Genomic DNA, 57671 nt, shown 5'->3' with positions numbered 1-57671 from the left:
TCGGTACTTCTTGATGCCATTTAAAATATTGCTCCATTCATTATTACTTTCTTCCGCCTGACTAACATATTTACCAGCGGTATCTAAGAATAGAGCATCATTCGAAAACCAACATTCACAATTGGTTGTTGCCATCGTCTTTCGGGCAATTTTTTTTAATTGTTCTGGATCGGGGAAACTCTGCCCTGACGACAGTACTGATGATGTTTTACCGGCATTTTCAGTCCCAATTACCATGTACCAAGGGAGATCGCTAAGGAACTTTTCTGGCAGGAAAAACTGCTTAAATTTTGAAGCATTCTTGCTGATATTTTTAATGTAATTGTTAGCATTTCGAATTATTGAGAAAATTTCAGCTTGATTGTAATCTTCTTTTACCTCTTCATCTTTAATGAATTTATCTAAGAATTTTGGGTTTCTCTTTAAAGCAACAATGAGATTCCAGACACCATAAATAAAAGCAAGTGCGAGTATGCAACCAATTACGATCACTCTACGATTTATGCTATTAAGTGGATAGGACTTACCCATTAAAAGGTATGGGCCCATGATCCAGACTGCACAGCTAAGTGCCAGTAATACCATAATAAATAGAGGGAATCTGAACCATATTCCTATCGTACAGAACAGCGAAAGAACGATCAAAATGATGCGTGGCTCAACACTTTCTAATGGCCGTGTTTCTCCAAATCCGAAAAATGGCCCTAAATACCAAATAAAGAGCACCAACAAAATGAAACATGCCACTGTCAGCATGAATTTTGTTACACGGGTTGAAAATAATCTATTAATTAAAGACATTTCTGATCTCATCAATACGTAACGAAGAATTCTACGCGCCTGTTTTGCGCACGACCTTCGGGTTTACTATTACTACTCACTGGCTGAGTATCACCTACGCCTTGAGTATGTATTTTTTTCTCAGATAAGCCGGTGTTAACAAAAAGCCTGGCTACCGCCTTAGCGCGTAACTCTGAAAGAATAGTATTGTTTTCAATTCCAGGTTTGTGAATTGGCGTTGCATCGGTATGACCAATAATAAGGACACTACCATTGACTCGTTGTACTTCTTTAGCGACACGATTCATAACATAATCCATCTCAGGCTTTACAGATGTTGCACCGCTTTCGAATATTGAATCACCTTTGAATATGACTTTACTTTGCTCTTTCGTCTCGTCAACACTGACCAGACCTTTCGCTATTTCATTTCTTAGTAAATATGCGAGCCTAAGTTTCTTTGCCTCAGGTTTTGCCACGTTCAGTTTTTGCATCGCAAGAATTTTATGCTCAATAACACTCTGGTTAACGGACAACCAGTACTTATACCAAAAAAAAGTTGAGGCAATTAAAATCCCGCATAACAATAATGTCACACGTACGGGAACGATTAACTTCTCGCGCTTTGGCTTTCCGCGGCTAACCAGACCGTGTGGCGATAAAATCGTCGATGCTGTATCTTTTGTACTTTGAATAATGGTAAGTAATCGTTGTCTTATTTTCGTCAGTTGACGGTCACCATCTTCAATAATACTGTAACGACCTTCAAATCCAAGGCCAAGAATACGCAAGAGTACCTCAAGAACATCTGCATATTCATGGGGATTCATAGAGAGGCGGCCAACTAACAGGAAAAATTTGTTACCCCCGTCGTTATCGCCTTCGAAGTGGTTGAGCAGGTTGCTCTGTGACCAGCCAGCATTTTGCGCCCACGTTTTTTCATGTGCTGCTTCATCCAGTGCCGTACACAGACAGTAGCGAACAATGGCCATTTTCTTCCACGAGACATCTATCTCATCACAAACAATAACGAAGAGATTAATTTCATTTTTTATACTTCTTTTGAGCACTTCGACATGTTCTGCCGAATCGACATGTTCAGGCATTTCACTTAACGCGCGAAGCAAATATTGGCTCGCTTCCAGTAGTGGGTTTTCAGCCTGCCTGATGTTGACCAGCCGCTGCTGGACACTCTCACTTCTTAACGATGTTTCGTTTAGATAGTTCTTCTCGCTATGAAGAAATCGTTCAATTTCATCCTCCTCATTGCTTTGTTTAACACGATGATCAATGGAAATACTGTGCTCATCCGGCAGAAATCTGCCGAGCGCCTGAGGTGTAAGTTCTTCTGGCGGGACGTCTTCAGCCTCAAGACCACGGTCCTGTATTTCGCTCATTAGTTCCTGACTCCCCAAAGTTCCATTTTTATCCCAGGGAATTCACCGGCTACGTGTAGGGCTATTGCACCTGTAGCAGAGATTTTTTCCCAGAATGGTCCACTTTTGAGCAGATCGAAATAGACATAACCTGAACTGTAAGGAATCTGCCGTGGAGGAACCGGTAAGGCTTGCAGGACTAGCCCTGGTAGATGCGATCTAACCAGCTCATGCAATTGCTGTGGGGCGCTAATTTTTGTCTGTGAGGTAAATTGCTGCTGCAACACATCCATTGAGAGTTGTGCATGGACAGCAAGCACAAGGTTTGAGAATGAGTGTAATTCTGCAGGCAACATAGATGCAGACCAGACACCATTTCCTTTTGGTAGTAACGGGATCATTTGTCCTGCCCGTACCAATATCTGATTCAAAAGATAGTTCACTTCATCAACCAATGGCCGAATCGATTCATAAAGTCGAGCATGATCGTAACCTGGCGCAGCTATCGGGCGGCGTGTTGTTGTTAGTACAAAAGTGGATAATTCACCCGAAAACTTTGCTAGTTCTTGATATATGAGGATCGGCGGCAGCTCAGGAATATGCCTGATATGATCAAGAAGTGGTTCATATTTATTGAAAATTTGTAGCAGCAAATAGTCAACAACCTCTGCACCGGCACTCGCTTTTCCATCACTGGCGGATAGACGAGTTGCTAGCATTTCTGCTCGCATTTTAACCAGGCCATTAAGGTGAGTTAACCATTCTGTCAGAAGTATATTGGCTGCGTAAGCGGTGACTGGTGGAATATGGTCCTCTGAGTGAAGTAATACACTACCATCCGGCTGCATTGCCTTAACTTTAGTTAATGGCAGACCGAGCCAGGATTCCGTCATTTCTGTTTCGGGTACCAGGCGCATACGTAGCCGACTTAATTGAACAGGTTTAGCGCCTTGTCTAATCGCGTTAGTATCGTTAAGACTCGTTTCATAGGCCAAAAATCGTGCGAGAGAACTCTGATTGTTGCTATCAAAGATCGTCTCATCACTGTTTTCCAGACGAAGTGGAACGGCAAGATAGATCATCTTTCCTAAATGGTCTGGACTGATGGTCAGTGGCTCAGGAATTTCTGCATGCTCAGGGATATCGAATGGTGTTCCATCAGGTAGAACGCCGCCTCCTGATCTGAGAACCAGTTTCCCATATGCCAGCGCTTCTTTATCGATATCATATTGGGAAAAACCCCAAAAAAAAGGATTGAGGGTCGCTGTGCGCTTATGTACAAAATATTCTAAATAGCGTTCTTGTTGTTGGAATAGTTGGGGACGTAGAAACAGTCCTTCGCTCCAGACGACTTTATTCGTTCTCACATCTTAATCCATTTTATTGTTGAGATTGAAGTTTTACTAAAGTCAATACTCAGGGCTTTTGGTTCTTCTGAATGTATTAACTTCCACCAAGGAACAGGTTTAACATCTGGAAACATGATAGCTTTGTTCCATTCCGCAATGTTTATATCCCGATATGCGGCGACGACGCCCAGAGCTACACTGGATTTTCCAGGTTTAATCTCAATATTTCTTTTTTCACCTGGCATCAAAATAGCCTGATATAATTTGCTCGATTGTTGTGAAAATTCGATATTGGTGTTGTTTATTATTGAGTAATAATCACTGTTATCAAATGTATCGGGTGTTTTTAACTCATAAATGTAAATGCCAAGAGGTGATGGCCTGTTATGAATGTTAAGATTTACATCACTCGATGCTAACAATGTAACTTTTATAACTTCCTGGCTTTTTTCTCCAGGAAACAAACTGCATGATGTCAAAGCTGAGATGAAAAAAATTGCAAAAAATAGCAGTGTATAGCGTTCTGCGGACGTTTTTAACCATTTTGTCATCATAAAAATCTATTTTATAAAATGTAATAAAAGAAGACTACGCGGCATAAAACTTAAGCTGTACGATTGTTCTTAATGCTATAAATACCAACTGTGTTAATCAGTATGAAAATCGAATTTAGAATGCCCAGGAAGCCAAGTGATTTCCTGGGCAATGTTTCTATTGGCAATGCTCACTATCACTAAGATCGTGAGTTATTTCCCAGATACATATTAACCGTGCTGGTTAGCTTTAACATCATAAGTCGCAGAAATAACACCAGACTTCTGACCTTCGGCGTTCTGCATAATGTAATCTTGTGTCATTTTCGAGAATGAGAATTTCACGGTTTCACGAGGGCGAGATTCATCTTCTACAGAACCTGTCATTTCAACTAAAGTGATAATGACATCTGTAAATTTAATCATCAAATACTCAAGAGGGTTACCACCCGCTTTACGTACGACAAATTGAATGTTTTTGATGTGCTTACCTGTCAGACAGTAATTCAACAGGTTAGGACTGGCTTTGTCAGTATAGTGCTCAAAGCAAAAATCATTAACGGATGCTTTTCCTGAACCACCACCTGAACCACTGTGCATGTTCGAATGCTGACTCACGTCCCATTTCCACTTCAGGACCTGAATTTCGTTTTTATGAACAGCATCTGGAGATTCACCGTCGATACCATCAATTTTGATAAACATATCTTGTGACATGATAATTCCTTTTTTCTATGTGATAAAAGCCACAACAAGTGCGACAGCTGCATTTCCTACTTTAGGAAAATTTAATTTTTTTTCATATTGTGGTTTATTTGATAAATCCGAATGCAATTTTATTATTTCAGGCTTTATCAGTTAGAGCCTTTAAGTGAAGGTAGTTTAGCAACCATGCGCAAAGACACAGTCAGACCTTCAAGTTGGAAATGAGGGCGCAGGAAGAATTTGGCCTGATAAAACCCTGGGTTTCCTTCAACATCCTCTACAACAACCTCAGCTGCTGCTAATGGACGACGCGCTTTGGTATCCATTGACGAGTTATTTGGATCGCCATCGACGTAATTCATTATCCAGTCGTTCAACCAACTCTGCATATCATCACGTTCTTTAAATGTACCAATTTTGTCACGGACAATACATTTGAGGTAATGAGCGAAGCGTGAACAGGCAAACATATAAGGAAGTCGTGCTGAAAGATTAGCGTTCGCGGTTGCATCTGGATCGTAATATTCAGCAGGTTTCTGTAGTGATTGGGCTCCAATGAAAGCCGCATAATCTGTATTTTTACGATGAATTAATGGAATGAAACCATTTTTAGCGAGTTCAGATTCCCTGCGATCGGAAATTGCAATCTCCGTAGGGCATTTCATGTCGATGCCGCCATCATCTGTAGGGAAAGTATGACACGGAAGATCTTCCACTACACCGCCACTCTCAACGCCACGAATCAAGGTGCACCACCCGTAGTGTTTAAATGAACGGTTAATATTGACTGCCATGGCGTAAGCTGCGTTCGACCACGTATATTTGCTATGATCAGCTCCGTCCGTTGTTTCCTCAAAGTCAAAAGCATCTACCGGATTTGTGCGAATTCCGTAAGGGAGACGTGACAGGAATCGAGGCATTGCGAGGCCGATGTAGCGTGAGTCTTCAGAATTACGCAGTGAATTCCATGCTGCGTATTCCAGGTTTTGCGTGAAAATTTTCGTCAAATCACGCGGGTTGGCGAGTTCTTGCCATGACTCCATTTGCAGCACCGATGGGGCAGCACCCGTGATGAATGGGGAGTGAGCTGAAGCAGAAATCTTAGCAATTGATGCCAGCAGATCAACATCGGGTGCCGTATGATCAAAATAGTAGTCCGCAACCAGACAACCATAAGGCTCACCACCCAGCTGACCGTATTCCTCTTCATAAACCTGTTTAAACAAAGGACTCTGATCCCAGGCAATTCCCTTATATCTTTTCAGGTTACGCCTCAGTTCGTTTTTAGATATATCCATAAAACGAAGTTTCAGCTTTTCATCTGTTTCAGTATTATTGACAAGATAATGCAGTCCACGCCACGCGCTTTCCAGCGACTGGAACTTTTCATGATGAAGAATCAGGTTGATCTGCTCTGAGAGCTTTCTGTCAATTTCAGCGATGTAGACAGCAATATTCTTATATGCGTCATCAGCAATTGTCAGAGAGTTCGCCAGCGCTTGTTCAGCCAATGTTTTGACTGCTGATGCAACAGCAGATTTCGCCTGTTCAGATTTAGGCTTAAATTCTTTTGTCAAAAGAGCATTGAAGTCGCTATAGGAGGTTGTCGCTACAGCCGGCTTTTCATTTTTTACAGTTTGAGTTGACATAGTTCCCTCTACAATAATCAGTCGTTCTCAGAAGCATTGGTATCTGGCGGGGTCGGTCTTGCTTCACTGGCCAGTGTATTGAGTAATGCTTTATCCTTCAGCACTTGAGTGACCAGGCTCTCAGCCCCTGCTTTACCATCCATGTAAGTTTGTAAGTTAGCCAGTTGTGTTCTTGCTTCAAGTAACTGAGATAAAGAATCAACTTTTGTTGCAATAGCATCGGGTGAAAAGTCGTGAATGCTTTCGAAGGTCATATCAATCATTAACATGCCTTCTCCGGTTAACGTATTAGGTACAGCAAATGCAACCCGAGGCTTCATTGCTTTCATTCGTTCATCGAAGTTATCAATGTCAATACTAAGAAACTTTCGGTCAACAACCGCCGGAAGTGGTTCTAAAGGTGTTCCAGATAAATCAGCCAGCACGCCCATAACAAAAGGCAGCTCGATTTTTTTTTCACTTCCGTAAATTTCAACATCATATTCGATCTGGACTCTAGGTGCCCGGTTTCTGGCAATGAATTTCTGTGCACTGCTCTTATTGATCGCCATTACTACTCCTTTTTAATAAGTTCCATGAGCATATAGATTAATATCGAGAGTGATATTTATCTATAATTTATCTGGTTGTAAAGTTGTTTTTTTTGGACGCTGTTTGGTGTCATTAACGTTTTTATTTATAAAAAAGCTCTATTCCCGCCGTGGTTTTTACTAAACCAGGAGTCACACCTTTTTTACCACTTGAATAATAGTTTGCAATATAGTCATGCGTTACCATATCGCCTGATTCAGAAATAAAGTAGTTCTGTGCGCTGACCTGGTCATCGATGCTAATTTGTGTTCCGTCTTCTTTTCGGAGTCTTATTTGTGTGTTTTTGCTATATCCATCACCTAATGTATTTAATAAGTTTCCAGTTAATGGGTCTGCTTGTGATGTATTACTGACGAACTTTAAAATTATATTTCTATTCGTCGGGCAGTTTTTTAGACCAATATCAAATGCGCCACTGCCGGCTTCACTTCCTGGTACTTTAAGGCTTTGAGTCGATATTACTGGTAATTCAACAATGTCCGTGTTTTCTTTGCCATTGATCACAATTTCGCATGTTTCATCATTGTATATTCCAGTAAATGAAACATCGACTGTGCAGTTCTTACAGTCTTGAGCAGCTACAATATTTGGGCTAACTGTTACTATAACCACTAACAGCATTCCTGAATATAGGATTTTACTCAAAAATGGGTGGGAGTTATTTAAATTATGCATTTTACCTCCATGGTAACTATCTGATTATTACCTTTGTCGGATGGCGCAATCCATTTCTTGTTAGGAAGAATACGGCACACACTTCGGCCTTCATCCCATTTAGCATTAAGTGTATTTATCGTTGAATCCCAGCCGCGAATAAATGCCATTCCACTTTGCCCAATAATTCCCTGGCTTACGCCATTCTCATTGAACAATTCGGTTCCTATCGGAAGGTAACTGTTATCAGAACGCTTTACTATAAGTATGTAAGGCGTGCCAACAATTGTCTTCATATTAACCAAAATGGCTGAGCCCGCTCTTGGTACAACCGTGCTTTCACTTTCTAGCACATCAACCGTGGCTGGAAGTCCTCTGGTATCGATAGAGACTGTGTTTTCCCGATATGCGGTTAATGAAGGCATGATGGCATATCCATTTGAGTCAACTTTAGAACCATAGCCGTTTAGTATTTTAGCCCCCCTTCCTCCTGGGGCGTTGATGATAGCAAAAGGAGAATCACCTATAGGCGGGCCCGCCGTAATGCCGCCCTGATGACCGATCACACTCCCGTTAGCAGAGAAAGAAACCTGATTGGTTGATTTATTATCAGCCGATGCTGTCAGGCCGAGGTTTCCTACAGGAGAACGATAGAAAGCATTACCAGAGACTGTTTCCTTAGTCCCTTCGTTATGATTTTTCGTCGTTGTTGTTCCAATCCCATAGTTCAGCTCATTCATTTCACCCTGGCTACCATTGGCATTGACCTGCAGAGAGGATCCTCCACCCTCATCATGCGTCAGAGTGGTATATATTGAGTTAAATACTGGCTGGCTGCTGATACTCTGGCCAAGTGGTATGTTGAAAGACAACATATACGTGTTCTCATTTCTACGGTTACTATTCATCGTTCGCATACCCGTAAGTGAGTAAGAAAAGTATCTTTCAGACTTATTATAGGTAAGGGAGTATTGTCTGGTTCCGGGCCTATTGTCCCAGTATTGATACATGCTGCCAGTGAAGTTTAGATAAGCATCATTCCATAAACGCTGGCCAATAGTCAGTGTCAGGCGTTGTTTAGCCCGATAATCTGATTCTTGGTTAGTGCTATGAGCGTACCGCTCAAGACTTGCTTCTCTAAACGTATAATATCCTGCCGTTGAGTACTTATACGCAGCAAGGGTGAGATCTGTATTTGTTGTTTCTAAATATCGACTAAAACCCACTCTAAAACTATTACCAGTTTTATTTTTATTTTCAGATAATTGGCTTTTTGCGTGTGTGACATCCAGCGATAATCCACCAATCGGCGTGTTAAATGCGTTACCCAGAGCCATTGAATAGAAACGCTGCGCAAACTGTCCACCACCATAAAGTGTGTACATATTGCCCACACCGTACTGGTAGACACCCTGCATCACTTTCGGTTTCGTTCTTAATTTATCTTCTCTGAGCTCCCCTGCATTGACACTAAACAAAGATACACCCTGATGTAGTAACATAGGTGGTGCTGAGAAGGGAATGCTTTGACTTCTGACCCGACCATCGGCTTCTGTTACCGTCATCTCGAGGTCGCCACCATATCCCATTGCCCCAACATCAGTAAGCTCAAACGGTCCAGGTGGAACGACCGTTTGATATACTGTCTGCCCGCGCTGTGTAATGGTGACTTTAGCATTTGTTTCTGCCACGCCTCTCAATACAGGAACATAGTTTCTTAATCCTTCCGGCAACATACGCTCATCTGATTGTAAGATAATGCCTCGAATATTATAACTATCGAAGATATCTCCTCTGGTATTACTATCACCAATCGTGAGGCTGCTTTGTAACCTAATGATGTCCGTTTGAGCAAAACCAAATAAATTCTGTGTGTGCGAACTCCCACGACTGGACATACCCAAGTTCAAACGCTTTCTGAAGCGCCATCCTTTAGCATTAAATCCTGTCTGCATGCCAATATTACCCGTGTATACAATGTTATTACTCCTGGTTCCGTACTTTGAGCCAGTATAACTGCGATACATATTTGCATTGTAATCAAGGAAAATAGCAGGAACGCCAGCATCCCATGTACTGGGATCAATATAACCTCGTGGGCGATAAATAATATTTATCTGAGGTACGGTGATATTTAACTCATAATCTCCGGCATTATAATGCACCGAACTATCTTCAATGATACTTTTTAATGTGAAACTGGCATCTTGTTGTTTTTCATCAGTTTGTAGATGCAGCTTGTTTTCTGAGTTCAGTTTTATCCCAAGGTTTTTTAGATCCTGAAGTGTAAAATACGGCTGAGAGTTGGGATTGTCTTTGGAGTTTTTAAAGGTGACGTCATATTTTATACGGTGAGTTTTGTTAACCACTATGAAAATACTATAAACACCAGGCTCAATTCTGTTACCTTCACTGAAACGTGAAACGTCCACCTCTGAACCGTGGATGAACATCGGGTTATAATCAACTTTTATTGGATCGCTTTCGCCATTGGCTATTTTTGTCTCTCCGCCATCTTGTGCGACAGCAACTGAGCAAACCATGCCTGCGACTAGTTTACATGCACTGAAAATTCGAATGCTGATGTTGTTAATTTTTTTCTGTGCTATGCCTCTTTTCGATATTAAATTGCTCAATTGGTAAGCTCCTTTTTCCAATGAGAATCTTTAGATGAAATGCTTTCTACTTCATACTTTCGAGCGTTAATTCATCTCCTTTTGCCTTCAGTTTACCAATCACAGCTGCCCCGTAATCATTTAGTAAACTAAATTCGCCACTAGTAATATTCGTAATTGCCGGTGAATTTTTAGAAAAAACAAACTCTGATGATGAAAATGGCGCGACCATTTCTGCATTCACTTTCACTTTTTGTGCGCCAGAAAAGAGCGTCATGGTGTCAAAAGAATAGTAATAAGGAGTAGGGTTGTTGACCTTCACCTTTTTTTCTTGTTTTACTACCGTCCACTTCAGGTCTTTCGCTCCCAGCTTACTCGTCGCTTTGTCCAAAGATTTAGGACGATAGAATATTTTTATTCTTGTTCTGAAAGCCAGTTCTAACCTGTCTTTCGCTGGACCTTTATAGACGGGGGGGATTTCCAGCATGTTTAACCAGAAAACAGATTCTCTGTCTGTTGGCAATACCATGTTGTTATAGATCAGTCGTAGGCTTTGTCCTTTACCTGGCTCTACGCGATACACCGGGGGAGTAATAATGAACGGTACCTTCATTGTGTTGACATCAGCATCAGAACGTCCATCATCAACCCAAACCTGAACTAAAGTAGGTTTATCTCCTTTATTCATTGTTCTTACTGTGACTTCTTGTTCACCACCGGGGAAAATAACACGCGTCCCTGCGATGGTCATCGCTGCCATCGAGCTTGCTGACAATGTAATAGAAGTAACTGCCGCTATGAATGTTTTATAGATCATTGCATTATCATCTTAATATGAAAAGGAGAGCATAAAGCAGCAGAGGAGCCAGATAACTGTTGCATTTCGTATTATCTGACTCACTCAATTCCTAATCCGTGATTAATGAATAATCACGGATTAATTACCCGCCCAAGTATTCACGGGTTTTATGGGTAACTCAGGGTATACAGGGCTGTAGCGGTAACAAGACCTGGGGTTGTTGCAGCAGTCGCATAATAACCACCATAATAGCGCATTGTTGCTGTTCCTCCTTCCTGAACATCAAATGATGCACCCGTATCACCCAGTAACAGCTGATTCTGCTCTGCATCAGAGTTATACAGACGGATTTGAACACCTGTTGCCGGTTTATCTTCGCCTACAGTCACTGCCTTATTTTCCAGGTTGCCTGTTTTTGAATCCACGCCAGTGCTGCCAATGGCTTCAAAGTGTGCTGCAACCTTTGTTATTTCAGTAGGACAATCTTTAACCTTGATCTCAAAAACCTTACTACCTGCTGTGGCACCAGCAGTTGCGAGCGTTTTTATCGATAATGTTGGCAGGGGAACGATAATATCATCCATGCCATCTACAAGCTGACAGGTTTCAGTAATCAGTTTTCCGTTGAATGTCACTTTACCTTGGCCGACCCCTAGATCTTCAGCATAAGAGTAAGAAGCTGTGAGGCTAAGTGCCAGAACGGTTGCATAAATCTTCATCTTTTCCATGATATATAACCTCTATAATCCTAGTGATAATGTTTTTGTACTTAAACTATTGCGCTGCTTGCCCTTTTGACTTTTCCTTTTTGTGAAATCTCCTTTTCTGGGAATAGTATGGTTATTTCCTTATCCGCATTTATGCTTAAGTTGATATTTTTTCCATCAACACCATTTTCACTGCTGAGTATTTTACGTGCCATCTCTGGCATGATGTTTTGCTCAATAAAACGAATTAGCATACGTGCACCTGTTTCTGCGACAGGACACTGTTCTACAACGAACTTCACCAACTGATGATCATACTGAAGCGATGCATGATGTTGTTCATGTAAACGTTTTCCGATTCTATCCAAATGAACTCTTACAATATGCTCAAGTGTAGAATGTTGTAATGGTAAGTAGGGAACAACACTGACACGCCCTAAAAATGCCGCTGGGAATGTTTTTAATAGCTCTGGTTGTAATAATTTTCTTAAGCCATTTATGTCTGGGGCCGTATCAATATCCGCATAGACACTGCTGATCACTTCACTACCCGCATTACTCGTTAACAGTAAAATAGTATTTTTGAAATTTATGTGGCGCCCCTCACCATCCTCCATCCAGCCTTTATCAAAGACCTGGAAAAATAGCTCATGAACATCTGGATGCGCTTTCTCAATTTCATCCAGCAATATGACGCTGTAGGGTTTCCGGCGTACGGCTTCCGTTAAGACACCACCTTCACCGTATCCAACATAACCTGGAGGCGATCCCTTTAGCGAAGAAACGGTGTGGGCTTCTTGATATTCACTCATATTGATAGTGATAAGATTCTGCTCACCGCCATACAGTTGCTCAGCCAGTGCCAGTGCAGTTTCTGTCTTTCCTACACCAGATGGCCCCACAAGCATAAACACACCAATAGGTTTTCCGGGATCGGCTAAACCTGATCGGGAGGCCTGAATACTCTGGCTCACCAAATCTAAAGCATGAGGCTGGCCTGTCACTCTTTCCTCAAGACGTGATGGCAACTCCAGTACAGTCCGAATATCATCCTTCATCATCTGGCCGACGGGTATACCTGTCCAGTTAGCAACAATACTGGCTATGACTTCGGCGTTAACCTCAGCCTGGACCAGCGGATGTTCCTGTCGGCTCTTTTTGAGCTTTGTTTCCAGTGCGCCAAGTTTCTTCTGGGCTAGGCTGATCTCTTCTGATGATGATTCTTGTTGGATGAGTGTATTGAGCTCTTCTCGGGTTGCGACGATGTCAGCAACCAGTGTTCTTTCCTGCTCCCAACGTGAAGAAAGAACCTGTGCCTGCTCTTCGTATTGCGTAATATCTTGCTGTAATTCATCAATGCGCTGACGTTGCTCTTTACCGAACGCAAGTGCTTTCTCTGCGAGTGATAGCTCAGTTTGGGCTGTTTCTGCCTGGAAGTTTCTGAGCAGAAGCTCAGCTGGCGGTGCATATTGCATGACTGCAACACGTGCGCACGCCGTATCCAGTAAACTGATCGCTTTATCAGGCAACTGACGGGCAGGAATGTAACGATGAGAAAGTCGCACTGCGGCCTGTAGTGCTTCGTCCATTATCCAGACTTTATGGTGCTTTTCGAGCATAGGAACCAGACCACGTAACATTGAAGTAGCGGTGTCTTCATCAGGCTCCTCGACTTGCAATACCTGAAAACGTCGCGTTAACGCAGGGTCTTTCTCAATGTGACGTTTAAATTCACTCCAGGTGGTTGCACCAATCGTACGAAGCTGGCCACGGGCAAGAGCGGGCTTAAGCAAGTTGGCTGCATCGCCAGTTCCTGCATTGCCTCCTGCACCAATAAGCGTATGGACTTCATCAATAAAGAGAATAACGGGTTGGGGTGATCCAATGGCTTCATCTAGCACGGATTTCAGGCGTGCTTCAAACTCGCCTTTCATACTGGCACCCGCAGAGAGAGCAACGATATCCAGAGATAACAGGCGTACTTGAGAAAGCGAAGGTGGAACTTTACCAGCAACAATCGCCTGGGCTAATCCTTCCACTACTGCTGTCTTACCTACGCCAGCTTCACCGGTTAATAGCGGGTTATTTTGGCGTCTGCGCAGCAGTATATCGACCATGGTATTGATCTCATGGTCTCTGCCCAGCACGGGATCAATTTTCCCCTCACGTGCTAATGCAGTAAGATCTGTGGAGTATTGCCTTAGAGACGCTGAGTTTTCATTTGTATTGATAGCATTGCTGGCCTGACCCGGCAGATCGCTATCATGTTGTACATCATCTTCTGACTCATTTGCTTCAGTAGATGAACGCGTAATGTAGTTAAAATCTTTAGTTAATACATCAAGTTGAACATTGTCGAATACTGGAGAGATCGCGGATAATACACGCCGCAATTCCATCGTCGTCAGCATCGCAATCAATAGGTGACCGCTTCTGATACGACTAGCGTAGCATTCCAGACTTGCATAAATCCATGCACGCTCAATGGCGAGCTCAATGTGATATGAAAAATCAGAAATAGTACTGGCACCTGTAGGTAATCTGATGATTGCTTCAGAAAGATTCCGCTCCAGAGTGGCAGCATCAAGTTCAAAATGCCTAAAAATACTTTTCAGATCACTGTCTTCTTGCTGCCATAACTGGTTGAGCCAATGGGTTATTTCGACATATGGATTGCCGCGAAGTTTACAATAAGTTGTCGCACTCTCAATGCTTTTAAACAACGAATTGTTAAGTTTTCCAAATAAGTTCTTTCTTGTGATAGCCACTAATTCATCCCTTAATCCTAATGAAGAAGAAGCTGATAAAATTAACTTCATCTGTTTCTCAATAGTACTAAATTTCAATATGGCAACTAAAGATAAACTTCTTGTCTGAATTTGATTTAGGAATATGAATCGGTCAATATTCCTAAAGTCATTTTTTGGACAATTTTTGTAGTTTTGTTTTTCTTTTTTTATGTTATGTTCTTTCGTCTATATAGATGAAGTAGAACCTTGAAAATATAAAAAGGGTCGATTTCCATCGTTAATGGAAAATAGCTAGCGAAAAATCATTATTCGCTAATAAGAGTGGCTGATACAAATCTAGTGAGAAATGTCAGTGGATCATAAATTTCTTGATTATTATAATCAGGAACTTACGTTTATGAAAGAAATGTCACGTGAGTTTGCTGAGAAACATCCTAAAATTGCTGGCCGCCTGGGAATGCATGGCATAGATGTTGCTGATCCTTATGTTGAAAGACTTATTGAGGCATTTTGTTTTCTTTCTGCCCGAACTCAAATAAAACTGGATGCTGAATTCCCTAAGTTTACTCAAAGGCTATTGGATGTTGTCTATCCAAATTATAACTCTCCTACTCCTTCAATCGGTGTTGTTCAATTACAGCCTAATCTGAAAGAAGGTGATTTGATGCAGGGGTATTTAGTTCCCCAAAATAGCACTTTTCATACCAGGATTTTACCGGGCGAGGCTACCCGTTGTGAGTTTCGCAACGGACAGGATCTCACACTTTGGCCGGTTGAAATTATTGACGCACGCCTGACCTCTATTCCTCCTGATCTCCCCAATCTGGAGCGATATCGCATATCTAATTCTCGACTCAAAGGTGCGTTACGCATCAAGCTAAAATTACAGGGTGATATCGTATTCTCACAGCTAGAAGGTCTCGACCAGTTACCTTTTTATATTGATGGTGATGAAAGGATCGTCTCACATATTTTTGAACTATTACATACCAGCCATGTGGCTATGGTGGTGCGCGCAGGTGAGACGAAGGTAGAAGATGTCGTTGTCAGTGAAAAACCACTTACCTTCGAGGGACTAAAACCGGAACAAAGCGTTTTGCCGCTTTCATGGAACATGTTCCACGGCCATAACCTCATCCAGGAATATTTCTCCTGTCGTCAGCGATTTTATTTTTTCACGTTAAATCATCTGGCAAATAGTCTGAAAAAAAATAACTCTAATGAGGCTGAACTCATTATTTTACTTGACCGATTGCCACAAGATTTAATCGGCCATATTGACGCATCCCGGTTTCTTCTGCACTGTACCCCGGTTATCAATCTGTTTCCTAAGTTAGTTGATAGAATCGAAGTTAACAGGGCACTGAATAGTTTCCATGTTGTACCTGACCGGAGCAGGCCTTTAGACTATGAAGTTTTCTCAGTAAATCGGCTATTGGGGCAGAAAGCTGAAAGCAGTGATGAGGTTGTTTTTAAACCCCTGTACCATACCCGACATTCTGATGATGGAAACTTTGGGCGCTATTTTTCGATTCGTAGAGAAGCCAGAGTCAAGGATAGAAATACCCGAAAATATGATACTCGGATCCCCTATGTGAGCACTGAAGTATTCGTTTCACTGGTCGATCAGAATGAGGCGCCTTTTAGCGATGATATCAGGTATCTGTCTATTGATGCGATGGTGACTAATCGGGATCTTCCTCGCCTTATCAAGGCAAGTGGTAGCTTCGATCTGACAATGCCAGGTTCAGTTCCTGTTCATGGTGCAACGTTTGTCTGCCAACCCAGTACTCCGCGTGCGGCATTTGCCTTGGGAGAAGCATCATGGCGGTTAATTCGTCAACTAAGTTTTAATTACCTTCCACTCTCGGATATGGACCATGGGTTAGGTGGGGAATCGCTGCGTAATATGCTTAGCCTCTTCCTCAATGGTGCGGATCAGGAGTCGATCGCTCAAGTTAACAGTCTTGTGGGATGCAAAAGTGAACCTGTCATTCGGCGTATTCCTGGAGATGGCCTGCTGGTTTACGGTCGGGGAGTTCGCTGTACCTTAACGGTAGATGAAGAGGGATTTTCGGGCATTAGTCCATACTTATTTGGCCTTATCATGGAAAACTATCTGGCTCGCCATGCTGCGATAAATATTTTTACTGAGACAGAATTACACTCAATGCAAAGAGGGCTTATTGCACGCTGGGGAGCGCGGCCTGGAAGGCGTGGAGCACTGTGAATATGAAAGACAATTCGCATATTCAACCAACAGCCTCTGAGCTAGACACGTGGTTCAAGCAGGATGAACCCTGGAATGCGGGCTACATTAGTTTAATGCGTGCAATAGCGGCAAAGACGACTGATATGCCACCGATTGGTAGGGCTAAACTTCCTGTGCAGGAGGCTTTCCGGGTCGGGCAGTGTGCTTATATGGCTTTTGCTCCGCGTGAAATATCGGCTATTTCAATGGAGAACGGCAAGGTTAACCTTGAGCTATTTGGTTTAGGAATATGGGGCCCTCAGGGGGCGATGCCGCTGCATTTTTCTGAGCTGGCCTATTCTCGATCAGAAGCTTACGATAATACGCTGATTGATTTTGTTAATATATTTCATCATCGCGCATTATCGTTGCTGTATCGTGCGTGGTTTTTATCGCAGGATACGGCCTCTCTTGACCGTAAATATGATGAGAGATTTTCATTTTATATCGGAAGCCTAATCGGTATTGATGCACAAGAACTTGAACATTCTCACTTACCGCCACACGCTCGATTAGCATCATCTTCTCACCTGATTCGTGAATCCCGTAACCCGGAAGGGATCATTGGTGCTTTACATTATTATTTTCAGGTACCTGTGCGAATGGAGGAGTTTGCAGAACAGTGGATACGTCTGGATAAGTGCGATCAAACTATTTTAGGCGATGATGCCTGTGCGATGCTGCTTGGCGACGGGGCTATTCTGGGCAATACCGTGAGAGATTGTCAGCACAAGTTCAAACTCATTTTAGGCCCTCTAACCCTTAAAGAATATATGCAGTTCAGTCCCTGGGGGGATGATCTTCCAGTCTTGCAGGAGTGGGTAAAAAACTTTGTTGGGTATGAGTATGCATGGGATATACAGCTGGTTTTGGCTGCAGAAGAGGTACCTCATGCAACGCTAAATGGTACACATCAGCTTGGCTATGCGACCTGGCTCGAAAGACTGAATAACATAGAACCGGTTTCTGGCATGAGCTTTGAACCGGAAATTTATTGCCACAGCTAGATGGTCTGTGGTTTTTATCTCGTGTATGCCGGGGATGGGCATATATGCCAGAGGTTAATTAGGAGGGAGCCTGTGTCTGATACTATCATCACTGAACTAAGTCAATTTTATAGTGGATTTTTGCAGCCTGTTTCGGATGAATTTCCATGTGGCGACAGTCTTGAGTATGATTCAGCCTTTATTCTTCTCCTGTCTAAAATTCAACCGAAACAGGGTGCTGAATACGGTAATTTTGTTGAACAGGCAGAACCTGTAAATTGGTCAGAGGTTCAGCGCGAGTGTGCTGCCTTGATGCAGAAAAGCAAAGATGTACGTTTGTTTATTATTATGATCCGCTGTCGCTTAAGGCAAATCGGTTTACTGGCGATAGAGGAAGGAATCACAGCCTTAAAAGCCCTCATCGAAATTTATCCTGAACAGTATTACCCCTTATTGCTTGATGAAGGTGACTTTGAGCCCGTCATGCGAGCCAATGCATTTTCAGAAATGGACGATGCTTCGGGGTTAATTACAGACTTAAGAAATCACAAATTGCCTAAAGCGGCGGGTCAGGTTATTTCCTTAAAGGATTTTGAGAAATCATTCGCCACTCCTCGTGAACCGGATGCGCTTCCCGAAGCGTTGATCTCTGCAATGTTAGAGGAGTGGCATCAACAGGCTGATAAAGAGATTATCTCTTTGAACTGTGCGATGAAATCTTTGCTGGCAATTCGGCATTCCTTGAGGGACAGCCTCGGTGAAGAGGCTCCCGAGTTGCCGGTTATCACCCATCTCCTCACTCTTTTTCCACAATCGTCATCTGTTGTTGAAGCGGATTTATCTGAACCTGAAAGCGATGAAACCCATCTTGAATCAGTGCAGGACGATGCCAGCACCACACCACGTGAAGTGCAAAAAGGTGCATTGCAGTCTGCAAAGTGCTCTGTTTCAACAGCGAAAATTAACCATAAGATAGAAAATCGCCAGGATGCTTTAGCACAGTTAATTGAGATTAGATCGTGGTTTACGCGTATGGAGCCAAGTAGTCCAGTGATCTTATTACTGGAACTAACAGAAAGCATGGTTGGAAAACGTTTCACTGAGCTAATGAAAATCCTTCCATCAGAACTCATTAATAAAATTGACAGCGAGAACACATAAATGAAATTTTTTGGAGTGAAAATTTTAATGGCATGTTGTGCGTTAGTCAGTACCGCTTTGCAGGCTGAATGTACCCTCGACACAACCGGGGAATCAGATAGGGGCCCCCCCGTTACGTTTATTCTCCCTGCGCAGGTTTTGAGTATCAGTGCCGATAAGCCCGTCGATACCGCCATGCCATTCGCTACGATCACTTCCCCCCTGGCGGGACACGCTGTGACCTATATCAACTGTACGCCTGGCATCTCTTATGGAGGAATGCCTTACGGTCTTCCTACTCCGGATGGAAATAATATGTACTCTACCAATATTCCTGGTGTGAGTATGAAAATTCGGTGGGATAATGGCACTGTTAAAAAAGACATCCCTTATGCCGGTAATCTCCCTATGCAGTTAAGTCGCATAGTCTATTTTGCTAATTCTTATTTCGTAGTTGAGTTTTTTAAAACGGCAGAAGTGATTCGTTTGATGCCTAATAAAGAAAATGTTGTCTTTGATGGCGGTGATTCCGCCTATAATTATGTTGGTGTCAATGCAATGTCGAATTATGCACAAAAACTTAATATAGGAAAAATTACACTCAATAGTACACCGGCCTGTACTTTTGAGAGCACAAAAAACATCGATTTTAATACTGTCACACCAGCCCTGGCGGATTCAGGGGTTGAACGTCCCCTCGACTTTGAAATGAACTGCAGGACTGACTATGGAAGCTATTCTGTCTTTGCTTCAATCATTGCGGACGCCCGTACCCCTGATGGTAAATATATTACTGTCACCGATGCCGGAGGATATACGGATCGTCTGAGAATTCAAATAAGAGATAATGAAGGAGCCAGTATTGCCGTGGATGGTTCAAGTTTGAGAAAAGTAACAAGCAACGATAAAGTCCCTGCGCAGTTTAAATGGACGGCGACATTAGCGTCACCTGGCAAGACAAGTAAAAGACCCACCGGTGGTAAATTTGATGCCAGAGCTGAGATTGTATTACAAGTAAATTAACACATATTTAATATTTAAGATGAGGGTATAAAATGGATAATGTACCTTGTGTTTTTGTTAGCATCGCGAGCTATCGCGATTCAGAACTTATTCCTACTTTAATGGATATGATTTCTCAGTCTGTCAGCCCACAGTCCCTACATATCAGTATTTGCTGGCAGTGTGATGAAGACATCTCTATTTTTCTCGATAAAGGAATGCAGCTTACCCAGCAGCGACTTCATCATGGCTTTCAACTCTATCTCTTCAGCTATCGAGGCGCGGTGATCCATGTGATAAGCGTTCATTATTACCAGAGCCAGGGTGCCTGTTGGGCCAGACATATTGCAGAAACACTTTATAATAAGGAAGAATACTTCCTGCAGATTGACTCCCACTGTCGTTTTATATCCGGCTGGGATAGCCAAATGGTTGAGGTATTGAATTATTTAACTGTTTTGAGTCCTAAACCCATTCTCACATGTTATCCACCGTCCTATCAACCGGATAATTTAGAGGATAGAAAAAACGATCTGACTCGATTAATGTTCAGAGGGTTTTCTCAGGAGAAAATTTTACAGCTGAGCCCTTATGTGATGACTGACGATGTTACGTACCCGGTCAGAGGAAGTTATCTTGCTGGAGGATTTATTTTTTCATTAGGGAGCTTTGTTACAGAAGTTCCTAATGATCCTCAGATATTTTTTGAGGGTGAAGAAATAGCCATGGCAGTCAGGGCATTTACTCATGGCTATGACATTTTTCATCCTCAAAAAGTATTGCTATGGCATTTTTACGGCAGAAAAGACCATGTGAAAATCTGGACAGATCATGGCAATGAGGCAAAAACTAAAGGCAGCATTGATCAAGCTTGGTGGGAAAGAGACGCTATATCTAAAAACAGAGTAAAAACCTTACTCGGCCATAAGACCACTGAGCAGTGTGATCATGGCATTTACTGTCTTGGTAAGCAACGTAGCCTGAGTGATTTCGAGAGAACGGCAGGAGTGGATTTTTCTCGCTGTCTGGTTCATCCGGATGTCATTGGAGATGAGCATAAAGCTTATTTCGCCAACGGGGAATTGATCGAAGGGCTTTGGCGTTCATTGCTTGTCGGTGTCAATAAAAGAACGGTTAACTTTGACTCATCCAGAATAACCACGTTAGGAAGAGATGCTCTTTACTGGTATGTCGGTGTCTATACGGAAGATAACACGCTGCTCGAACAGCATACTCTCTATAACGCTGAAATAAATGAGAGAATTTCAAATTCGGAAGATGGCAGTTTTTCACTATCGCTTGATTTTACTTCGGAAGAAAGTTTAAACCCTCATTCTGTTCGTATTAGTCCATTCATCGACAGAGCAGGGTGGGGTGAAGTCATCGAGGAAAAATGGTAGCGGCTTTTTCTTTTTTAACAAAAAAATCACAGCTTTATTAAGTTGTAATATTTTCTATTTAACAAGCGAGTTATCAAATGATTACTTATGAAGTATTAGAGGGCGATTTCCTCACTGATATCCCTGTTGTCGATGTTACTGTTAATGTAATGCGTTTTCGCGATCCTGAAAATTACGAATATAACATCATTATTAACCGGGTTATGATGGCAGAAGGCCAAACGGTGGTGACTTTTTGCGAGAAGCAGATGAAAACAATGCAAAATACCCTTCCTGGCTTTAAGAGTGAAGGAAAACAACTCGAACATAAAATTGGGCCTGCAAAACTCCCCGTCGTTCAGGTCGCTCATCGTTATCTTGAAAATGGCAATTTTGTCCGTCAAGTCCAGTCTTATACGCAACTGCCTAAGCATCCAGACTACAATCCTGGAAATAATATGTTGATGATTTTTACTCTTGTCGCCGATCAGGATTTCACTGATTTTCAGCGTAAGCATTATGTTCAAATTATGAATTCATTTACACCTAAAACTAAACCACTAGGAAATAAATAACGTTTACCAAATGTTTTACTTCCATTTGAATTCTTGATTTTTCTTTACTGAGGAGGTCCGTGATAAAATCGACCTCCTCTTAATGATTCATTCGAATATTCAATGTTGTACGTTATATGCATAACGTTTTTCTTTCATTTCGTCGACAGGTTACAATAAATTTTGCATAATTATAAAAGTCAGTTTTTTTATTGAACTTCATCTTCCTTGATGCGTTTCTAAAATGAACGTTAATCGTTCTCTCAGAACGATTTATCTGTCTTGATATATTCCTTATGTTATTCCCCCTGCCTAGTAATAGCATTATTTTAGTTTCGGTTAGAGACAGTTGCTCATGTTTTTTTAATCCTGTTATTCTGTAAAAATCATCATTTATGAAGTCATTGCTATCCATGCTTGCGATGAAAATTATTTTTTCAATTATCCTTTTTATATCAGTTATTTTTTTATTTTTACAAGCAAAAGGAATGTGCAAAGTTGATTTTTCTTTGCTGATGTGTGGTTCATCCAATTTTTTTGTGTTTTTGAATAAATTTATACTTATAGATGAATCTCTGAGTGTAATATTAGTTATCTCGCTCTTCTCTGTGCTATCATCATCAGTAATAAATCCAAAGTCGCTTAATGCACTTTCTAGTGCTGATTGTTGAAGCAACGACTCCAATCCTTTTTTATAGAAAAAATTTTCACTTTCAATTAAAATTTTCATAATATCTGACTGTCCATGTCGTGAGTTGGTTATTTTCTTTATCATATCCTTAAAGACAAAATACATTTTGTCATTCTATGTTAATTCCGTTTATTTGGAGTTTTCTTCTGTTTTTATTGTGTTGGCGATGTTTTTTATGGAAGCATACAATTTCCCTTTCTGAACTGTCTCTATTGAATCATGCTATTTCTTATCGGTCCTCGAGGGGTAATCACCAGTAGACAGGTTGCTTTTTTTTTCTGCTGCAGTCTATAAAGAGGATTAACCACAGTCGGCGTGTGACCGTTCAGTGTCAATAATCAGTCTTCAGGAGCGTGTTGTGAAGCAAGGGGATATCGGTCGTTTAATGTTACTCGCGGCGATTTGGGGAGCCAGTTTTTTATTTATGCGCGTAGCCACTCCCTATTTTGGTTCGCTGAATACCGCGTTTTTACGCGTGGTGTTTGGCTGTGTTGGCCTGATAGCGCTGTTGCTGGTACTACGGACCCATATCGCCTTTCATGGTAAAGCGTTGCCGGCGATGTTACTGGGGGTGATCAACTCGGCTGTGCCTTTTGTGATGTATTGCCTGGCGGCAAAATGGCTGCCAGCGGGCTATTCGGCGATCCTGAATGCCACTACACCGCTGATGGGTGTGCTTATTGGGGGTCTTTGTTTCAGTGAAACCTTTACGCTGAGAAAAATCGTTGGGGTGGTACTGGGCCTGGTGGGAATTGTACTGCTGACCACTACCGGCAGCCAGGCCCTGACACATGAGGTGCTGCTGGGCATTGCCGCGTGTCTGGTGGCGACGGCTTGTTACGCCAGCGCCGGGTTTCTGACTAAAAAGTGGATTGGCGATCGCGGTGGTCTGGATGCCCGGCTGGTCGCGCTGGGCAGCCAGATTGGCGCCAGTATCTTTCTTCTTCCGGTGTTTATCGGTTCACTGATCATCCAGCCTGTCGTGCAGTGGAACCATCCAGGCGTATGGCTTTGTGTACTGGCGCTGGGGCTGATCTGTACTGCCTGGGCTTATATTTTGTTCTTTCGTCTGATTGCCGATATTGGCCCACTAAGAACGCTGACGGTGACTTTCCTCATCCCGCCGTTTGGCATTCTGTGGGGTTATCTGTTCCTTGGAGAAACCCTCTCAAAAGGATTTATCGCCGGAGGATTGGTGATCATCGTAGCGGTATGGCTGGTCGCGGGGGGTATCAAGCCAAAACCAAAGATTAAAGAGGTGGTGATAAAACCCTGACGGAGCATGACTTCAAAGATGAACAGCTACGTTATTTAGTCATTATCAGCGCGACAGGGCAATGCCCTGTCGCCACCATATCGATTCCCCTGTTTTCACGCCCATTTTTATACTTTCTTTACACCCCAGCCCTGCATTTTTACATCAACTTTGCACGCCACTCGCAACAATAGCGTTACTGAAAAACGCCTTTGGAGGTGTGTTGTGAGCGTCGCTGTCACTACTGGCATTGTGCTGGTCTGTTTGCTGCTGGGCTACCTGGTGTATGCCCTAATCCATGCGGAGGAATTCTAATGGCCGCACCTGCTTTTTTACTGATTGCCAGTTACATGGTGTTGCTGATGCTGTTGGCCCGTCCGCTTGGGAAAGGGCTGGCACGTCTGGTGGATGACCGTCCGCTCCCCGGATTGGCTGGTGCGGAACGCATCCTGTGGCGTCTTAGTGGTGTGGCCTCGGAAGGCATGAGCTGGCAGCGTTACCTTTGGGCGATCCTGCTGTTCAACGCCTGCGGCTTACTGCTGCTGTTTGTCATGCTGGCGAACCAGGCCAGTCTGCCGTTGAACCCTCAGCAGCTACCGGACCTCAGCTGGCATCTGGCGCTCAACACCGCCGTTAGCTTTGTCACCAACACTAACTGGCAGGCGTATGCCGGGGAAAGCACCCTGAGCTATTTCAGCCAGATGGTCGGGCTGACTGTTCAGAACTTCCTCTCGGCTGCCACCGGGATCGCCGTGGCCTTCGCGCTGATGCGCGGATTTGCTCGGCGAGCATTGGGGGAGCTGGGTAATGCCTGGCGCGATATTACCCGCATTACGCTGTATGTCCTGCTGCCGCTGTCGCTATTGATGGCATTGTTCCTCGTCAGCCAGGGTGTGTTGCAAAATGTCGACAGCTATCTGAGCCTGACCACGCTGGAAGGTGTGAAGCAGACGCTGCCGATGGGGCCTGTCGCTTCGCAGGAAGCGATCAAAATGATTGGCACCAACGGCGGTGGTTTCTTCAACGCCAACTCTGCTCATCCGTTTGAAAACCCGACGGTATACAGCAATTTTGTCCAGATGCTGGCGATCTTCCTGATCCCGGCAGGGTTGTGCTTTGCCTTCGGTGAGGTGGTGCGCGATACCCGTCAGGGACATGTGCTGCTGTGGACGATGTCACTGATGTTTATCCTGGCGGTGGCGGTGGTGATGTGGGCCGAGCTCAATGGGAATCCACACTTCCTCACGCTCGGTGCTGACAGCGCTATCAATATGGAAGGCAAGGAGACGCGCTTTGGCATCCTCAATTCCAGCCTGTTTGCGGTGATTACCACTGCAGCCTCCTGTGGTGCCGTCAACGCCATGCACGATTCGTTTACCGCACTTGGCGGCATGGTGCCGATGTGGCTGATGCAAATCGGGGAAGTGGTCTTCGGCGGCGTGGGTGCCGGGCTGTACGGCATGCTGCTGTTTGTGATGCTGGCGGTCTTTATCGCCGGGCTGATGATCGGTCGTTCCCCGGAATATCTCGGCAAGAAAATCGACGTATGGGAAATGAAAATGACCGCACTGGCGATCCTGGTGACACCGAGCCTGGTGCTGCTGGGCACGGCGCTGGCGATGATGACTGAGGCCGGGCGCAGCGGCATGTTGAATCCCGGCATACATGGCTTCTCGGAAGTGCTGTATGCCGTCTCCTCGGCGGCCAATAACAACGGTAGCGCCTTTGCCGGGCTGAGTGCGAACACGCCGTTCTGGAATCTGCTGTTGGCGTTCTGCATGCTGGTGGGCCGCTTTGGCATCATTATTCCTGTACTGGCGATCGCCGGTTCTCTGGCGCTGAAAAAGGTTCAGCCCGCGGGCCAGGGCACGTTGCCGACTCACGGGGCGCTGTTTATTGCCCTGCTGGCAGGCACCGTGCTGCTGGTCGGTGCGCTGACCTTTATCCCGGCGCTGGCCTTAGGGCCGGTGGCGGAACATCTGCAAATGATCGGTCGTTAACGGGCGGAGAAGAGACATGAGTCGTAATCAACAGGCGCTGTTTGATGGGGCGCTGATGCGTGTCGCGCTGCTCGATGCGTTGAAAAAACTGGACCCACGCATTCAGGTACGCAACCCGGTGATGTTTGTGGTGTGGTTGGGCAGCGTGCTGACCACGCTGCTGGCCATTGCAATGGCGGCCGGGAAAACCCCGGGTGAAACGGGCTTCACTGCCGCCATCGCCGTCTGGCTGTGGTTTACCGTGCTGTTTGCCAATATGGCGGAAGCGCTGGCCGAAGGGCGCAGTAAAGCGCAGGCCAACAGCCTGAAAGGTATCACTAAAACCAGCTTTGCCAAAAAACTCGCAGAGCCTGAATACGGCGCCAGCCATCAGTCAGTGGCGGCTGATTCGTTGCGCAAAGGTGACTGGGTACTGGTGGAAGCGGGCGATATGATCCCCTGTGACGGGGAGGTGCTGGTGGGTGGCGCATCGGTGGATGAAAGCGCCATCACCGGCGAATCGGCCCCCGTCATCCGCGAATCTGGCGGTGACTTCTCATCCGTCACCGGCGGTACACGGATTCTCTCCGACTGGCTGGTGGTGCAGTGCAGCGTCAACCCGGGGGAAACCTTCCTCGACCGGATGATCGCGATGGTGGAAGGGGCGAAACGGCGTAAAACGCCGAATGAGATCGCCCTGACTATTCTGCTGGTGGCGCTGACCATCGTGTTTGTGCTGGCCACCGCCACGCTCTGGCCGTTTACCGCCTGGGCAGGGACGCCAGTGAGCCTGACGGTGCTGGTGGCGCTGCTGGTATGTCTGATCCCCACCACAATCGGCGGTTTGCTGTCGGCGATTGGCGTGGCGGGCATGAGCCGTATGCTGGGGGCCAACGTGATCGCCACCAGCGGCCGTGCGGTAGAAGCGGCGGGGGATGTTGATGTATTGCTGCTGGATAAAACTGGCACCATTACGCTGGGTAATCGCCAGGCAACGCAATTCCTGCCAGCCGCGGGTATCAGTGAACAGCAGCTGGCCGATGCCGCACAGCTGGCCTCACTGGCCGATGAAACCCCGGAAGGGCGCAGTATTGTGGTGCTGGCGAAGCAGAAATTTAATCTGCGCGAACGCGACCTGAAAAGCCTGGATGCCACTTTTATTCCATTCTCGGCGCAGACGCGCATGAGCGGGGTCAACGTGCAGCAGCGCACGGTGCGTAAAGGTGCGGTTGATGCGGTGCGCCGCTATATCGACAGCAACGGCGGCCAGTTCCCGCCAGAGGTTAACGGCCTGGTGGAACAGGTGGCGCGTGCGGGCGGCACACCGCTGGTCGTCTGTGATGGTGTAACGGTACTGGGCGTGGTGGAGCTGAAGGACATTGTGAAGGGCGGCATTAAAGAGCGCTTCGCCGAGTTGCGAAAAATGGGCATTAAAACAGTGATGATCACCGGGGATAACCCGCTGACTGCCGCCGCGATCGCCGCCGAGGCTGGCGTGGATGATTTCCTGTCAGAAGCGACCCCCGAAGCCAAGCTGGCACTCATCCGTCAGTATCAGGCCGAAGGACGGCTGGTGGCGATGACCGGAGATGGCACCAACGATGCCCCGGCACTGGCGCAGGCTGATGTGGCGGTGGCCATGAACTCCGGTACCCAGGCGGCAAAAGAGGCGGGTAACATGGTCGATCTCGACTCCAACCCGACCAAACTGCTGGAAGTGGTGCATATCGGCAAACAGATGCTGATGACGCGCGGTTCCCTGACCACATTCAGTATCGCTAACGATGTGGCAAAGTATTTTGCCATTATCCCGGCCGCGTTTGCTGCCACGCTGCCGCAGCTCAATATGCTGAACGTGATGCAGTTGCACTCACCCAACTCCGCCATTCTGTCAGCGGTGATCTTCAACGCGCTGGTGATTGTGTTCCTGATCCCGCTGGCGTTGAAAGGGGTGAGCTATCGCCCGCTGAGTGCTGCCGCGCTACTGCGTCGTAATCTGTGGTTGTATGGTGTCGGCGGCCTGCTGGTGCCATTCGCTGGGATTAAACTGATTGATATGTTACTGACCCTTCTGGGCATGGCATAAGGAAAATATGATGAGCCAATTACGTCCTGCTCTGTTTTTACTGATATTACTGACGCTGGTCACCGGGCTGCTCTATCCTCTGTTAACCACCGGGCTGGCGCAGTGGTGGTTCCCGCAGCAGGCCAATGGTTCGCTGTTACGCCAGGAGGGCAGCGTGCGCGGTTCGGCCCTGATCGGCCAGAATTTTACGCGTGCTGATTATTTCCAGGGGCGGCCATCGGCCACGGGTGATGCGGCGTATAATCCGCTGGCCTCTTCTGGCAGCAATCTGGCGGGCAGCAACCCTGCGCTGGACAAGGCGATTGTTGAACGCGTGGCGGCACTGCGTGCGGCGAACCCGCAGGCCAGCCATCAGGTGCCGGTGGATCTGGTCACTGCCAGCGGCAGCGGGCTGGACCCGCAGATTTCACCTGCGGCAGCGCACTGGCAGGCAGCACGCGTAGCGCAGGCACGCCAGCTTCCACTGGAAACGGTTGAACGGCTCATTGCCGATAATACGATGACGCCGCGCCCGGCGTTTATCGGGGAGCCGGGTGTGAATGTGCTGGCGCTGAACCTGGCACTGGATGCATTACAGCGTTAAACCCTGACGGGTCGGGTATGCCCACCACTACGGTGGTAAGGGCTCGCTCACCTGCGAAACTCGCGTAGGGGCGAGGCATGTCTCGCCCGTTGTTTTCCCTGTTTAAGGAATCGGATGAACGACGAACTCCAGCGCCCTGATCCGGATGCGCTGCTACGCCTGGCGGCAGAAAGCCATCGCGGTAAGCTGAAAATTTACTTTGGTGCCTGTGCTGGTGTGGGAAAAACGTGGGCGATGCTCCAGGAGGCCCGCCGTCTGCGTGCACAGGGGCTGGAGGTGCTGGTAGGCGTGGTGGAAACCCACAACCGCCCGGAAACGGCTGCGTTGCTGGCCGGGCTGACCCTGCTGCCGCGACGGGCCACCGGGCAGCATCGCCACCCCGAATTTGACCTTGATGCAGCGCTGGCCAGCCATCCGGCAGTGATTTTGATGGACGAACTGGCGCACAGTAACGCCCGTGGCTCACGCCACCCGAAACGCTGGCAGGACATTGAAGAGCTACTGGATGCCGGTATTGACGTGATCACCACGGTCAACGTTCAGCATCTGGAAAGCCTGAACGATGTGGTTGGCGGCGTGACCGGCATCCGCGTGCGCGAAACCGTGCCTGACCCGTTTTTCGATGCTGCTGACGATGTGGTGCTGGTGGACCTGCCGCCGGATGACCTGCGTCAGCGGTTGAAAGAGGGAAAAGTTTATATCGGTGAGGGCGCAGAACGCGCCATCGAAAACTTCTTCCGTAAAGGTAACTTGATCGCTCTGCGCGAGCTGGCGCTGCGGCGCACCGCCGATCGCGTCGATGACCAGATGCGTGCCTGGCGTGATACTCAGGGACGGGAAAAAGTCTGGCACACGCGTGATGCCATTCTGTTGTGCATTGGTGATAACAGTGGCAGTGAAAAGCTGGTGCGCAGTGCTGCCCGGTTAGCGGCCCGGCTCGACAGTGTCTGGCATGCTGTTTATGTCGAAACCCCACGTCTGCATCGCCTCTCTGAAGCGCGGCGGCGCGGCATTCTGCGGACGCTGCAACTGGCGCAGGAGCTCGGTGCGGAAACCGCCACGCTTTCAGACCCGAGCGAAGCCAGTGCGGTGCTGCGTTACGCTCGCGAGCACAACCTTGGCAAAATTATTATCGGCCGCCGTCCGACCCGCCGCTGGTGGCGCGAACGTTTTGCCGACCGTCTGGGCGAACTGGGGCCGGATCTCGATATTCTGATCGTCGCGCTGGATGACCCGCCGCCAGATGCCGTCAGTCCACTGGCTCCACGCGCAGGCGGAGGCGGCAATGAAGGAAAATGGCATGCACAACTGCGGGGTTGCGCCGCCGCGTTGTTACTCTGTGCGCTGGTGACCGTTGCCGGGCGCTGGCTGCTACCGGCGGTCGATTCGGTTAACCTGGTGATGGTTTACCTGCTGGCCGTGGTGATTGTCGCGCTGCGTTACGGGCGCTGGCCGTCGGTGGTGGCGACACTGCTGAACATTGTCGCCTTTGATTTAGTGTTTGTGGCACCCACTGGCACGATGGCGGTGTCGGACGTGCAGTACCTGGTCACCTTCGGCGTGATGCTGGCGGTCGGCGTGATCGTCGGTAATCTGACCGCCGGGGTGCGCTATCAGGCACGGGTGGCGCGCTATCGTGAACAGCGGGCGCACCATTTGTATGAAATGGCCAAAGCCCTTAGCCGGGCGCTCAGTCAGCGTGATATTGCCGCCACGCTCCAGCGCAGCGTAGAGAGCACCTTGCAGGCCCGCAGTGAGCTTTATCTGCCTGATGAACAGGGCGAACTGGTCGCGGTGGGGGAAGCCCATCTCAGTGCCGTACCGGACCGGGCAATTGCCCGCTGGAGCTTTGATAAAGGCCAGCCCGCCGGGGCCGGAACCGATACGCTGCCCGGTGTTCCCTGGCAGATGCTGCCGCTGAAAAGCGGCAGTGAAACACTGGGCCTGTTGATCCTTGAACCTCTCAACCTGCGTCAGCTGATGATCCCCGAACAGCAGCGATTGGTCGAAACGTTCACCGTGCTGATCGCCAACGCCTTAGAACGTATGAATCTTAGCCAGCGTGAGGCGGTGTCCAGGCTGGCGGCCGAGCGCGAACAGCTGCGTAATGCGCTGTTATCTGCGCTCTCCCATGACCTGCGCACCCCGCTGACGGTGCTGTTTGGTCAGGCTGAAATTCTGACGCTCGACCTGGCTTCAGAGCACTCACCATATGCTCCGCAGGCCAGTGCCATGCGAGAGCAGACGTTGAACACCATCCGGCTGGTGAATAATCTGCTGGATATGGCGCGGTTGCAGTCCGGCGGCTTTCATCTGAAACGTGAGTGGATGGCACTGGATGAATTGGTCGGCAGCACGTTGCGCCAGCTCTCCGTACTGCTGGCCGGACGCAATATCGCGCTCGATCTGCCGCCGATGCTGCTGATGGATGTCGATGGTCCACTGATGGAGCGTGTGTTAAGCAATCTGCTGGAAAATGCACTGAAATATGCAGGTCCTGCGGCGAACATCGGCATACGTGCCACACAGTCGTCAGCGCAGCGGCTGATGCTCGAAGTGTGGGATGACGGCCCGGGCATTGCTGGTGGGCAGGAGCAGTTGATTTTCGAGAAGTTCTCCCGGGGCAACAAAGAGTCGGCCGTGCCGGGTGTCGGGCTGGGGCTGGCGATTTGTCAGGCGATAGTCACTTTGCATGATGGCACCATCCATGCGGAGAACCGGCCGCAGGGCGGTGCTCGTTTTATCATTACGCTGCCGCTTACTCCGCCGCCGGTGATTGAGGATTATGCGGAATAGATCGGGCCGGGCATGCCCGGCCCCTACGGGGATCACGGCAGGGCGAGGCATATCTCGCCCGTTTCACCCCAGACGTGCAGCAATAAACGCCACTGCCTTTTGTGCGCCCTGAGCCGAAATGGTGTGCCCGATGCCCGGCTCAAACTGGCTGCTGACCTGCACACCCAGAGCGCGCAGACGCTGCTCTGCCGATTTGCTTTCCTGTACCGGGATCACCCCATCGGCCATGCCGTGCACCAGCAGTACCGGCGTATTCAGCGCCGGAGTGAACGGCTGTGGTGATGACAGTCGACCTGAGAATGCCACCATCCCGGCTACCGGCCAGCGGCCTGACACCAGCGTATCGAGCGCCATAATCGAGCCCTGCGAGAAGCCGACCAGCACCACCTTATCCAGATGCTCGCTCATCTGATGCCGATCGAGGATCGCCTGGAGAGTCTGGTCAAAGGCGGCACGCGCTTCTGCCACACGTGCAGGGCGGTTTTCCGGCGTAATACCCGCCAGGCTAAACCACTGCCAGCCTGCACCCTGTTCAAAGTGGTACGGTGCATTGGGGCTGGCAAAGCTTACGCCTGGCAGGGAGGGCGCCCAGTGGTCTCCCAGGCCTGCCAGATCATCGCCGCTGCTGCCAACGCCGTGCAGTAAAATAACTAATCCTTTCGACATTGTTCGCCTCGTAAATCAGATTAAAAACCGTAGCCGCTCATGTCTGGCCCGGCGGGCACAATCCCGTTAGGGTTCAGTGCCTTAATAGAGTAATAACCCTGCTTAATATGGTCGATGCTGACCGTTTCACGCACGCCGGGGATCGCCAGCAGACGTTGCAGGTAAGCATTCAGCGCCGGGAAGTCCCGTAACTGGCGCAGGTTGCACTTAAACAGACCGTGATAGGCAACGTCAAAGCGAATCAGCGTCACGAACAGGCGAATATCGGCTTCGGTCAGAACAGCATCAAACAGATAAGGACCACTGTTGCTCAGACGCGTTTCCAGCTCAGCCAGCATGCCGAACACATCATTAAAGGCTTCACGGTAGCTGATGGCGGTGGTGGCAAACCCGGCGCGATAAACACCGTTGTTCAGTCGGGGATAGATCTCCGCGTTCAGCGCGTCAATCTCTGCACGCAGGGATTCAGGGTACAGATCGACAGACTGTGTTGCCAGCGCACCAAAGCCACTGTTGAACATGCGTACGATATCCGCCGATTCATTACTGACGATGGTGCCGGTTTTTTTGTCCCACAACACCGGCACCGTTGCCCGCCCGGTGAAACTGTCGTCGGCGCGGGTATACAGCTGATGCAGATATTCCGCGTGGTTCAGGGTATCGCGGTCGGCACCCGGGAAGTCGCCAAAGTGCCAGCCTTCATCGGTCAGCTGTGGCTCAACGACGGAGACGCTGATGACCTCCTCCAGCCCTTTCAGCTTACGGGCGATTAATGTGCGTGACGCCCACGGGCAGATCAGCGCCACATACAAATGGTAGCGATCTGGCTCTGCGAGGAAGCCACTGCTGCCATCCGCCGTCACCCAATGACGGAAGCTTGAGGTCTGCCGGACAAAGCCGCCTTTTTCATCGGTGGCCTGTACCGGGTGCCACTCTGCCGTCCATTTACCGTTTACCAGCATCAGTCGTTCCTCAGTTCAGGCGTGAAGCAGGCAGGGAGGCTTTCAGCGCGTATTTTCCGTCACCGATCAACGCCAGTACCAGCAGGCTGATTGTCCAGAATACCGGGTATTCCCAGCCGCCGTTCGGGTTGGTGAACCAGAAACCCGCCGCACCGTGCACTGTAGCAATCGCACCCAGCAGTACCGGGATCAGCAGCAGCGCGGCAATGCGTGGGCGGTAGCCAACAATCAGTGCCACAGCGCCCAGCACTTCCCAGGCGATGGTGACGTAAGCCAGCCCACCGGGCAGGCCCAGTGACTCAAAGAATTTCGCGGTGCCAGCCGGGGTGAAAACAAAAAACTTCAGGCCAGCGTGCGCCAGGAACAGGATGCCAAGCGAAAGACGCAGGATCAGCGCGGCCCAGGGGGCGGTACGGGTATCAGTCATGATGAGATGCCTTATAACGTGTGAGTGTCAGGGTTGATAAAACACACTCTACACTCATTCCTCCGCACTGATTATCCTGCCATTCGCGCAATGATTACTTCCATATTGGAAGTAATCACCAGCCCTGATCCCACTCTGGCTTCCCGGCATAATGGCTGACAAGGAAGTCGATCAGCGCCCGTACCTTATGGGCCAGATGGCGTGCCGGGGGATAAACGGCGTACAGGCCGAGCGGAGGAATTTCACTCTCAATCAGCAGAGGCCGGATGGTTCCAGTTCGTAAGGCGGCACCGGCAATAAAGGTCGGCAGTCGGGCAATACCCAAGCCGCTCAGCGCCGCGGTCAGGCAGGCCTCGGCATTGGAAAAACGCAGACGGCCACTGACGGGCACAGTTTCGCCTTCATTGCCGAACGGCCAGTTATAAGGATCGCGGAAGTTGGTGTCGATAATGCAGTTATGATCGGCTAATTGCTGAGTATGCGTTGGCATACCGTGCCGCCGCAAATAGTCATCGCTGGCGGCGATCACCACGCGCATATCGCTGAGGCGGCGGGCAATCAGGCTGCTGTCGCTCAGTTTTCCGATGCGGATGGCAACGTCAAATCCCTCATCGACGATGTTCACGATACGGTCTGAGAAGCTGACATCCAGTTCAATTTCCGGAAACTCGCGGGCAAAGGCGATCAGCGCCGGGGCAAGTTGGCTGGCACCAAACGTGATGGGCGCGCTGAGTTTGATGCGTCCTGAGGGTTTCCCTGCAGCGTGGCGCACCGAGGCATCCAGCGCATCCCATTCATCCAGCAGATGTTTGACCTGAGAAAAATAGGCCTGCCCGACTTCGGTGGGGGACAGCGCACGCGTGCTGCGTTTCAGCAGTTGCACGCCCAGCTCTTTTTCCAGTTTTGATACCAGTTTAGAGGCCTGGCCACTGCTGGTACCCAGCCGGGCCGCCGCTGCGGCAAAGCTGCCCAGCTCGAGCACCGCCACAAACATTCGATCGCAATCCAGACGTTCCACGGTTTTCCCTTGTGTGCAGAAAAACGGGCCGGGCCTGCCCGGCCCCTACGTGATCCCATCGTAGGTGCAAGGTATGCCTCGCCCTGATGACACCATTAAACCAGCCGCGCACCGCTTTGTGCATCAAACAGATGGATTTTTTCGGGATTGATATCCAGAGCAAGGGATTGCTGCGGTTCCAGCGTCACGCGCCCGGCGAGCTGAATATGCAGGGGAAAACCCTGCCATTCGGCGTGCAGCAGGCTGGATTCGCCCGTGACTTCCAGCACCTTCAATAATGCGGAGGGATGGGTGGAGTGGCGTGCCTGGACAAAATCATGGGCGCGAATCCCGACGATCACCGGCTGGCTGCCCTGACGCCGGGCGCTGTCGTGCCAGCGAGCAGGCAGAGGAAACCACAGTCCGTTACAGTTGACGCCGGGAATGCCATCCTGCGTCTTTACTTCACCCGCCAGCAGATTCATCGGCGGCGATCCAATAAAGCGTGCGACAAAGGTATTCACCGGATGGTCGTAAATCTCCAGCGGCTTGCCCTGCTGCACAATCACCCCATCGCGCATCACCACAATGCGGTCCGCCAGCGTCATGGCCTCCACCTGATCATGGGTGACGTAGACCATAGTGGTTTTAAAGCGCTGGTGCAGCGATTTAATCTCCGCACGCAGCTCCATACGCAGCTGGGCATCAAGGTTTGATAGCGGCTCATCAAACAGGAAGACCTGCGGATTACGTATCATCGCCCGGCCCATCGCCACGCGCTGACGCTGGCCGCCAGAGAGGGCACGCGGGTAGCGATTCAGCAGTTTATCAATACCGAGGATGCTGGCGATCCGTGTAATGCGGCTCTGTTGTTCGTCCCGTTTGACCCGTTTAACCTGCATATGGAACGCCAGGTTTTCAGCCACCGTCAGATGCGGATACAGGGCGTAGCTCTGAAACACCATGGCGATATCGCGATCCGCGGGATCAAGATCATTTATTCGCAGATCGTCCAGCAGGATCGCCCCGTCAGAGATCGTATCCAGCCCGGCCAGCAGACGCAGCAGGGTGGATTTTCCACAGCCGGAAGGACCGACCAGCACGGTAAAACTGCCGTCCTCGATCGTCAGATCGAGCGGGTGCAACACCGTTTGCGTACCGTAACGTTTCGTGACTTTGACCAGTTCAACCCGTGCCATACTGTTTTCCCGTGGTGACGGGCGAGGCATGCCTCGCCCCTACAATTAACAGGCTGCGTGGTCCCGCATGGAGCATGCCTCACCCCTGCAATTAACAGGCTGCGTGGTCCCGTATGGAGCATGCCTCGCCCCTACAATTAACAGGCTGCGTGTTCCCGCATGGAGCATGCCTCACCCCTGCAATTAACAGGCTGCATGTTCCCGTAGGGGGCGGGCATGCCCGACCCGATTTGCCGACATAATTACCCCTTGCTGCCGCCACTGGCCAGCCCGCCGACCAGGCTTTTTTGCAACCACAGGGCGATCAGCAACGGCGGTAATGAGGCGAGGATGCCCACGGCGGCGATCAAGCCGTCATCGGTGGCGCGTCCGGCAGTAAATCCGGCGATGGTCACTGGCAGCGTTTGTGCGTCGAGATTACTGGTAAACAACAGCGCATAGAAAAATTCATCCCACGCCAGCAGCCAGCCGAACAGCGCCGAGGCGCCCAGCACCGGTTTTGCCAGCGGCAGGGTAATACGCATCAGAACCTGCCAGAAGCGCAGGCCATCCAGGCGGGCTGCCTGCTCAATATCGCGTGGCAGGGCATCAAACTGGTTTTTCAGCATCCATGTCAGGAACGGCAGGATCAGCGAACAGTAGACCAGCACCAGACCAAGATGGGTGTTCAGCAGGCCGAGCTGTTGCAGCACAAAATAGAGCGGCAGTACAAAGGCCACGGGTGGCACCATGTAGATCGCCAGCGCCGCGAACAGCCACAGATCGCGCCCGACATAGCGCGAGAAGCTGAACGCAGCGGGAACCGCCAGCAGCAGGGAAATCAGTGTGGCAAACCCCGCGACCAGCAGGCTGTTGCCCAGCGCATGCAGAAACAGTTCGCCGGGCTGACCGGGGGTGAGCGACAGCAGCGCGCGGTAACGGCTGAAGTCCCACTGGCGCGGCAGCCACTCCAGCGGAATACGCGTCAGGTCGCTGTTGGCGCTGACGCTCATCAGAAACAGCCACAGCATTGGCCCGAGAATCGACGCTGCCAGCAGCAGCGCGGCGGCATACAGCAAAACGCGGCGCAGTTTACGTTTCATCAGCAAGACTCCTGCGGCGCTGGCGGTAGAGCATCGCCATATACAGCGCAATCAGTACGCTACACATCAGCGTCATCAGAATGGCGTAAGCCGCACCGCTACCGGCCCGCAGATAGCTGAAGGATTCCTGATAGACATAGAAACTGAGGGTTTTGGTGCTGTCGACCGGGCCGCCGCGCGTCATCACATAGATAATGTCGAACACTTTGAAGGCGTCGATGGTGCGTACCACCAACGCCACACTCAGTGCACCGACAATGGCCGGAAAGGTGATGGCGCGAAAACGTCGCCACGCCGGCGCACCGTCCAGACGTGCAGCTTCATACAGATCTTCAGGAATCGACTGCATGGCGGCCAGCACCAGCAGTGTCACCAGCGGATAGTTTTTCCATACGTCAGCCAGCATCACCGCATTGAGGGCTGAGTCCGGGGAACCGAGCCAGCTGCGGTAGCCGTCGATAATGCCTGCCTGAGTCAGCAGCGCATTGATGCTGCCGTAATCCGGGTTGAAATTCAGTCGCCACATCATGGCGTTAACAATGGTGGGCAGCGCCCAGGGCAGGATCACCAGCACGCGCAGCACGTTGCGCCCGATAAATTTTTGGTTCAGCAGCAGCGCGACGAGTACGCCGATCACTCCCTCAAGCGCCACTGATATCATCGTGAAATAGAGCGTACGGCCAATCGCCGCACGAAAATCCGGGTCGGTCAGGGCGTAGAGGTAGTTATCCAGTCCGATGTAGCCGGTCTGTGCACCGCTGCCAATCAGCTCGGCATCGGTAAAGCTGAGCCAGATAGTGCGCAGCAGTGGCCAGGCGGTTAACAGGGCCATCACAATCAGCATGGGTGCCAGAAGCACCCATGCCTGACGCTGCTCACGACGTTGCAGACTGAGCATGGCGTTCCCTTAACGCAGTCGGGCTGCGCTTTTCGTCACCGCTTCCATTGCGGATTGCGGCGTTTGCTGGCCCTGAAGGACCTGCTGCAGTTGCTGTTGCAGACTGTTCGACAGACGTGAGTAGTCGGCGGTAATCGGGCGCATCAGCATCACATCGAGGGATTTTTTTGCGGCTGCGATTAACGGCTCCTGGCCTTTCTGCACGGCGGGATCGTCGTAGGAGTCTTTCCAGACAGGCAGGCTGAGTTTGGCGTATTTATTCTGCACCGGCTGGGAGGTCAGGTAACGGATATACTGCCAGGCCTGATCCTGGTGGGCGCTGGTCTGGGTCACGCCCAATCCCATCGAACCGTTCATTGCTGCGACTTTGCCCGGTTGTTCAGAGGGGGCCGGAACAATTCCCACATCACCGGCGACCTTGCTCTGCTTCGGATCGTTGGCCATGTTGTACATATAGGTCCAGTTCAGGGCAAAGGCCGCATCGCCATTGGAAAACACCTTACGCACATCCTCTTCCAGATACTCGCGTGAGTTCGGGTTTGTGACGCCTTTATCCAGCGATTCTTTCATAAAGGTGACGGCTTTCACCGATCCGGCATCACTGAAGTTCAGCTTACCGTTCTGGTAGAACTGGCCGCCAAAGGCTGACACCAGGGTGGTGTAGTCGCACACCAGCGCTTCAGCCTGGGACCAGCTCCACACCAGCGGATATTTAACGATGCCTTTATCCTGCAAAATTTTGGACTGATCCATCACCTGCTGCCAGGTGGTCGGTGGGTTCGCAATACCTGCTTTAGCGAGCATGGCTTTGTTGTAGAAGAGGTATTTTGTATCGAGGATCCACGGCATGCCCCACAGTTTTTTGTCCCAGCTGACCGTACTCCAGGCGCCGTCGAACACCTTCGCTTTCTCATCGGCGCTGACCTGGCGGGTGATATCTTTTAGCAGGCCAAATTTGGCAAATTCTGCGGGCCACATATCGTCAAACAGCACCACATCGTAGCCATCGCTACCTGCGCCGCGTGCCGCGATAATTTTATCGTGCAGGGCTTCATAGGGCACAAATTCAAGATTAACGGTGACACCCGGATTGGCTTTTTCAAAATCGCTGGTCATGGCACGCACGTCGCTTTCGCTGTAGGCGGCCTGAGACATAAACAGGGCGTTGAGTTGGGTTTTTGCAGAGGCAGCGCCGGAGGCGCTCAGAGCAAGCAGGGTCATCAGGCAAGCGGTGGATCTCTTCATTACTTACTCTCCATTTAACCTAAAAAGGAAGCGGTCGGAACACGTTCTTATTCGCCTGGATCAATAGAATGGCTGAGCCGCACAACTTAACCGGCCCAGACATTTATTATTGTCGTAAATATTTCAAAGGTAGAACTTTATTATCAAGAACTGCTTTATAGGTCGTGCTTATTATGGTTGACGGGTTCCCCTGAGTGTTGGCAGTATCGCCGCCCCGAGCGCGCCCGCCGCGTCGCCCAGAGAAGATGGAATAATATGCTTGTTAACCGCATAGCCGCTGGCCCGCGCCAGCGCTTTCTCCATTCCTCCCTGAAACAGCGGAAACAGTGCTGCTGCGCTGCCGCTGAGAACCGTCACATCCGGTCCATACAGCGCCAGCAGGGTATTTAGCCCCCGGCCAACGATCTGGCCGTACTGATAAAGAATGCCGCTGATGCGCGGATTTTCCGCGGCCAGATGGCTTAATCTCTGACTGAACGTGGCATCCCAGCGCAGGTCGGGAATCGCGGCGGTCAGCGCCTGCTGTAGCCAGCCGCGTGAGGCCAGCATTTCCCAGCAACCCTGCAATCCGCAGTAACACACTACCGGGTCATCGGAAACCGGGATGTGGCCCGCTTCCGGATGGCTGCCATCAATGTTGCGAAACGGGGTGCCGCCTTCCAGCATCGCTACGCCAATTCCCGTACCGAGTGTGACCATCAGCATGCGGCCGCTGCCCTGGCCTGCCCCTAAGTGAAACTCACCGAGGGCGGCGGCAACGGCATCGTTGTCGATTGCCACGGGGACACCCAGCAGTTCCCGCAACTGTGACACCAGTGGGAAGCCGGAGAAGCAGGCCAGCGTGTCCTCGTTTTCAATGATCTCATTGTTCATGTTCACCGGGCCGCTGGCACCGATGCCGAGGCTGGCTAAACGCTGCCCGGCGGGCACTAACTGACGCACTTTCTCTGCCAGTGCGCTGGCACGTTGCCAGGCGGGCAGCGTGGCGAACCACGCGGTCGGTACGGTTTCTGACGCGATTTCGCGCTGCCCGGCCAGCAAAATAATGCGTGTGCCGGTACCCCCGATATCCATGCCTGCCTGTAGAGAGAGTGCGTCAGAGGTTGTCATGTTTTCACCGTTATCTTTTGGCCGTAGAGAAATTCCCCTGGTATCCGCCCATTGCCACGCGCCAGCGTGACAGTCAGATGCTGGACCCACAGCATTGCACACAGTAAACGCGGCAGCGGTTCGGTGGGTGTGGGCAGATGCACGCTGTCGGCGTACTTCTCCGGCCCTACGCTGACCACCAGCGTCCCGTTCTGGCGCAAATCGGCTGCCAGGGTGTTCAGGGTGTTGTCGCTGCCATCACCAAACAGGAGGGCCAGCATCCCCGCGCCGGAGGTTTCCATCGGACCGTGGCGGAACTGGCCACCAATAAAACCTTCTGCGGCCACTTTGGACGCTTCTTTGGTAATCAGTGCTCCGGTTAACGCCGTAGCGGCATCGGCCCCGATACCAATCATCGCGACGCGGGGCAGGTTATGGGCCAGCAGCGCATCGCTGAGCGCTTGTGCTTCGGCGCGCTGGCGAATAATTTGCGCGATATCGGGCAGAATAGCATGCACGGTCGCCAGCAAAGGTTTCTCATTCCGCCCGGTCAGGGCGTACAACACCCGGTAACTGGCGACTAACGTGTTGAGGTAGCTTTTCGCACTGACGGTGGCTTCTGACCCGCTGTGCAGCAATACCTGAACCTGTGCCTTTTTTGCCAGTTCGCTGGCGGTATCATTGGTGATGCCAATCAGCGTTTTTGGCGGGGTGATACTGTTCAGCAACGCCACCACTTCGCCACTCATTCCTGACTGCGATGTCAGCCACAGCAGACTGTTGGCGGTGACCAGGTTTGGCATATCGAGCAATCTGCCCGCATCAATACGCCATACCGGGTAACCGCGCTCGATCAGTTCACGTTCGATCGGGATCAGGGCGTAATCAGAGGATCCCATTCCGGCCAGCACAATACGATCGTAGTGATTGAGATCCAGTGCGCTGAGTGCCTGCGGTAGCTGGTAAGCTAACTGGTCACGCAGGGCCTCGACCTGCTGCTCAATATCTTTTTCGTAGTCGCTGAGAATCGTTGCTGACATCGATAGTGCCCTCCCGAAAGTTGTTACCGATGAGTTAAATGTATATGCACGAATTCGTGCAGTCAATGTGCATTATTCGCGCAATAGCACAAATATTTGCCTGTTTTTTGTCTGCTATACTGACACCAGGGCAATGTTCGTACAGTATGTGCATGAAAGTGTGCAGGTATCGCAACAGGAAGGACACATGAGCGCATCAAAAAGACGATTGCAAATAATTGAGATGATCAGGGAAAAGGGCTATCTGAACGCCGTAGAGCTGTCCGAAGTGTTCGGTGTTGATAGTTCGACTATCCGCCGCGACCTGTCGTTGCTGGAAAAAAACGGGATGGTGATGCGCACGCATGGGGGATTGCTGCCGGTATCCGGCGTGACGGAGAGCAGCCTGGATACGCCTTACAGCGTACGCCGTCAGATGAACAATCCGGCGAAAGCGGCGATTGCACGTTATGCGGCAAGCCTGGTGCAGGACGGTCAGTCGTTGATCCTGGATAACGGCTCCAGCGTCTATGAACTGGCGCTGGCGTTGCGCGATAAGCGTAATCTGACTGTGGTGACCAATGACGTCCTGACCGCCGTGGCACTGAGTGCCTGCCCGGGGATCACCATTCACGTCACCGGGGGCATGATGCTGAATGCTGTCTATACCCTGATTGGCCAGGAGACGGTGGATAAGATTAACAGTCTGCACGTCGACTGGGCGTTTCTTGGGGCGGAAGGGGTGCACTTTGACAGCGGTATCACCAATATCAACACCGTCGAAATCCCGGTGAAGAAGGCGATGATCGCGGCGGCAGAGAAAACCGTGGTGCTGGTGGACAGCAGTAAAATGGGCTATCGCGCGCTTGCACATGTGTGTCCGTTGGCGGAAATCGCGCTGATTATCACCGAGGAGTCCCCGGCCCTGAAACAGCGAACGAAATATGGGGATCGGCTGCGGGTAGTGACGCTCGCGTAGCGGCGTGGCGAGGCCCGCAGGGATGCGGTCGTTGCTTATTCGGCATGCTCAAACTGGCCTCAGACCCGAAGCCATACTGTCAGCCACTAAAATTTGTGGGGGGCTCTATGAGGTCGACCCTCACCCCGGTTATGCACTAAGCTGAACAATCCTGCCGTACACATGAGCCTGCTTTATGCTTTATCGCCGTTTTGAAAGGATGATCAACATCTTCAGGGATGCCCCGGCCGACACGCCACCCAACAACCTCTGGGCATTCTATCTGTTCTATCTGCGTCAGGTGTGGCCGTGCTTCGCGCTGTTACTGGTGATTGGACTGGTAGCCTCACTGATCGAAGTAGCGCTGTTCCGCTATCTCAGCCGTATCATCGACCTGGTGAATAGCAGCCCCGCCGCCACCTTCTTTAGCGACCACGGCAGCGAACTGCTGTGGATGGTGGTGGTGGCGCTGATCTTCAGGCCACTGTTTATTGGCCTGCACGACCTGTTGGTGCACCAGACCATCAACCCCGGCATGACCAGCATGATCCGCTGGCAGCATCATAACTACGTGCTGCGTCAGAGCCTGAACTTCTTCCAGAATGATTTCGCCGGACGTATCGCCCAGCGCATTATGCAGACGGGCAACGCGCTGCGCGACTCTGCGGTGCAGGCGGTCGATGCCCTGTGGCACGTGCTGATTTACGCCGTCACCACGCTGGTGCTCTTTGCCGAAGCAGACTGGCGGCTGACCATCCCGCTGTTGATCTGGATTGTCGGTTACGTGTTGTGCCTACGCTACTTTGTGCCGCGCGTCAAAGCCCGTTCGGTGGCGTCGAGCGATTCCCGTTCCCGTCTGATGGGCTGCATTGTTGACGGTTACACCAATATCACCACCCTGAAGCTGTTTGCCCACAGCGATCTGGAGCGTCAGTACGCCCGCGAGGCGATTGGCGACCAGACGGTAAAAACCCGCAGCCAGGGACGTATGGTCACCGGCATGGATGTGGTGATCACTACGCTGAATGGTCTGCTGATTATCAGCACTACCGGGCTGGCGCTGTGGCTGTGGACGCAGTCACTGTTAAGCGTTGGGGCGATTGCGCTGGCTACCGGGCTGGTAATCCGCATCGTCAACATGTCCGGCTGGATTATGTGGGTGGTGAACGGCATCTTTGAAAATATCGGGATGGTGCAGGATGGCCTGCAAACCATTGCCCAGCCCGTCAAAGTCAGTGATAAAAACCAGGCTCCGGCGCTGCGGGTGCAGCAGGGCGAAATCCAGTTTGAGGCTATCCGCTTTAACTACGGCGGCGAACGCACGGTGATTAATGACCTGCAGCTGACCATCCGGCCCGGTGAAAAAATCGGCCTGATTGGCCCCTCCGGCGCGGGAAAATCCACGCTGGTGAATCTGCTGCTGCGGTTGTATGACCTGAACGGTGGCCGCATCCTGATAGATGGTCAGAACATTGCCGATGTCACTCAGGAGAGCCTGCGTGCACAGATTGGGATGATCACCCAGGATACCTCCCTGCTGCACCGTTCGATTCGCGAGAACCTGCTGTACGGTCGGCCGGATGCCAGCGAAGAGGCGTTAACGCGCGCTATTCATCAGGCGAGAGCCGATGAATTTATTCCCCTGCTGTCCGATCCGCAGGGCCGCACCGGGCTGGATGCCCAGGTGGGTGAACGCGGCGTGAAGTTGTCCGGTGGGCAGCGCCAGCGTATTGCGATTGCCCGCGTACTGCTGAAGGATGCGCCGATTCTGATTATGGACGAAGCCACTTCCGCGCTGGATTCCGAAGTGGAAGCGGCGATTCAGGAGAGCCTGGAGACGTTGATGGGAGAGAAAACCGTGATTGCGATTGCCCACCGGCTATCGACCATCGCCCGTATGGATAGGCTGGTGGTGCTGGAGCAGGGCCGGATTGCCGAAATTGGCAGCCACAGCGAACTGCTGGCAAAAGGCGGCCTGTATGCGCGCCTGTGGCGCCACCAGACCGGCGGATTTGTCGGCGAAGGATGATGGTCATGCCCGACGGGTATCACTGCCCGTCGGGCTGCCGCCACGGTAGCGAGGCTTTGGCTTCCTCTGCCCAGTTGCGCACGCCTTCACGCTCCTGATGCAGGAAATCGGCGACCGCATCGTGCAGCCCGGCGTGGCGCAGCAGGTGCCAGGATTCTGTCAGCACCGGTTCGAAACCACGAATCAGCTTATGTTCACCCTGAGCACCGGCATCAAAACGCTGCAGCCCGTGCTCAATGGCGTACTCCATCCCCTGATAGAAGCAGGTTTCAAAATGCAGGCGGTTGAACTCTTCCAGGCAACCCCAGTAGCGGCCGTAGAAGGTGTTGCCATCCACCAGACTGAACGCCATGGCCACCGGCTCTCCGTGCTGGCTGGCGATCACCACGCGAATCGCTTCCGGCATGCGCTCGGCCAACAGGCTGAAAAACAGGCGCGGCAGGTAAGGCTGACGGCCGCGCACGCGGTAGGTATTGGCGTAACAGGCGTAAACAAAATCCCACTGCGCCTCCGTCACCTCTGCGCCCTGATACCAGACAAACTCCACGCCCTGGCTGGCAACCAGCTCGCGCTCTTTGCGCAGCTGTTTGCGCTTGCGCGAGGTGAGGAGGTCGAGAAAATCCTGGAAATCGCGAAAACCCCGGTTGTGCCAGTGATACTGGCAGCCGAGGCGCGGCAGCCAGCGCGGATCCTGCTCCAGCCCCTGGTGAATACGCTCATCGCTGAAATTAATATGGCCGCTGAAGAGCTGCCGTTCGGCCAGAAACGCAGGTAAGGCCTGTAACAGCTGCGCGGCCTGGCGAGCGCTCCCAAGCAGTCGTGCGCCGCTGACCGGACTGAATGGCACCGCCGACAGCCACTTCGGATAATAAGGAATCCCTGCCCGCTCGCTGGCCTCTGCCCAGGCGTGATCGAAAACGTATTCTCCCATCGAATGATTTTTCGCGTAGCCAGGCATGGCCGCACGCGGCGTTCCCTCTTCCATCCACAGCAAATGCTGCGGCAGCCAGCCCGAAGCGCGGCTGACCGCACCGCTCTCTTCCAGAGTGGAGAGAAAAGCATGACGTAAAAAAGGCTGAGAGTTGGGGGCCAGGGCATCCCACTGACTGGCCGGAATATCGGCCAGTTGCGTCAGGACAGTCAGGGACATCGGCGTGCTCCGCATTTACCACAGGGAAAGCGCTACGTTGACGGCTTTTTGCGCCGGGATCAATCCGTTATTCCATGAGGGTGATGTAAAGAAGCCTCGTTCTCATTCTCATTATCATCTGGCTTTGCTATTCTTGCCGACCTTATGTGCGTTATCACACGTGCGCGGCTTTCAGGTTTACAAGGCGGGTTTATGGCGAGTGTTCAGGGTTATCGCTTGTTTAATGTAGTGCTGGCGCGTAAGCAGGTACTTTCTCCTTCGATGCTGTGCTGCGTATTCAGCGGTGATGACGTGCGTCAGATGAAAATGGATGCACCGGATCAGCGGATAAAACTGCTGTTTCCTTCCCTCAACGGCACGCCCTCAACGTTGACCGATGAGGGTGATAAAACCTGGTGGGAAACAGCCCGCGCGATGCCGCAGGATATCCGTCCGATTGCCCGTACCTATACCCTTCGTCACGTCAATGCTGATGCCGGAGAAGTAGAAGTCGAGTTTGTGATGCACGGTACCGAAGGCCCGGCTTCGGCCTGGGCGCTGAATGCTGAGCCGGGTGCAGCGCTGCAAATGGTGGCACCAAATCGCGCCTGCCCGACCAGCAGCGGTGGCTACGAGTGGGACCCGCACCCTGACGTGGAGCGCGCGCTGGTCGTTGCAGATGAAACGGCACTCCCGGCGGCGAAAGCGATCCTTGAACAGCTGGCTGGCTGGAGCAACCCGCCGCAGTTACAGATGTTCCTGGAAATGCCGAAACGCGGCGACTGTGTTGATCTCAGCCACTATACTTTTGCCGACATCCACTGGCTGCCGCGTGAAGAAACCGGTGCCTCTCATGGTGAAGCGTTACTGCAGGCGGTGCAGCAGCGGGTGATGCTGCCGGAAAGTGCGTTGGTGCGCGGTGAGCTGCATGAAGAGAAGGATGGCGATATCCTCTGGGACCGTGCCGATAGCGGAGATAAACGCTTTCATGGCTGGGTTGCTGCCGAGTCCAGCGCCGTTAAACAACTGCGCCGCTATCTGATTGGTGAGCGCGGCCTGTCGCCGGAGTGCATCAGTTTTATGGCCTACTGGAGCCGTGGCCCGCGCCGCAACGACTAACCCTCTGTTACCGGCGGACCATCAGCAATGGGCTGACGTTTTTCAGCAGGTTATAGAACCAGGTTTTGGCAGTGATATCCCCGATCTCGGTGTGCCCGTACAGGTACACCTCAAGATTCGGTAGCTCAAACGGCAGTTCGATGATGCGCCCGTTGCCTCGTGCGACATAGATTTTCGCCGCGCTGGAGGGCAGCGTCACCAGCAGTTCGCTGGAGGCAATCAGCTCGCCCAGCGCCGCAAAGTGCGGGACTTCCAGTGCAATGCGGCGCTCATAGCCATACTCTTTTATCCGCTCTTCCACCATATAATGCCCGCTGATGGTCGACACAATAATGTGTTGTTCCTCCAGGTAGGCATCCAGCGTCAGGGTGTCGCCAATGCGCGGGTGCTGGTCGTTCAACAGGCAGACATAACACTCGTCCATAATCCGGTCACGCTGCGCCAGCGAAATACTCTCGTTACGGCTGCACAGCGCGGCATCGACCTTTCCGGTCAGCAACCATTCATCCAGTTTTCGCATCTCTACCGGGATCACCTCCAGCTGCACGTTAGGGGCAACGGCGCGCAGATGTTTCACCAGACCGGGTAGCAACAGCAGTTCGCCAAGGTCAGAGAGGGCGAGACGAAATTTGTGAAAGGATGTGTCCGGAGAGAAGCTGCGGGTGTCTGCCACCGCCTTCTCAATGCCACTGAGAGACTTTTTAAAAACCGTATAGAGCTGACTGGCGGTGGGAGTCGGTTGCATCCCTTTACGGCTGCGTTTAAACAGCTCGTTACCCGTCGCAACCCGCAGCCGGGCTAGGGCATAGCTGGCAGAGGGCTGAGTAATGAACAAACGTTCGGCAGCCCCGCTGACACTTTGGGTTTCATAAATAGCGATAAATACCCGTACCAGGTTGAGATCCATGTTAGCTGGCATATAGCCCTTATCTATTATCAAAGATTTATATTATCTATTTGAACTATTTTAAGCGGTCTAATACCATCCCTTCCACGTTTTTTTGATATGTTCTCCCTTTTTTTTCATATCGTAATTACTTCAATAAAATCAAAATAATAAATAACTTCCTTGTTCTTTTAAGGCAGGAGTGGGCGTCATGCGCCCGTCATCGCGGAGCTAAAAATGAAAAATGAAATCGTGGACGTTATCGTCGACTGGATCGACGATCACTTAGAAGAAGGCCTCAATATTGAAGCCGTGGCGGCAAAATCTGGCTATTCGAAGTGGCACCTGCAACGTGCGTTTAAAGAGCAAAGGGGCATCACCCTGGCGACGTTTATTCGCAGCCGCCGTCTTGATCAGGCTGCACGCTGCCTGGTCAGTTCGACCAAAAGCATTATGGCGATCTCGATGGACCTCGGTTTCTCTTCCCAGCAGTGCTTCCAGCGGGTGTTTAAAAAGCACTTCAATGTTACCCCGCGCGATTACCGCATTCAGTTCCGTCAATATCATTAAGTCCGGAGGACCCGTGCGCCAGTTGACTAAAATGGCCGCCGTGCTGGCGGTGCTGTCTCTTCATCCTTTCACCCAGGCCTTTGCGGCAAGTCAGCCACAGCTTACGATGCAGACCGACAGCGGTCAGGGCAGCCCGTTCGGCTATGAGCGCCAGATGAAAAAGATGATGCGCCCGATTAACGATTTGCTGCCACAGGGCAGTAATGAAGAGGCGCTGCCGGTCCGGGAATAATATAGGGTCTGTGCGGATTTATCAGCACAGGGCTGGATGTCTGAAGAGTAGTCAGTTAGATTTGTAAGAACTAATCTTACAGAGCGGAATGCAATGGCCAGAACCATGACAGTGGATTTAGGTGACGAGCTGCGCGGGTATGTTGAATCTCTGATTGAATCGGGTGATTACAGAACGCAAAGTGAAGTGATTCGTGAGTCGTTACGATTGCTCAGAGAGCAACAGGCACAATCGAAACTTGCGCAATTAAGATTGCTCCTCGCCGAGGGATTAGAGAGTGGCGTTCCGCAGGAGTGGGATCGCAATGCCTTTATCAGGGAAGTGAAGGGAAAACGCCATGACTCAGGGAAAACGGATTAAGCTCACGCCCAAAGCGCGGGACGATCTCAAAGATATCTTTAGCTATGGCGTGAGTCACTATGGAGAGGTAGCCGCTGATGCTTATATTGATCGTATTTTCACTGCACTGGATATGCTAAAGCACCATGAAATTGGTCAGCGGCGTGCAGAAGTTGGCGAAAATATGTTCTCTTTAGTGGCGGCAGAACATCTTCTTTTTTTCAGACCAGAATACGAAGATATTCTGGTTGTCAGAGTGTTGCATCATTCACGGGATGTAAAGCGACAACAACATTGGTTCTGATTCTTGCCCCTTCATTGATGTTCTCAACGTAAAGTCGCTTAAATTCTGTTGTTTTAAGCGCGCATGCCTTGAAAAAGTCTATCAGCCATCGGGTATACTGTTCGCCCTGTTGAATTGTGAACTGGATGCTATGGAACGTTTCGTCGAAAACCTGATTTACTCTGCGCGCTGGCTGCTGGCACCGATTTACCTCGGGCTGTCGCTGGGGTTAGTGGCGCTGGCCATTAAGTTTTTCCAGGAGCTGATCCATCTGCTGCCACACGTGCTTGAGATGTCGGAAAATGACATGGTGCTGGTGCTGCTTTCGATGATCGACATGACGCTGGTTGGTGGTCTGCTGGTGATGGTGATGCTCTCCGGCTACGAAAACTTTGTCTCTAAGCTGGATATTGATGAGAACAGAGAGAAGCTTAACTGGCTGGGCAAGATGGATTCGGGGTCGCTGAAAAATAAGGTTGCGGCATCGATTGTGGCCATCTCCTCTATCCATCTGCTGCGGGTGTTTATGGATGCGAAGAATATCCCGGATAACAAGCTACTGTGGTACGTGATTATTCATCTGACGTTTGTGCTGTCGGCGTTTGTGATGGGGTATCTGGATAGCATGTCGAAGAAAGAGAAGATTTAGCGTCAGGTTAAATGCCTCCGAAAACCATCGCATTTTTGTAGGGGTGAGGCATGCCTCACCCGGTATTGATGCGGGTCGGGCATGCCCGCCCCCTACGACGCCCGCCCGCGTCTTACCACACCGTATCCCACCACCATCAGTGCCCCAATGGCCCCGGCAATCCAGTGCAGATGCGGGATCGCAGCGGTATAACGCAGCAGTGCCGGGTCAGTGACCAGCATACTGCCCGCAATCCAGCCAATCAGTGCTCCGCCGAGCGTGACGATAAACGGGAAGCGCGTCAGCAGCGTCAGTACCAGTTTGCTGCCCATGACAATAATCGGAATACTGATCAACACCCCGAACGACACCAGCCAGACGTTGCCTTTACCCGCTGCGGCCACGGCCAGCACGTTATCCAGCGACATCACCACATCGGCCAGCGTAATGGTCAGCACGGTTTTCCACAGACGGTTATCGCCATTGATGTTGGCTTCTTCCTCTTCACTGCCGACCAGCTTAAAGCCAATCCACAGCAACAGCAGGCCTCCGACGATCTTCAGCCACGGCAGCGCCAGCAGGTGAACGGCAATAATCAGCAGCACAACGCGGGCAACAATCGCCCCGAGCGTGCCGAGAATAATCGCTTTTTTCTGCATGTGCGGTGGCAGTTTACGGCAGGCGAGGGCGATAACGACGGCGTTATCGCCACCCAGTAACAGATCAATTAATACGATTTGTAGCAGGATAACGGCAAAATCAAGATGTTCGAACCACATAAGCACTCAGTCAACACAGCGAAAGGGTCACCGCAGTGACCGAAGCGATCAGCGGCGAAACTCGTCAGCACTGATCTGATATTTCTTCAGTTTATTATATAACCCGGCGCGTGACAGCCCCATTAACTGAGCTGCCTGGCGCAGATTGCCGTTCAGTGCATCCAGCGTGCTAATAATATGCGCGCGCTCATTCACATCAAGCCGAACGGCCTGCTGCGGCTCCGCGAGATGGGCCGCATGGGTGGAGGACGTGCGCCGGATGACTTCATCGGGCAGATCCGGCACATCAATAAACAGTCCGTCGTTCATATTGATCACCCGCTCAACAATGTTCTCCAGCTCACGGACGTTACCCGGCCAGTGGTAGTGGCTTAAAGCGTCCATTGCCCCGGCGGTAAACTGCACGTTGATCTTTTTCAGCTGGGTGCAGACTTTTTCGCGGAACCACTCGGTGAGCGCCGGAATATCGCTGCTGCGTTCGCGCAGGGCGGGAATGGGAATAGAAATCACGTTCAGGCGGTAGTAGAGGTCGCGGCGAAACGCGCCGGTTTCCACTGCCCGGATCAGATTGCAGTTGGTGGCAGCGATAATACGGACATTGACTTTCACCGGCTGCGACGCGCCAATGCGCACCACTTCACTCTCCTGCAATACGCGCAGCAGGCTGGTCTGCGCTTCCAGCGGCATATCGCCAATTTCATCAAGAAACAGCGTCCCGCCTTCTGCCAGTTCGAACTTACCTGCGGCACCGCCGCGCCGCGATCCGGTAAACGCACCGTCCATATAACCAAACAGCTCACTCTGTACCAGATCGCGCGGCAGCGCACCGCAGTTAACAGCAATAAAAGGCTCGCCGCAACGCAGGCTGCCGTTATGGATCGCCTGAGCAAACAGCTCCTTGCCGGTGCCGCTCTCTCCGGTGAGTAACACGGTGCTGTCGCTGCGACAGCAGCTACGGGCTTTATCCATCGCGACCTGCAAAGCCGGTGCGCTGCCGCACAGCATATCAAAGGTATAGCTGGCGCTCGCCCCCATCACCCGGCGGGTAATGGCGCGGATACGCTGATTCTCTCGCAGGGCGATAATCTTACCGCCGCCTGGCGCGGGCATCACCGATACCAGGCAGCAGACGCGCTGATTCTCGGCAGGGCTGAAGACGATTTCGCGGTCGTTGCAGAAGGTCATGGTCGCCAGGCGCGTATGTTCCGGGTTCAGTACCGCATCCACTTGATGGCCGGCGCGTGCCAGTCCGTGGAAGATCTGTCGGGCATAGCGGTTGATGGTTTTGATCACCCCTGAGCGATCGAGCACGATCACCCCTTCGTTCAGCGTTTCGAGGATCGACTTCTGCTCCGCCAGCAACGCACGCAGGATCAGCTGCTGGCCGATCGCTTCGGCGGCCGCCTGCACGGTACCGAGAGTATGGTAGTGGAAATTGTCCTGGCTGGCGGTCAGCGTCAGTACGCCGATCATCCGTCCCTCAGCATCTCGGATGGGCGCGGCAGCACATTGCAGATGGCGCTCACGCAAGGCCGCTTTCCAGTTTTCACCGTTGAGCATATACACCAGCCGCTGCTGTTTCAGGCAGCGCGCGGTACAGTTGGTGCCCATCTCTGATTCGGTCAGGATGCTGCCTATCGGGGTCAGATCGCGACCGCAGCAGGAGAGCGTAACCCCCTGCGCATTGGTCAGATTAATGTGGCCGTCCGGGTTATAGGCCAGCAGATTTTCCATAATGCTGCCCGCCACCTCAATCAGCTCGGCATTGTCGGCCAGAATCTGTTTGACCCGTTCCTCGGGTGGGAAGGTGTAAGCAAAATACGCAGGATCGATCCCGGCAGCACGGCTGCTTTTCCATGAACTGAGGACATCCGGGCGGACAAACTCCGGCTCGCGCCCGGCATCAAAATCCCGTCTCGCCTGTTCCAGCAGGCTGTCCCAGCGGCTGGCTTCACTGCCCGCAGGCAGGCTCAGCTGTCCATCACACTCTGCGTTGATCGCACCGGCTAACGTCGGTTGATTCATTTTGCTTCCCTCCCACTAATGGAATGTCCATTTTATAGACATGTTAAGTTGACATGTTTTTTTTGTGTGCATTTTGTGATCGCGACAAGAAGAGAAAGGCGCGCCCTGCAGTGTTCCGCACTCTGGCATAGGGTTTGCTTATGTCTGTTTAACGACAAAAAAACAGTCAGCCAGCCACCTGAAGGGGAACAAGATGTCAGTAACAAAACAGATCGTGCGTGTGGGGTTAATCGGAGCAGGGCGCATGGGGAGCTTCCATGCGACCTCGTTGGCGCAAAAGGTTCCGGGGGCGGTGCTGGCCGCGGTGGCCGATCCCGTGCCGGGAGCTGCGCAGCGTCTGGCGGAGAAGCTGGGTGCGGGCAAATATTATAGCGAGCCCCAGTTGATGCTCGACGATCCTGACATTGATGCGGTGCTGATCGCGACACCGGCACGGACGCATGCGGAGCTGGTGGCCGCGGCTGCCCGGGCCGGGAAACATGTTTTCTGTGAAAAACCGATGGCCATCACGCTCGAAGAGGCTGACCACGCGATTGCTGCCGCGAAAACAGCGGGCGTGGTGTTGCAGGTGGGCTTTAACCGCCGTTTTGCTAACGGCTTCGCCGCCGCGCTGGACGCAATCAAAAAGGGTGAGATCGGCACGCCGCAGCTGATCCGTTCCCTGACCCGCGACCCTTCTCCATTGCGTGATCCGAGCGGCATCCCGCCGTGGACTATCTATCTGGAAACGCTGATCCACGATTTTGACACGCTGCTGCACTGCAACCCCGGCGCGAAACCGGTGGAAGTGTATGCCATTGCTGACGCGCTGGTGCGCCCGGACTTCAAAGACAAAGGGCTGCTGGATACCTCGGTGGTGACCATTCGTTTCGATAACGGCGCGATTGCCGTCGCGGATGCCAGTTTTGAAGCTGTCTATGGTTATGACGTACGTGCGGAAGTCTTCGGCAGTAACGGCATGTTCCAGATGGGCAATATTAACGTCAATAACTGTGTGCGCTACGGCGCTGCCGGAATTGCCATTGAGACCTCCCGTCAGGATACCGACCTGCTGGCCGATGCCTACATTGCCGAACTGACCGAGTTTGTCCGCTGTGCCGCCAGCGGTCAAATCCCACGCGCCACCGGCGAAGATGCGCGTAATGCGCTGGAAATCGCACTGGCCTGTATTGCCTCTGTTCAGCAGGGCAAACCGATTCAATTACGAGGATAACAACGATGTCGGATTATCGTCTTTCGGTCTCAGCCGAAATGGTTTTTCTGGATTTACCCTTTATCGAACGTGTGAAGCGTATTCATCAGCTGGGTTTTGGCGTTGAAATCTGGCACTGGAACAATAAAGACATCGATGCGCTGGTTGCAACGGGGGCGAGTTTTACCTCCATGACCGGCTACCTGACCGGCAATCTGACGGACGATGACGAGATCGCCAACCTGTTAAGCAGCGCCGAAGAGTCGCTGGCCGTGGCAGCACGTCTTAATTGCCCGAGCCTGAACCTGCACGGCACCGGCCTGGATAATCAGGGGCTGCCCGTCAAGCCCGTGGAGATTGTCACTGGCCCGATGTGGATAAAAGCCGTGCGTACGCTGGAAAAATTAGCCGCATTGGGTGAGAAAGCCGGGCGCGTATTTACTCTGGAAAATCTCAACCTTGCCGTTGACCATCCGGGCACGCCGTTTGCCAAAGCCGCCGATACGCTGGCGCTGGTGGAGGCGGTAAACAGCCCGTATCTGAAAATGAATCTTGACCTGTACCACGCGCAGATCGGCGAAGGCAATCTGATCGAACTGGTGCAGCGCAGTGGCGATGCGATTGGTGAAATCCAGGTCGCTGACGTACCGGGCCGCTGTGAGCCGGGGACAGGTGAGATTAACTACCGTGCAGTGGCGAAAGCCCTGCGGGCCATGAATTATCGGGGGGTCATTGCACTTGAAGGCTGGGCGTCAGGGGACAGCGAAGCGGCCCTGGCAAGCTTTAAAGCGCACTTTGATTAATTAAACATGATGCGGCCAGCCCTGGCCGCTTTTTTTCAGGAGGACCTGCACCGTTCATTCTTTTCACTACTCAAAATAATAACTTACCTACACCTACAGGAATCCATCCATGAACGTGAATAAAATCGCACTGTTGATTGGTGCTCTTGCACTGGCACCCGCTTCCCAGGCAAAAGATCTGCGTATCGGTGTTGCACTGGCGAACTTCGATCTTAACTTTGTCTCCATTCTGCGTACGCAGATGGCGAAAGAGATGGAAAAAGAGAAGATCCAGGGACAGTTTGAAGATGCTAAAGGTGATATCGCGGTACAGGTACAGCAGGTTGAGAACTTTATTAACCAGGGCGTGGACGCCATCATCCTCAATCCGGTGGATACCCAGGGAGTAAAACCGATGATGGAGGCGGCAAAACGCGCCAATATTCCGCTGATTTTTGTTAACCGTAAACCGGAAGTCGAACTGAGCGGAAAGATGGCTTATGTTGGCTCCGATTCGCTGCTGGGCGGGCGCATGGAGATGGAAGCGCTGGCGAAAAAAATGAACTACAAAGGGAATGTCGCCATTCTGATGGGCGCCCTGTCGGCAGAAGAAGCACGTCAGCGCACCAAAGCCACGGAAGATGTCATCGCCAAATATAAAGAGATGAAAGTGGTTGAGAAGCAGTCTGCCCAGTGGATGCGTAACGAAGCCGTGGATGTCACTTCCGGCTGGTTGCTGTCCGGCAATAAGATCGATGCGATTGCTGCCAACAACGATGAGATGGCGATTGGCGCGATTATGGCGCTGAATCAGAGCGGTAAGAAAGATATCCTGGTCGCCGGGATCGATGGCACCCCGGATGCGCTGCAATTTATTAAAAACGGCAAGCTGGCATTAACCGTTTTCCAGGATGCCGCAGGCCAGGGTAAAGGCGCGGTTACCATGGCAAAACAGGTCATTGACGGCAAAAATGGCGACAAGTTTATGTGGATCCCGTATCAGGTGATCACCAAAGATAACTACGAAGCCTTTGTCAGCAAAAACGTGAAATAATTCCCGCCGGGCCCTGGCCCCCAGGGCCCGCTAGACACCTTCCTGACTATTTTCCATTCCGTGATGAAAAAAGTGTGATCTCAGTGGCATTTTCTTTTCGATATGCATACTATTTCGCCACTGAGCCTATTCCTTAGTGGCTCAACAATACCTTCCCTGTTTTCTGCTGAGAATGTTGGACATGCATCTTGATTAGTCGCCGTCGGTTCATCCTGGGCACCGGCGCGTTTATGCTTGCCATGAGCACCGATAAGCTGTTCGCCCGTCAGGACTTTTTCCCGCTATGGCCGGACGAACCGCCAGGCGGCGGCGGCCCGACGGGAGCGCTGCGCATTTCTGCGAATGGATCGTGGTCAAACATTGTCAGCCCGGGCATTCAGCGCTTTGTGCCGGAGAATCCTAACGGTAAGGCGGTACTGATCGCCGCTGGCGGTGGCTATCGCTGGATTGGCATGGGCCGGGAAGGGTGGCCGGTGGCGCGCTGGCTGAACAGCAAAGGCTATACCGCCTATGTGCTCAGCTATCGTCTGCCGGGCGAACACTGGCAGGATGGCAACCGCGTGGCGTTTCAGGATGCACAGCGGGCGATTCGCCTGGTGCGTTCAATGGAAAACAATGTGCACCTGCTTGGCTTCTCGGCGGGCGGGCATATGCTGGGTCTGGCGGCTGCGCGCCCGGATTACGCATCCTATGCTCCGCAGGATGCGATTGACCAGATTGTCCCCAAAGCTGACAGCGTGGGGCTGATTTACCCGGTGATCACCCTCGAACCCCCTTACACGCACACCAATACACATCTGTCGCTGGTGGGCAATCATCCGTCCCCGGCGGAAGAGGCCAACTGGTCAGTACAGAACTATGTCACCCGTGCTTACCCGCCCTTGTTCCTCGCTCAGGCGGAAGATGACCGTACCTCAGACCCGGAAAACAGCGTGATCATGCACGATATCTGCCGCAAGGCCGGGGTTTCGGTGCAGATGATCCGTATTTCGCAGGGGGGGCATGGTTTTGGCCTTGGCAAGGCAGGAACGCCTGCCGCCATCTGGGATGAGGCCTATGCCGTGTGGCTGGCGGCGCGCAGCTGATGCGGGTCAGGCATGCCTGACCCCTACGTATTACCCTGCAAAGTAGGGGCGGGGCATGCTGACCCCTACGTATGACCCTGCAAAGTAGGGGCGGGGCATGCTGACCCCTACGTATTACCCTGCAAAGTAGGGGCGGGGCATGCCCCGCCTGCGATAATATCACCGCTGCAAAAACGCCAGCAGATCCTGATTTAACTGATCCTGATGGGTCACAGCAAAGCCGTGCGGCGCGTCGTCGTACACTTTCAGCTCCGATCCGGGGATCATCGCGGCAGCCAGTTTACCGGTGGCTTCAAACGGCACAATCTGGTCGTTACTGCCGTGGATCACCAGCGTTGGCACGGTCACTTTCGCGATATCGCCACGGAAATCAGTCTCTTCAAACGCCGTCACGCAGTCAATAGTGCCTTTCAGCGACGCCAGCAGCGCGATATTCAGCGTCTGGGCCAGCACGCCGTCGGAAATTGTTTGCCCGGCGTTAATGCCGTAGAACGGCGTGGCAAAGTCTTTGATAAACTGCGCACGATCCTTGCGTAATCCATCACGAATACCGTCAAATACCGCTTTTTCTACCCCTTCAGGATGGTCGTCTGTCTTACCGAAGATCGGCGTCACCGCCCCCAGCAGCACCAGTGCGCTGACGCGCTCACTGCCGTAGCGACCGATATAGCGCGACACATCGCCGCCGCCCATTGAAAAGCCCACCAGCGTAATGTCATGCAGATCAAGGTGCTGGATCAGGTCGTTGATGTCTGACGCAAAGGTATCGTAGTTGTACCCTTCCCACGGTTGGTCAGAGCGGCCAAAGCCACGGCGGTCAAAGGCGATAACGCGGTAGCCGCGTTCGGCAAGAAAATTCATCTGACTGTCCCACATATCGGCATCCAGCGGCCAGCCGTGGCTGAACAGGACCGGCTTACCCGTGCCCCAGTCTTTGAAATAAATTTGCGTGCCGTCCTGCGTAGTGAATGTGCTCATTTCTGTTTCCTCGAAGGTGGATGACGTGATGTTGTGACTAACAAAAAAATCTTAACGAGTTGCCCAGTTCTTTCCGCTATCAGCAAATTCTAGTCGCCATTAGTCTTGTTTCCAGCAGCGAAACACTCGCTCACTACATCGCTTACTGATAACGAAAAGAGGAATTGACCATGTCTACATTCGACCTGCTGGACCCACAGAACACGTACGACGACGTGATGGATCGAGTGCGTGAGCACAGCGGTGCGTACGGCATGGGCGAACAGGCGGCTGCTGCACTTCGTCCTGGAGCCTGACCATGAAGACAACGTCATCCGGTGCTTTTGCGCCGCTTAAGCAAGGGCTGTTTGCGGTGATCTGGGCCGCGACCATCCTCGGCAATACCGGCAGTTTTATGCGCGATGTTGCCAGTTCATGGCTGGTGACCGGGCTGTCATCTAACCCGGCGGCTGTCGCACTGATGCAGACTGCCGCCACCTTACCGATTTTCCTGCTGGCAATCCCGGCCGGGGTGCTGTCCGATATTCTTGATCGCCGTCGCCTGCTGATTTTTGTCCAGCTGCTGCTGGCCAGCGTCAGCGGTACGCTGCTGATCCTCTCGCATAATAATCTGCTGACCGTCGAGTATCTGGTGGCACTGACCTTTATTGGCGGTATCGGCGCTGCGCTGATGGGCCCGGCCTGGCAGGCGATTGTGCCGGAGCTGGTGCCTCGTCCGCAGTTGAAGAATGCGGTGGCGCTTAACTCGCTGGGGATCAATATCGCCCGTGCAGTGGGCCCGGCAACCGGCGGTCTGCTGCTGGCAGCAC

At 51.2% G+C, this 57671-nt stretch carries 54 protein-coding genes (2 of these 54 cut by a window edge); 26 read left to right on the top strand and 28 right to left on the bottom strand.

Translation table 11 applies throughout. The features are described 5' to 3' along the window. The 12 genes from tssM to tssH form a co-directional block, all read right to left on the bottom strand. On the bottom strand, positions 1–801 hold the 5' portion of the coding sequence (gene tssM, locus WH277_RS03745) for a type VI secretion system membrane subunit TssM (protein WP_339504411.1). The gene continues 3066 nt to the left of window position 1, outside the view; the window shows 801 of its 3867 coding nt (coding positions 1–801); its start codon is at positions 799–801; the stop codon falls past the left edge of the window. A gap of 11 nt (positions 802–812) precedes the next feature. Next, the gene (gene tssL / locus WH277_RS03740) at positions 813–2177 is read right to left on the bottom strand and encodes a type VI secretion system protein TssL, long form (RefSeq protein WP_133844513.1); all 1365 of its coding nucleotides are present in this window, start codon (positions 2175–2177) and stop codon (positions 813–815) included. After that, on the bottom strand, positions 2177–3523 hold the full coding sequence (gene tssK / locus WH277_RS03735; protein WP_339504408.1) for a type VI secretion system baseplate subunit TssK: 1347 nt from the start codon (positions 3521–3523) through the stop codon (positions 2177–2179). The genes tssL and tssK overlap by 1 nt, the downstream gene beginning before the upstream one ends. Beyond that, entirely contained in the window at positions 3520–4059 is a 540-nt protein-coding gene (gene tssJ, locus WH277_RS03730; RefSeq protein ID WP_159338374.1) for a type VI secretion system lipoprotein TssJ, read from the bottom strand. The genes tssK and tssJ overlap by 4 nt, the downstream gene beginning before the upstream one ends. Before the next feature lie 210 nt (positions 4060–4269). Then, positions 4270–4755: an Hcp family type VI secretion system effector gene (locus tag WH277_RS03725; RefSeq protein WP_133844507.1), complete on the bottom strand. Its 486-nt coding sequence runs from the start codon at positions 4753–4755 to the stop codon at positions 4270–4272. A 137-nt stretch (positions 4756–4892) separates the two neighbouring features. Continuing rightward, positions 4893–6392, bottom strand: coding sequence for a type VI secretion system contractile sheath large subunit (tssC, locus tag WH277_RS03720; RefSeq protein ID WP_133844505.1), 1500 nt, complete (start codon positions 6390–6392; stop codon positions 4893–4895). Between the two features lie 17 nt (positions 6393–6409). After that, a complete protein-coding gene (gene tssB / locus WH277_RS03715) occupies positions 6410–6943 on the bottom strand; it encodes a type VI secretion system contractile sheath small subunit (RefSeq protein WP_133844503.1) in 534 nt (177 codons plus the stop codon). 121 nt (positions 6944–7064) lie between these two features. After that, positions 7065–7658 carry a fimbrial protein gene (locus tag WH277_RS03710; protein ID WP_241008309.1) on the bottom strand — a complete coding sequence of 198 codons (594 nt, stop codon included), beginning with the start codon at positions 7656–7658 and terminating at the stop codon, positions 7065–7067. After that, positions 7646–10273: a fimbria/pilus outer membrane usher protein gene (locus WH277_RS03705; protein ID WP_339504404.1), complete on the bottom strand. Its 2628-nt coding sequence runs from the start codon at positions 10271–10273 to the stop codon at positions 7646–7648. Before WH277_RS03705 ends, WH277_RS03710 begins: the two co-directional genes overlap by 13 nt. A 46-nt stretch (positions 10274–10319) precedes the next feature. Continuing rightward, entirely contained in the window at positions 10320–11069 is a 750-nt protein-coding gene (locus tag WH277_RS03700) for a fimbria/pilus periplasmic chaperone (protein ID WP_339504402.1), read from the bottom strand. A 149-nt stretch (positions 11070–11218) separates the two neighbouring features. Further along, positions 11219–11779, bottom strand: coding sequence for a fimbrial protein (locus tag WH277_RS03695; RefSeq protein ID WP_133844499.1), 561 nt, complete (start codon positions 11777–11779; stop codon positions 11219–11221). Between the two features lie 41 nt (positions 11780–11820). After that, positions 11821–14526 carry a type VI secretion system ATPase TssH gene (gene tssH / locus WH277_RS03690; RefSeq protein ID WP_133844912.1) on the bottom strand — a complete coding sequence of 902 codons (2706 nt, stop codon included), beginning with the start codon at positions 14524–14526 and terminating at the stop codon, positions 11821–11823. Positions 14527–14860: 334 nt separating this feature from the next. Here tssH and tssF point away from each other — a divergent pair, with 334 nt between their 5' ends. The 6 genes from tssF (at position 14861) to WH277_RS03660 (ending at position 21841) form a co-directional block, all read left to right on the top strand. Then, on the top strand, positions 14861–16738 hold the full coding sequence (gene tssF / locus WH277_RS03685; protein WP_133844497.1) for a type VI secretion system baseplate subunit TssF: 1878 nt from the start codon (positions 14861–14863) through the stop codon (positions 16736–16738). 2 nt (positions 16739–16740) lie between these two features. Further along, complete coding sequence (gene tssG, locus WH277_RS03680) at positions 16741–17766, top strand: type VI secretion system baseplate subunit TssG (protein ID WP_133844495.1); 1026 nt, start codon at positions 16741–16743, stop codon at positions 17764–17766. A 72-nt stretch (positions 17767–17838) separates the two neighbouring features. After that, positions 17839–18906: a type VI secretion system protein TssA gene (locus WH277_RS03675; RefSeq protein ID WP_339504399.1), complete on the top strand. Its 1068-nt coding sequence runs from the start codon at positions 17839–17841 to the stop codon at positions 18904–18906. Then, entirely contained in the window at positions 18907–19908 is a 1002-nt protein-coding gene (locus WH277_RS03670; protein ID WP_159337700.1) for a fimbrial protein, read from the top strand. Between the two features lie 32 nt (positions 19909–19940). Beyond that, entirely contained in the window at positions 19941–21287 is a 1347-nt protein-coding gene (locus WH277_RS03665; RefSeq protein ID WP_339504397.1) for a GlcNAc-transferase family protein, read from the top strand. Between the two features lie 77 nt (positions 21288–21364). After that, on the top strand, positions 21365–21841 hold the full coding sequence (locus tag WH277_RS03660) for a DcrB-related protein (RefSeq protein WP_133844486.1): 477 nt from the start codon (positions 21365–21367) through the stop codon (positions 21839–21841). A 112-nt stretch (positions 21842–21953) separates the two neighbouring features. Here the strand turns inward: WH277_RS03660 and WH277_RS03655 are convergent, their stop codons facing one another. After that, complete coding sequence (locus tag WH277_RS03655; protein ID WP_159337706.1) at positions 21954–22550, bottom strand: LuxR C-terminal-related transcriptional regulator; 597 nt, start codon at positions 22548–22550, stop codon at positions 21954–21956. 319 nt (positions 22551–22869) lie between these two features. Between WH277_RS03655 and WH277_RS03650 the strand changes: the two genes are divergently transcribed. From WH277_RS03650 to kdpD, 6 genes are all read left to right on the top strand, one after another. Further along, positions 22870–23787, top strand: a complete 918-nt coding sequence (locus WH277_RS03650) for a DMT family transporter (RefSeq protein WP_339504393.1) — start codon at positions 22870–22872, stop codon at positions 23785–23787. Positions 23788–23991: 204 nt separating this feature from the next. After that, positions 23992–24081 carry a K(+)-transporting ATPase subunit F gene (gene kdpF, locus WH277_RS28630; RefSeq protein ID WP_133844480.1) on the top strand — a complete coding sequence of 30 codons (90 nt, stop codon included), beginning with the start codon at positions 23992–23994 and terminating at the stop codon, positions 24079–24081. Continuing rightward, positions 24081–25766, top strand: a complete 1686-nt coding sequence (kdpA, locus tag WH277_RS03645) for a potassium-transporting ATPase subunit KdpA (RefSeq protein WP_159337708.1) — start codon at positions 24081–24083, stop codon at positions 25764–25766. Before kdpF ends, kdpA begins: the two co-directional genes overlap by 1 nt. A gap of 16 nt (positions 25767–25782) precedes the next feature. After that, complete coding sequence (gene kdpB, locus WH277_RS03640; protein WP_159337710.1) at positions 25783–27831, top strand: potassium-transporting ATPase subunit KdpB; 2049 nt, start codon at positions 25783–25785, stop codon at positions 27829–27831. Positions 27832–27841: 10 nt separating this feature from the next. Continuing rightward, complete coding sequence (gene kdpC / locus WH277_RS03635; RefSeq protein WP_339504424.1) at positions 27842–28414, top strand: potassium-transporting ATPase subunit KdpC; 573 nt, start codon at positions 27842–27844, stop codon at positions 28412–28414. A gap of 114 nt (positions 28415–28528) precedes the next feature. Next, a complete protein-coding gene (gene kdpD / locus WH277_RS03630) occupies positions 28529–31210 on the top strand; it encodes a two-component system sensor histidine kinase KdpD (protein WP_133844470.1) in 2682 nt (893 codons plus the stop codon). 63 nt (positions 31211–31273) lie between these two features. On the opposite strand, the gene WH277_RS03625 is transcribed toward kdpD, so the two are convergent. The 10 genes from WH277_RS03625 to WH277_RS03580 form a co-directional block, all read right to left on the bottom strand. After that, on the bottom strand, positions 31274–31876 hold the full coding sequence (locus WH277_RS03625; RefSeq protein ID WP_339504390.1) for an alpha/beta hydrolase: 603 nt from the start codon (positions 31874–31876) through the stop codon (positions 31274–31276). Between the two features lie 20 nt (positions 31877–31896). Then, positions 31897–32838, bottom strand: a complete 942-nt coding sequence (locus tag WH277_RS03620) for a glutathione S-transferase family protein (RefSeq protein WP_133844466.1) — start codon at positions 32836–32838, stop codon at positions 31897–31899. 10 nt (positions 32839–32848) lie between these two features. Continuing rightward, on the bottom strand, positions 32849–33265 hold the full coding sequence (locus tag WH277_RS03615) for a DoxX family protein (protein ID WP_133844464.1): 417 nt from the start codon (positions 33263–33265) through the stop codon (positions 32849–32851). 115 nt (positions 33266–33380) lie between these two features. Continuing rightward, positions 33381–34283 (bottom strand): LysR family transcriptional regulator, encoded by a 903-nt coding sequence (locus tag WH277_RS03610; RefSeq protein WP_133844462.1) that lies wholly within the window; start codon positions 34281–34283, stop codon positions 33381–33383. A 95-nt stretch (positions 34284–34378) separates the two neighbouring features. Further along, on the bottom strand, positions 34379–35461 hold the full coding sequence (locus WH277_RS03605) for an ABC transporter ATP-binding protein (RefSeq protein ID WP_133844460.1): 1083 nt from the start codon (positions 35459–35461) through the stop codon (positions 34379–34381). A 242-nt stretch (positions 35462–35703) separates the two neighbouring features. Next, entirely contained in the window at positions 35704–36543 is an 840-nt protein-coding gene (locus WH277_RS03600; RefSeq protein WP_133844458.1) for a carbohydrate ABC transporter permease, read from the bottom strand. Next, a complete protein-coding gene (locus WH277_RS03595) occupies positions 36533–37441 on the bottom strand; it encodes a carbohydrate ABC transporter permease (protein WP_339504386.1) in 909 nt (302 codons plus the stop codon). Before WH277_RS03595 ends, WH277_RS03600 begins: the two co-directional genes overlap by 11 nt. A 9-nt stretch (positions 37442–37450) precedes the next feature. Then, positions 37451–38686 (bottom strand): extracellular solute-binding protein, encoded by a 1236-nt coding sequence (locus WH277_RS03590; RefSeq protein WP_133844454.1) that lies wholly within the window; start codon positions 38684–38686, stop codon positions 37451–37453. Between the two features lie 171 nt (positions 38687–38857). Further along, positions 38858–39796 carry an ROK family protein gene (locus WH277_RS03585; RefSeq protein WP_171149475.1) on the bottom strand — a complete coding sequence of 313 codons (939 nt, stop codon included), beginning with the start codon at positions 39794–39796 and terminating at the stop codon, positions 38858–38860. After that, positions 39793–40815: an SIS domain-containing protein gene (locus WH277_RS03580; protein ID WP_339504383.1), complete on the bottom strand. Its 1023-nt coding sequence runs from the start codon at positions 40813–40815 to the stop codon at positions 39793–39795. Before WH277_RS03580 ends, WH277_RS03585 begins: the two co-directional genes overlap by 4 nt. A gap of 187 nt (positions 40816–41002) precedes the next feature. Here WH277_RS03580 and WH277_RS03575 point away from each other — a divergent pair, with 187 nt between their 5' ends. Together WH277_RS03575 and WH277_RS03570 are read left to right on the top strand one after the other, a co-directional pair. Next, the gene (locus tag WH277_RS03575; RefSeq protein ID WP_133844448.1) at positions 41003–41773 is read left to right on the top strand and encodes a DeoR/GlpR family DNA-binding transcription regulator; all 771 of its coding nucleotides are present in this window, start codon (positions 41003–41005) and stop codon (positions 41771–41773) included. A gap of 175 nt (positions 41774–41948) precedes the next feature. Next, a complete protein-coding gene (locus WH277_RS03570; protein ID WP_133844446.1) occupies positions 41949–43781 on the top strand; it encodes an ABC transporter ATP-binding protein in 1833 nt (610 codons plus the stop codon). A 19-nt stretch (positions 43782–43800) separates the two neighbouring features. Here WH277_RS03570 and WH277_RS03565 read toward each other — a convergent pair whose 3' ends face one another. Next, positions 43801–44931, bottom strand: coding sequence for a GNAT family N-acetyltransferase (locus tag WH277_RS03565; protein ID WP_339504381.1), 1131 nt, complete (start codon positions 44929–44931; stop codon positions 43801–43803). 192 nt (positions 44932–45123) lie between these two features. Between WH277_RS03565 and WH277_RS03560 the strand changes: the two genes are divergently transcribed. Next, positions 45124–46029 (top strand): siderophore-interacting protein, encoded by a 906-nt coding sequence (locus WH277_RS03560; protein ID WP_159337725.1) that lies wholly within the window; start codon positions 45124–45126, stop codon positions 46027–46029. Between the two features lie 7 nt (positions 46030–46036). Here the strand turns inward: WH277_RS03560 and WH277_RS03555 are convergent, their stop codons facing one another. After that, the gene (locus WH277_RS03555; protein WP_133844438.1) at positions 46037–46948 is read right to left on the bottom strand and encodes a LysR family transcriptional regulator; all 912 of its coding nucleotides are present in this window, start codon (positions 46946–46948) and stop codon (positions 46037–46039) included. A gap of 204 nt (positions 46949–47152) precedes the next feature. Between WH277_RS03555 and WH277_RS03550 the strand changes: the two genes are divergently transcribed. From WH277_RS03550 to WH277_RS03530, 5 genes are all read left to right on the top strand, one after another. Beyond that, positions 47153–47485, top strand: coding sequence for a helix-turn-helix domain-containing protein (locus WH277_RS03550; RefSeq protein WP_133844436.1), 333 nt, complete (start codon positions 47153–47155; stop codon positions 47483–47485). A 13-nt stretch (positions 47486–47498) separates the two neighbouring features. Next, complete coding sequence (locus WH277_RS03545) at positions 47499–47717, top strand: hypothetical protein (RefSeq protein WP_133844434.1); 219 nt, start codon at positions 47499–47501, stop codon at positions 47715–47717. Between the two features lie 93 nt (positions 47718–47810). Further along, positions 47811–48077, top strand: coding sequence for a type II toxin-antitoxin system ParD family antitoxin (locus WH277_RS03540; RefSeq protein WP_133844432.1), 267 nt, complete (start codon positions 47811–47813; stop codon positions 48075–48077). Beyond that, complete coding sequence (locus WH277_RS03535) at positions 48055–48360, top strand: type II toxin-antitoxin system RelE/ParE family toxin (RefSeq protein ID WP_133844430.1); 306 nt, start codon at positions 48055–48057, stop codon at positions 48358–48360. Before WH277_RS03540 ends, WH277_RS03535 begins: the two co-directional genes overlap by 23 nt. Positions 48361–48490: 130 nt before the next feature. After that, on the top strand, positions 48491–48988 hold the full coding sequence (locus WH277_RS03530) for a TIGR00645 family protein (RefSeq protein WP_133844428.1): 498 nt from the start codon (positions 48491–48493) through the stop codon (positions 48986–48988). Between the two features lie 92 nt (positions 48989–49080). On the opposite strand, the gene WH277_RS03525 is transcribed toward WH277_RS03530, so the two are convergent. Both WH277_RS03525 and WH277_RS03520 read right to left on the bottom strand, forming a co-directional pair. After that, positions 49081–49752 (bottom strand): TerC family protein, encoded by a 672-nt coding sequence (locus tag WH277_RS03525; RefSeq protein ID WP_374760148.1) that lies wholly within the window; start codon positions 49750–49752, stop codon positions 49081–49083. 42 nt (positions 49753–49794) lie between these two features. Continuing rightward, complete coding sequence (locus WH277_RS03520) at positions 49795–51771, bottom strand: sigma-54-dependent Fis family transcriptional regulator (protein WP_133844424.1); 1977 nt, start codon at positions 51769–51771, stop codon at positions 49795–49797. Between the two features lie 193 nt (positions 51772–51964). On the opposite strand from WH277_RS03520, the gene WH277_RS03515 reads away from it, so the two are divergent. From WH277_RS03515 to WH277_RS03500, 4 genes are all read left to right on the top strand, one after another. Continuing rightward, entirely contained in the window at positions 51965–52984 is a 1020-nt protein-coding gene (locus WH277_RS03515) for a Gfo/Idh/MocA family oxidoreductase (RefSeq protein ID WP_159337729.1), read from the top strand. Between the two features lie 5 nt (positions 52985–52989). Continuing rightward, a complete protein-coding gene (locus WH277_RS03510; RefSeq protein ID WP_159337732.1) occupies positions 52990–53766 on the top strand; it encodes a TIM barrel protein in 777 nt (258 codons plus the stop codon). 109 nt (positions 53767–53875) lie between these two features. Beyond that, positions 53876–54799 carry a substrate-binding domain-containing protein gene (locus WH277_RS03505; RefSeq protein ID WP_159337734.1) on the top strand — a complete coding sequence of 308 codons (924 nt, stop codon included), beginning with the start codon at positions 53876–53878 and terminating at the stop codon, positions 54797–54799. A 230-nt stretch (positions 54800–55029) separates the two neighbouring features. Then, a complete protein-coding gene (locus tag WH277_RS03500) occupies positions 55030–55884 on the top strand; it encodes an alpha/beta hydrolase (RefSeq protein ID WP_159337736.1) in 855 nt (284 codons plus the stop codon). 159 nt (positions 55885–56043) lie between these two features. Here WH277_RS03500 and WH277_RS03495 read toward each other — a convergent pair whose 3' ends face one another. Next, complete coding sequence (locus WH277_RS03495; protein ID WP_167864219.1) at positions 56044–56862, bottom strand: alpha/beta fold hydrolase; 819 nt, start codon at positions 56860–56862, stop codon at positions 56044–56046. A 170-nt stretch (positions 56863–57032) separates the two neighbouring features. Between WH277_RS03495 and WH277_RS03490 the strand changes: the two genes are divergently transcribed. Both WH277_RS03490 and WH277_RS03485 read left to right on the top strand, forming a co-directional pair. Beyond that, entirely contained in the window at positions 57033–57158 is a 126-nt protein-coding gene (locus WH277_RS03490; protein WP_259152251.1) for a hypothetical protein, read from the top strand. A gap of 2 nt (positions 57159–57160) precedes the next feature. Then, a protein-coding gene (locus WH277_RS03485; protein ID WP_133844413.1) for an MFS transporter crosses the window boundary here: on the top strand, positions 57161–57671 show its start. It continues 1067 nt past the right edge of the window; the window shows 511 of its 1578 coding nt (coding positions 1–511); it begins with the start codon at positions 57161–57163; the stop codon falls past the right edge of the window.

This window comes from Erwinia sp. MYb416, from assembly GCF_037479575.1.
GTDB lineage: Bacteria > Pseudomonadota > Gammaproteobacteria > Enterobacterales > Enterobacteriaceae > Erwinia > Erwinia rhapontici.
The sequence above is the reverse complement of the archived record's forward strand: the minus strand, read 5'-3'. Positions and strand labels throughout refer to the sequence as shown.

Bases quoted from the DNA above. Each gene is read 5' to 3' on its own strand.
- WH277_RS03495 (WP_167864219.1), bottom strand. From the start codon at position 56,862: ATGAGCACATTCACTACGCAGGACGGCACGCAAATTTATTTCAAAGAC.
- tssG (WP_133844495.1), top strand. From the start codon at position 16,741: ATGAAAGACAATTCGCATATTCAACCAACAGCCTCTGAGCTAGACACG.
- WH277_RS03620 (WP_133844466.1), bottom strand. From the start codon at position 32,838: ATGCTGGTAAACGGTAAATGGACGGCAGAGTGGCACCCGGTACAGGCC.
- WH277_RS03520 (WP_133844424.1), bottom strand. From the start codon at position 51,771: ATGAATCAACCGACGTTAGCCGGTGCGATCAACGCAGAGTGTGATGGA.
- WH277_RS03710 (WP_241008309.1), bottom strand. From the start codon at position 7,658: ATGCATAATTTAAATAACTCCCACCCATTTTTGAGTAAAATCCTATAT.
- WH277_RS03580 (WP_339504383.1), bottom strand. From the start codon at position 40,815: ATGTCAGCAACGATTCTCAGCGACTACGAAAAAGATATTGAGCAGCAG.
- WH277_RS03565 (WP_339504381.1), bottom strand. From the start codon at position 44,931: ATGTCCCTGACTGTCCTGACGCAACTGGCCGATATTCCGGCCAGTCAG.
- tssB (WP_133844503.1), bottom strand. From the start codon at position 6,943: ATGGCGATCAATAAGAGCAGTGCACAGAAATTCATTGCCAGAAACCGG.
- WH277_RS03510 (WP_159337732.1), top strand. From the start codon at position 52,990: ATGTCGGATTATCGTCTTTCGGTCTCAGCCGAAATGGTTTTTCTGGAT.
- kdpA (WP_159337708.1), top strand. From the start codon at position 24,081: ATGGCCGCACCTGCTTTTTTACTGATTGCCAGTTACATGGTGTTGCTG.
- WH277_RS03595 (WP_339504386.1), bottom strand. From the start codon at position 37,441: ATGCTCAGTCTGCAACGTCGTGAGCAGCGTCAGGCATGGGTGCTTCTG.
- WH277_RS03625 (WP_339504390.1), bottom strand. From the start codon at position 31,876: ATGTCGAAAGGATTAGTTATTTTACTGCACGGCGTTGGCAGCAGCGGC.
- WH277_RS03570 (WP_133844446.1), top strand. From the start codon at position 41,949: ATGCTTTATCGCCGTTTTGAAAGGATGATCAACATCTTCAGGGATGCC.
- WH277_RS03555 (WP_133844438.1), bottom strand. From the start codon at position 46,948: ATGCCAGCTAACATGGATCTCAACCTGGTACGGGTATTTATCGCTATT.
- kdpC (WP_339504424.1), top strand. From the start codon at position 27,842: ATGAGCCAATTACGTCCTGCTCTGTTTTTACTGATATTACTGACGCTG.
- WH277_RS03575 (WP_133844448.1), top strand. From the start codon at position 41,003: ATGAGCGCATCAAAAAGACGATTGCAAATAATTGAGATGATCAGGGAA.
- tssL (WP_133844513.1), bottom strand. From the start codon at position 2,177: ATGAGCGAAATACAGGACCGTGGTCTTGAGGCTGAAGACGTCCCGCCA.
- WH277_RS03515 (WP_159337729.1), top strand. From the start codon at position 51,965: ATGTCAGTAACAAAACAGATCGTGCGTGTGGGGTTAATCGGAGCAGGG.
- WH277_RS03540 (WP_133844432.1), top strand. From the start codon at position 47,811: ATGGCCAGAACCATGACAGTGGATTTAGGTGACGAGCTGCGCGGGTAT.
- WH277_RS03490 (WP_259152251.1), top strand. From the start codon at position 57,033: ATGTCTACATTCGACCTGCTGGACCCACAGAACACGTACGACGACGTG.
- WH277_RS03615 (WP_133844464.1), bottom strand. From the start codon at position 33,265: ATGACTGATACCCGTACCGCCCCCTGGGCCGCGCTGATCCTGCGTCTT.
- WH277_RS03505 (WP_159337734.1), top strand. From the start codon at position 53,876: ATGAACGTGAATAAAATCGCACTGTTGATTGGTGCTCTTGCACTGGCA.
- WH277_RS03665 (WP_339504397.1), top strand. From the start codon at position 19,941: ATGGATAATGTACCTTGTGTTTTTGTTAGCATCGCGAGCTATCGCGAT.
- WH277_RS03725 (WP_133844507.1), bottom strand. From the start codon at position 4,755: ATGTCACAAGATATGTTTATCAAAATTGATGGTATCGACGGTGAATCT.
- WH277_RS03600 (WP_133844458.1), bottom strand. From the start codon at position 36,543: ATGAAACGTAAACTGCGCCGCGTTTTGCTGTATGCCGCCGCGCTGCTG.
- WH277_RS03550 (WP_133844436.1), top strand. From the start codon at position 47,153: ATGAAAAATGAAATCGTGGACGTTATCGTCGACTGGATCGACGATCAC.
- WH277_RS03605 (WP_133844460.1), bottom strand. From the start codon at position 35,461: ATGGCACGGGTTGAACTGGTCAAAGTCACGAAACGTTACGGTACGCAA.
- WH277_RS03590 (WP_133844454.1), bottom strand. From the start codon at position 38,686: ATGAAGAGATCCACCGCTTGCCTGATGACCCTGCTTGCTCTGAGCGCC.
- WH277_RS03700 (WP_339504402.1), bottom strand. From the start codon at position 11,069: ATGATCTATAAAACATTCATAGCGGCAGTTACTTCTATTACATTGTCA.
- kdpD (WP_133844470.1), top strand. From the start codon at position 28,529: ATGAACGACGAACTCCAGCGCCCTGATCCGGATGCGCTGCTACGCCTG.
- WH277_RS03695 (WP_133844499.1), bottom strand. From the start codon at position 11,779: ATGGAAAAGATGAAGATTTATGCAACCGTTCTGGCACTTAGCCTCACA.
- WH277_RS03660 (WP_133844486.1), top strand. From the start codon at position 21,365: ATGATTACTTATGAAGTATTAGAGGGCGATTTCCTCACTGATATCCCT.
- WH277_RS03535 (WP_133844430.1), top strand. From the start codon at position 48,055: ATGACTCAGGGAAAACGGATTAAGCTCACGCCCAAAGCGCGGGACGAT.
- WH277_RS03530 (WP_133844428.1), top strand. From the start codon at position 48,491: ATGGAACGTTTCGTCGAAAACCTGATTTACTCTGCGCGCTGGCTGCTG.
- WH277_RS03585 (WP_171149475.1), bottom strand. From the start codon at position 39,796: ATGACAACCTCTGACGCACTCTCTCTACAGGCAGGCATGGATATCGGG.
- WH277_RS03655 (WP_159337706.1), bottom strand. From the start codon at position 22,550: ATGAAAATTTTAATTGAAAGTGAAAATTTTTTCTATAAAAAAGGATTG.
- tssC (WP_133844505.1), bottom strand. From the start codon at position 6,392: ATGTCAACTCAAACTGTAAAAAATGAAAAGCCGGCTGTAGCGACAACC.
- tssJ (WP_159338374.1), bottom strand. From the start codon at position 4,059: ATGATGACAAAATGGTTAAAAACGTCCGCAGAACGCTATACACTGCTA.
- WH277_RS03670 (WP_159337700.1), top strand. From the start codon at position 18,907: ATGAAATTTTTTGGAGTGAAAATTTTAATGGCATGTTGTGCGTTAGTC.
- WH277_RS03500 (WP_159337736.1), top strand. From the start codon at position 55,030: ATGCTTGCCATGAGCACCGATAAGCTGTTCGCCCGTCAGGACTTTTTC.
- WH277_RS03560 (WP_159337725.1), top strand. From the start codon at position 45,124: ATGGCGAGTGTTCAGGGTTATCGCTTGTTTAATGTAGTGCTGGCGCGT.
- kdpB (WP_159337710.1), top strand. From the start codon at position 25,783: ATGAGTCGTAATCAACAGGCGCTGTTTGATGGGGCGCTGATGCGTGTC.